We start from the raw sequence: 42013 nt of genomic DNA on the forward strand, positions 1-42013 counted from the left end.
TATCACAGAATAACAACAAATAAAATAGGACATACCTTGAATTTTAAGTGGCTTTGTATTATAATAGTTTCACTGGAGGGGATATAGCTCAGCTGGGAGAGCGTCTGGTTCGCAATCAGAAGGTCAGGGGTTCGATCCCCCTTATCTCCACCAACAAAAGGGCGCGTAGCTCAGTGGGAGAGCACTTGACTCACATTCAAGAGGTCGCAGGTTCGAAACCTGCCGCGCCCACCAAAAACATTCTTGACAACATTAAAAAAAACTATTATACTAGTAAATGCTTGTGGGTGATACTTTGTAAACTTGGGGAATTAGCTCAGTTGGGAGAGCGCCTGAATGGCATTCAGGAGGTCAGGGGTTCGACTCCCCTATTCTCCACCAAAATGAAACTTAGACGTAGAGCGGAACGCCGTTGCTACGTTTTTTTTTTAATTTTTAGAGCTATCAATATAAGGCTGAATGTGACTATACCTGTTTGGTTATAGTATGTAGCTGCGATTTTCGGTGGAAAACAGTTTACAAGGAGTGATTGATTACAGTGAAAGTTGGATTAGTTGGATTGCCTACAGTAGGTAAAACTACGTTTTTTAATTTGCTGACACATGCGAACGTGGAAACCAGTGCTTTTCAAAGCGGCAAGGTTAATGCTAATAGAGGGCTTGCCAAGGTGCCTGATGATAGAATTGATTTTTTAGCTGAGGTCTACAAGCCCAAAAAGATTACATATGCTCAGATTGAAGTAATAGATGTTCCGGGTTTGGTCAGAGGTGCCAGTGAGGGTAAGGGTTCCGGAAATCAATTTCTCGACAACATACGACAGGTGGATTGTTTGGTTCACATAGTGAGAGCCTTTTCAGATGAAAGTGTTATTCACACAGAAGGTTCTATAGATATAATTAGAGATATTGAAAGTATAAATATGGAATTGCTGTTAGCTGATTTACAGCTGGTGGAAACCAGAATTGAACGAATCAATACCAGCAAGAAAATTACAAAAGAGCAGATAGCTGAAAGGGAAGTCCTTGAGAAGCTCCGTGATTCTTTGGAAAATGAAATTGGACTTGCAGGTATAAATCTTTCCGAAGGGGAACAAAAGGTCCTGGAACACCTTGATTTCTTTACTGCCAAACCTATGATAATCGTAGTCAACGTGGACGAAGAGCAGCTAGCTCAAGGCTATGAGCAAAGAGACCAGGTTTTAAGTTATTGCCTCGGGAGGAATCTACCTGTCTTTGAGGTCAGTGCTAAAGCGGAAGTGGAAATCAGTGAATTAGATGAAGAGGACCGAATTGCATTTTTGGAGGAGTTAAATATAAAAGAATCCGGCATTGATCTGCTTGCAAAGGCCATTTATGATAGACTAAACCTGATATCTTTTTTAACTGCCGGCGAAGATGAGGTCAGGGCTTGGACAATTAAGAAAGGCACCGTTGCGAAAAAAGCTGCAGGCAAAATACATTCCGATATTGAACGGGGTTTTATTAGGGCAGAGGTAGTAAACTTTAAAGACTTTAAAGAGTGCGGTTCTATGGCCAAAGCCAGGGATATGGGCAAGCTGCGTTTAGAGGGAAAAGATTATGTAGTTCAAGACGGCGATATTATCAGTTTCAGATTTAATGTTTAAAACAAGGAGTAGCAATTCTACTCCTTGTTTTTTAATCTCGCAACGAGCCGTTTTTATTTAGAATATAACAGGGTCGATCTAAATATACACCTTTTTTATATCCGTATCTCTCAAGAAATCTAAAAGCTCTGCCTCTGCGTTCATCAACCCAGTAAATCACTATTGATTCTCCTGGACGAATGATATTTTCCAGCTCCTTCAACCACTTTAACGCAATTAACATGCCTTCCATTCCCCAAGTATTGACGCGCTTTGCAATTACTTGTTCCTGATGCCTGAACCAATAATTGCACTCCCGTTTCGTCGGGAAAATACATATGGCTACAATGTATGCATTGGTTTTTAAAGGCGTTTTGTGCCTGGTTATATACATGGCAAGGTAGTGACCGTTAGACAGTCGCTGAAATCGTCTATATGTTTTCATTAATTGTTCTTAAAGTTCCCCTCCTTTAATTGATTTACAATAGATTGCGCCTAATAACTCAAATTAGTATTTTTGTTTTAACTTTTTCAAGTCAATGCCTAAAGCCAGGGCAAGTATTAAATAGCCGCTAAGCCCAAAAAGAAGGTCTGCTATTATACAGATTATGTTTGGCAGCTCTAAAATGACCAATGGCATATAGACTTGTGTCATAATATATGTCATAAATGCACAGCATATCAAGGGTTTTAGGATAATATCCATCATGTCAAATTTTTCTCCAAAGGTTTGTTCTATTTGCCGAAAGCTTATATGTATAGCTATAGCTGATGCAGTAATTAAGGCAACAGAATACCCGTAAATTCCCAAAGGTGTTTTGGTAATACAAAAATACAATATTAGATTTGTCATAAAAAATGTAGAGACTGCGGTTGTTATAGGAGTAGTATTATTGCCTATGCCCCTGAGTATTGACATTAAGATGCTTTCTATGTAATAAAAGGGGATACCAGCCGCAAATCCTATAATGAGATTTTCGAGTTCATAACCGGGAAACAGGAGCTCTGCTAAAGGCTTTGAAAGAGCAACAAAAAATGCTGTTACAGCGAAGGAATAAAAGGATGTGAGAAATAAGGCTTGCTGAGATGATTTAAAAGCGTACTTTTTGTTTCCCGATGCTAAAGCTGTAGCAATTTGCGGAATAATATTTGAAGACATCGCCCTTATAAAAAGTGCGGGGAAAAATATTAGCGGCAATACCATACCAGAGGTCTTGCCGAATAGTGATAAACCCTCAGAAGAAGAAAGACCTGCCATGACAAGGCTTTTTGGAACTAAAAGCGCTTCAACAGAATGTGAAGTAGAATTAATTATTTGACTAAACGATATAGGTATTGCGATAGTTAAAATATCTTTAATGTTTTTTATGAGTGGATTTTTTCTGCGAAAATTATAAATGTTGATGTTTTTTGAAAAAAATGTAAAAAGCAAAACTAAGGATATAAATTCTCCAATGGTCAGGGCACTAACTGCACCACGGGTTTGCCCTTCAAATTGCAGCAACAAATTGCTACTTATAAAAAACACTCCCAATAAAGTGCGAAAGATGCATTCCGATATATTTGACCACTGTACCGGTGCTATGTTTTGAATGCCAAAAAAATATCCTCTCATGACAGCAGAATAGCCTACAAATATTGAAGCAGGCAAAATTATGAGAAGCACTTTAAGTTTTAAGGCATTAGATAAAATAATCAGAAAAGCTGTTCCGAAAAGGGAAAAAGCCGTCGTCAACACAAAAGCCGAAAATACTATGTGAGCTTTTTTAAAAGGATCTGCCCGGTTTTCGGCTACCAGCTTTGATATGGACACAGGAATACCTGCTGTTACTACGGTTATTGCTGTGCCAAAAAAAGCCAGTGTCTGCTGGTAAATTCCCATGCCTTCAGGGCCTAAGTATTTAGACAAAACCAGTCTGTAAAAAAAGCCAATAGTGCCGGTTAGAAAATTCGTTGCTGCTAAAATCACTGTATTTAATGCCCAATGGCTCATTTTTAGGACATCCTTTCCTAAATGTATGCATATATATAATATTCGAGAGTTATTTCCTTTTATGATGACACAAAATCTGTGTTAAAATTCGAAAAATTTGACTGCAAAATTATGTTGTGATATATTTATGTTAAATTAATCACATACGGGGTGATACTGTGGAACTACCCGGTGAAATAAAAAAGGTTTCCATAGCAGTGATTAAACGGCTACCCAAATATTATAAATGTCTCGGGGAGCTTTTAAGAAAAAATGTTGAGCGGGTGTCTTCTCAAGAACTTAGCAAACTTTTAGGTTTTACTGCTTCTCAAATAAGGCAAGATTTAAATAATTTTGGCGAATTTGGCCAACAGGGATATGGTTATAATGTAGCTCAGCTTTATACAGAGATCTCCAAAATATTGGGCATAAATACTTCTCATAAAATGGTAATCATAGGGGCTGGTAATTTAGGCCAGGCTCTGGCAAACTATGCCGGATTTGCGGCACATGGTTTTAATATAATTGCAATTTTTGATACCAATCCAAGTCTTGTGGGTCGCAAAATCAACAATATTCCCATATATCCGGTTGAAGATATGGAGTATTACATAAACCGAAATGATGTTGATATAGCAGTCCTCACCGTGCCCCAAGACCAGACAGAGAAAATTGTGAAAATACTGACAAACACGGATGTTCGCGGTATATGGAATTTTACTCCGGTAGATATTAATATTGATGATAAAGATATAGCTGTGGAAAATGTGCATCTTATCGATAGTCTCCTTACTTTAAGCTATCACATAAATGAAAGCTGGCTCCAAGAACGATTTTTAAGGCAAAAAAGAAATGGTCAGTTTGTGAATAGCAAAAATAAAGCTTATATGGTAAAATAGAGTAAAACATTTAATTTTTGGAGGGCTTTTTGTGAAAAGACTACCCCACGCTATAATTATTTTATTTATAGTTTTTATACTGACAGGATGTAGTGGGCAGTCTGCTATTGATACAGAGTCTGTCTCTGAAGACGTTTATTCGGTCTCATCCGGGAAAAAGGTATTGGTATATTATATAAAAGATGGATTTTTGACGCCCGTAACCTGCCACATCGATGATTCAGAGCCGGAAATAAGTTCTGCCCTTAATCTCTTGTTTTCTGGAATTGTGCCTACGGGATTTAAAAACACATTGACAAATACACGGCTCAACACTCTGGAGATAAGCGGTGATACTGTTTCCTTGGATATTTCAGGTGATGCCTTTGTAGGAGATAAAGCACAACTGGCGAGATGCCAGATTCTGTATACACTGACTGACTGCGAAAATATAACGAAGGTAAATATAAATGTTAATGGAAAACCATATGCGACATCTCTTGAACGACCTACCTATATAAACTTAAAAGATCCTGAATCTTATCAGGAAGATAAAGAAGAGCCTGAGGAGTTGTGTAAATACCTTACAATTTATTACCCTGACAAGACGACAAAGTACTTAATTCCAGTTTCCATAAAATCTGACATAATTCAGTCGGGAGAAGAAAATAACAGCAAGGCAGTTTCAGTTAAAGCTGAAGATAAAGCGAGGGCCGCTCTGCAACATCTCTTTAAAGGTGCTGGGGAAATAGGAAGTTTAGGCACTATAGATGATAAGATGATAAAGAGTTTACAGATAAAAGATGGTGTTGCGGTAGTTGATTTAGACAGTAGTGTCATTATTAAATTTAGCGATAAGACTCAGTATGCAGAAATTGCGGTAGAATCTGTTGTGCGGACACTCACCTCTATAGACGGAATTGAAAAGGTACAATTTTTAGTGGGTGGCGTAAAATTAGGCTATATAACTGGCAACATAAATATTCAAAATCCAATAGAACCTGATAAATGGTACAATGTTTTAACGAATTAAAAGTGCAAAAAAGGCTGCAAAAGCAGCCTTTAATTTTTTGCTTTCAACTTTACAATTCTATTACACTTGTCTTTTTCTAAAGGATTTTGAAATATAAAGTCGAAGTATATAGACATAGATTTGCGGCCGTAACAATCATAGGAGGTTATGTGACAATGCACAAAAAAATATTTTTCGCAACACTTTTTCTCTTAATTTTAAGTATACCTGTTTTATGTATGGCATCTGCAAAACCCATTGAAATTTACATAAATGGGGAAAAGATTGAATCTGATGTCGCACCTATAATAGTAAATGACAGGACCTTAGCACCGGTTCGCGTGATTTCAGAAAATCTTGGAGCTGAGGTTTACTGGGACAATGATAATAGACAAGTTCAAATAATAACCTCTTCAAAAACAATTATTTTAAAAATCGATGATGTAAAAGCTTTAGTAAATGGTCAAGAAGTGGTCCTGGATGTACCTGCTAAGATAGTAAATGACAGAACTTTGGTTCCACTTCGATTTTTAAGCGAAAGTCTTGGAGCCGATGTAAGCTGGGATAATGACCTCAGAAGAGTTATAATAAACCGCGCGGACGCTAAAGTTGTAGATTTAGCTTATGAGGTAATTGAAGGCAAACCTACGGTTGTTATAACAGGCGACAGCCCTTTGGAGTATTCCGCAGTTGAAATACAAGATGACAGGAGACTTGCAATTGATGTAAAAGGAAGACTAGACACTCAGAACAATGCTTTATATGTGTATGATAGCTGTTTAGAGAAAGCCATAGCAGGTGAAATTTCAATAGAGCCACCGATTACTCGAATCGTATTAGAGCTTAGCTCTAATGCAGCTTATAAAACATATAGTTCCCCAGACAAGAAAAGCATTTTTGTATCATTTACATATTTTGATAATATTTTAGAGGATTTAACCTTTGAAAATAAGAAACGTCAATTTATAGCAGAGATTACAACTACGAATGCTGCTAATGCAGATTACTTCTTTTTATCAAATCCAGATAGACTGGTTTTGGATATAAAAAATATTGGCCTTTCGGAAATTGACATTCCACATGTTCCTGATAATAACTTTGTTAAAGATGTACGCATAGGTCAATTTGCAGATGATACAGTGCGGGTAGTATTTGATTTGAAAAATGATACAAGTTATCAAGTGTTTCAGGCTGACAACGTTTTTTCGGTTGTATTTTCTCAACCTTTCACGATAGAAGATGTAAAAGTCACAAGTCAGGGAGATGTTTCCCTTGTTGAAATTTTATCCAGTGACGAGGTTTTTTATGAATTAAAAGACGATACATACAAAAAACAACTTAAAGTTATAGTGCCTGGCGCAGCAATTGGTAAAAACCTCCTTGACCGCAATGTGATAAAAATAGCAGATGGAATTATAGACTATATCGAACTAGCCAAGGTGAAAGATGCTAAAACTTACAATTTGGAGATAGTTATAAACTTAAGCTCATTTGTGAGTTGTGAGATGTTATCATCATCACCCACGTCAAATGTCAAATTTGCGTTACATAAAAGTTCTTCCTTATTGCCTTTAAGTAACAAGCTTATAGTTATTGATCCAGGCCATGGAGGCAGTGATCCTGGTGCTATAGTTGGAAGTGTTAAAGAAAAAGACTTGAACCTTGATATCGCTTTAAAATTAAAAAGCTTATTGGAATCAAATGGTGCCAAAGTTTTTATGACGCGAGAAGACGATACATTTGTCAACCTATATGCTCGGGCAGGTATGGCAAATGAAATTAACGCTGATTTATTTATCAGCATTCATCACAATTCGGCAACAAGCAGCGCAACGGGCACTGAGACTTTGTATTATCCCGATCCGCAGAAAAAATTATTGGCACAGGCATTGCAAAAAGCCATTGTAAGTCATACCGGATTTCACAACAGAGGTATTGTAGAGCGACCCGGTATCGTCGTTACTAGGGAGACTAAAATGCCCTCAGCATTAGTTGAGGTAGGATTTTTGACAAATAGCAATGACCTTGCCCTGATTGTAACCGATGAATTTAAACAAAAGGTCGCTCAAGGGATACTTCAAGGCATTGTCGATTATCTTTGCGGAAGCGTCAATTGACACTTGATAATTGTTCTGATATTATTACTTTGGAATTAAAGGAAATTGCTCATAGGAGGAATTTGTGTTGCTTTCTTTTGTGGGGGGATATTTATTTATATTCCTTGCTCGTGTTTTAGATATGTCTTTGGCTACTATGAGGACATTAATGCTTGTTCGAGGTAAAGGCCTAATAGCGGCAAGTATTGGCTTTTTTGAAGTAATGATTTATATAACAGCTTTAAATAAGGTAGTTAGCGGTTTAAGTAACCCGGTCAATTTGGTAGTTTATGCCTTAGGATTCGCCACGGGAAACTTTATGGGAAGCTTTATTGAAGAAAAACTTGCCCTTGGCCTAACTACCGTTCAGATAATTACTGAAAGACATGATATAGGTGATATGATTCGCAATATGGGCTTTGGCGTAACATCTTTAGAAGGTAAAGGAAGAGAAGGCTTTAAGGAAGTTTTAATTGTATCTTTGCCAAGGAAAGAACTTAAAAGTCTTCTGAATTATATTGATGAAAATGACAGCACTGCTTTTATAACTATAATGGATACTAGGGCAAGTAAAGGGGGATACTTTAAACAGACAATGAAACACAAATAAACACTTTGTCGGCATAAAAAACCTCTTCATCTTAATATATATTAATTAAATCAGGAAGAGGAGGTTTTTATATGCCAAAAAAGATTATTTGTATGTTAGTCATATTGTTTTTATTAATAGGTGCTGTAGGGTGTGGCTTTCTGAACCGGGAACCTTCTGAGGAAGAGCTTCCTGAGTCTGAAGAGGATTCGGAAGAAACCCTTGGACACTTTAGAAAAACGGTATTTTATTTTGTAAATGAACGGGGCCTCTTGGTGCCTGTTACAAGGGATATTCCATGGGTTGAGGGAATAGGAAGGGCGGCATTGGAAAGCCTTGTAGATAGCGAAGGGCTTAGAGCGGAACTTGCAGAAAAAGGGCTAAGAGCTCCGCTGCCTGAGGGTACAAAGATTTTGGGAATGACCATACGGGATGGTATAGCCAAAGTTGATTTTAATTCCAACTTCATACAGACTTCAGATGCTGCAGCAGAGCAAACTGCAATTGACGCCGTAGTATATACACTGACGGAATTTCCTACGGTTGATGAAGTTCAAATATTGGTTGAAGGCAAGCTGCTTGATAGAACACCCAATGGCAATCAGTTAAACCAAGTACTTAAGCGACAAAATATAAATTTAGAAACGCCAGTTACAGCTTCAGCAGAAGTAGTGCCCGTAACTTTATATTTTAAGGGTGGAAGTTCAACAGGAAGTTTTAGCTATTTTGTTCCGGTAACTCGCATGGTACCTAAAACCGATAATGTGATTAAAACCGCTTTAGAAGAATTGATTAAGGGTCCTGCAGAGCATACAGGTCTTGTATCATTGCTGCCGAAAGATACAAAAGTTTTAGATGTAATTCAAAAAGATGGTGAAGTGTTGGTCAATTTTTCTAAAGAAATTGAGGGATACGGAGGGGGAATTGACGTGGAACAATCCATCGTTAATTCGGTGGTGCTTACCGTTTCAAGTTTCCCCGGAGTTGAAACAGTATCCATACAGGTTGAAGGCAAAGCAGGAGCTTTACCTGAAGGTACCGTTCTTGAAACACCTATTTTCAAACCACTTTATGTCAATCCCGATAGCATATAAATTTTATATAAAATAACTTTATTAGCTTTAAGAGAGGATGGATATTTTGCCAAGAGTAGATGGAAGGGCCAATGACGAAATTCGCCCTATAACCATAACTAGAAACTTCAATAAATATGCGGAAGGTTCCGTGTTCATTGAAGCAGGAGATACAAAAGTAATTTGCACAGCAACGGTGGATGACAAGGTGCCGCCGTTTTTAAGAGGCAAAGGGCAAGGTTGGATTACAGCTGAGTATTCCATGCTGCCCAGAGCTACCGAAATAAGAAACCCCCGTGAAACGTTAAGACCCAGTGGCAGAACTATGGAAATTCAGCGATTAATAGGAAGAGCTTTAAGATCAGTCGTAAACCTTTCTGCTTTGGGCGAGAGAACGATCTGGCTGGATTGTGATGTAATTCAGGCAGACGGTGGCACTCGAACAGCTTCAATAACCGGTGCTTTTATCGCATTGGCAGATGCAATTGGCTTTTTAAGAAGGAATAATTTAATAGAAACAAATCCCATCAACAACTATGTTGCTGCTATTAGCACGGGAATAGTTGATGGTGAGAAATTACTGGATTTAAATTTTGAAGAAGATTCTAGAGCACAGGTTGACATGAATGTGATTATGACAGATACAGGTCAAATTGTTGAGATCCAAGGAACAGGAGAAGCTTTCCCTTTTTCCAGGCAAGATATGGACGATTTAATGAGCTTAGCCTTTAAAGGAATTTCAGAGCTTATTCAAATACAAAAGAATTTACTATTAGATATTTAACTGGAGACTGGAACATATGAAAACCCTAGTCATTGCAACCAAAAATCAAGGTAAGTTTTTAGAGTTTAAAAAGATGTTGCAGCCTGCTAAATTTAGCATCATATCTTTACATGAGTTTCCTGATATTGACATAAAAGAGACCGGCTCAACTTTTGACGAAAATGCGCTTATAAAAGCAACTACTGTATGCCAAAAGATAGGTTTACCCACACTGGCTGATGACTCGGGTCTTCAGGTTGATATCTTAAATGGTGAGCCAGGTGTTTTTACGGCAAGATACGCAGGCGAGCATGCTACTGATAAAGAAAATATAGAAAAACTCCTTAAAAATTTATCAGGTGTTCCTTTAGATAAAAGACAGGCTCAATTTGTATGCAGCCTGGCTCTTGTTTTTCCAGACGGAAAAACATTCTTGGAACAAGGCACTTTGGAAGGCCTTATTGCTTTAAGCCCTAGAGGAACAGGGGGCTTTGGATACGATCCAGTTTTTTTAGTGCCAGAAATAAATAAAACCTTTGCTGAGCTTTCGGCAAATGAAAAAAACAATATAAGTCACCGAGCAAAGGCTGTAGAAAAAATAAAAAAACACCTTTTTAAACACATGCAGGAGGAAGAAGTTGAAAATAGGCGTATTGAGTGATACACATGGATTAAAAAGCATAGCTGAAAAAGCTTTGGACAACATGGGTGATATAGACATACTTCTTCACGCCGGAGATTTGGTGGCCGATGCCAGGCATTTTGAAAATAAGGGATACAAGGTATACTTTGTAGCGGGCAACTGTGATGGTCATATATTTGAACCTACTGAAAAAATACTGGAGATTCAGGGCAAAAAGATTTTTTTAACACACGGACACGCATATAGAGTTCAATACGGATATGATAAGCTGTTTAATAGAGCAAAAGAGATTTCGGCTGACATCGTAGTATTTGGTCACACTCATGTTCCGGAAAATACATATATTGATAATATACTATTTTTCAATCCGGGAAGTATTGTATTGCCCAGAGGCGGCGGCCCAGGCACCTATGGTATTTTGGAAATAATCGATGGGCAAATTAATGCCCGTTTAAACACAATATAATCAAGCTATTTTACAATAAAAAGAAAAATCTGTTTGAAATACCACGAAAGTTATGCTAAAATAATCTTGACTCAAAAAGCTATTTAATGTATACTATACATTGTCTTTGGTCAGTCGGGGCATAGCGCAGTTTGGTAGCGCACATGGTTTGGGACCATGGGGTCGGGGGTTCGAGTCCCTCTGCCCCGACCAGGCGGGAGTAGCTCAGTTGGCTAGAGCGTCAGCCTTCCAAGCTGAATGTCGCGGGTTCAAATCCCGTCTCCCGCTCCAGGCGCCCGTAGCTCAGCTGGATAGAGCAACGGACTTCTAATCCGTAGGTCAGAGGTTCGAATCCTCTCGGGCGCGCCATATGGTGGGTATAGCTCAGATGGTTAGAGCGCCAGATTGTGGCTCTGGAGGCCGTGGGTTCAAGTCCCACTATCCACCCCATTTATATAGGTAATTGGGGCGTCGCCAAGCGGTAAGGCACAGGACTTTGGCTCCTGCATCGTAGGTTCGAATCCTGCCGCCCCAGCCAAATAGGGTCATTAGCTCAGGTGGCAGAGCACCTGACTTTTAATCAGGGTGCCGGAGGTTCGAGTCCTCCATGACCCACCATGCGGGCATGGCGGAACTGGCAGACGCGCCAGACTTAGGATCTGGTGGATTAAATCCCGTGGAGGTTCAAATCCTCTTGCCCGCACCATATTTTAATATGTGGATTTTACTACCTCGGTCCATACCGAGGTGTTATTTTATTACATAATTTTTTGTTGCGCACATATAATTTGTGCTATAATATCAAAAGAAATGGAATTTACGGTGATTGTAAGGGAGGAGCATAATGAAAGTCAACCTGGAAAAGATAGAAAATAACAAGGCATACTTAAACTTTGAGATTGATGCAGAGCAGTTTGAAGCTGCAATGGAGCGGTCATACAAAAAAAATGTCAAGCGTTTCGCAGTCCCTGGATTTCGTCGCGGAAAGGCTCCGAGAAAGCTTATCGAAATGCATTACGGGCCTGAAGTTTTTTATGAAGATGCCGCTAGATTCTTATTACCGGAAGCTTTTCAAAAAGGAGTAGAAGAATTCAAGTTAGAACCTGTAGATCAGCCGACTTACGATATCCAACAAATAGAAGTCGGCAAGCCCTTTATAGCAACCGCAGAAGTGGTGGTAAAACCTGAAGTAAAAATTAAAGAATATAAAGGTTTAGAAGTAGAAAAAATTGTCTATAATGTAACTGATGAAGATATTGAAAAAGAGCTCTCCGCTTTGCAGGAACAAAATGCAAGGCTTGTTGCGGTGGAAAACAGAGCAGCCCAAAACGGGGATATTGCTGTAATAGATTTTAAAGGCACTGTAGACAATGAACCCTTTGAAGGCGGTAATGGAGAAAACTATCCTCTTCAGTTAGGCTCAGGAATGTTCGTTAAGGGCTTTGAAGAACAAGTCATTGGAATGAATGTTGGTGACACTAAGGATATCGAGGTGACATTCCCCGAAGACTACAAACCGGAGAAACTGGCAGGGAAAAAAGCAGTATTTAACGTGACTTTAAAGGAGCTAAAAACCAAAGAATTACTGCCTCTCGATGACGATTTTGCCAAGGATGTCAGCGAATTTGAGACATTAGATGAACTCAAACAAGACATAAAGAAAAAGTTAGAGGCACGGGCCAAATCAATCGAAGATGGCTCATTAAAGGCTTCTATTGTGAATAAATTAAAGGAAGTTACAGAGGTAGAAATTCCTGAAGTTATGGTAAATCAAGAAATCGATAGACTAGTCCTTGATTTTGCTTTGAGTTTAAGATACCGCGGATATGATTTCCAATCTTATTTGAATGCAACGGGTATGACCCCTGAGAAATTCAGAGAAAGTTTTCGTGACAGAGCTTTAGAAAATGTAAAGATATCGCTGATTTTAGAGGAAGTAGGCAAGAGAGAAAACATTACAGTGACCGATGAAGAGCTGGAGAACAAAATCAAGGAATTAGCAGAGAGTTACAAGCTGACGGTTGAAGATTATAAGAAAAATCTGAGACCGGAAGATATTGCAGGCATAAAGGATTCGATTTTAACGGAAAAAATCTTTGATTTTCTAATCTCAAATTCTAAAGTTATAGAAAAGAGCAAAGATGATATAATAGAGACAGAAGAAGCCGACACTGCTAGCGATGAAAATAGTAGTGAAAAAACGGTTTAATTTTAAGGAGGTATTTGCAAGTGAGTTTAGTTCCGATTGTTGTGGAACAAACAAACCGTGGTGAAAGGGCATATGATATCTATTCCAGACTACTTAAGGAGAGAATTATTTTTATTGGAACGGCCATAGACGATACTGTTGCAAGTCTTGTTATAGCTCAGATGTTATATTTGGAGTCGGAAGATCCAGATAAGGACATACGCCTTTACATCAATAGCCCTGGGGGCTCCGTCACAGCAGGTCTTGCCATTTATGATACCATGCAATATATAAAGCCAGATGTTTCTACTATTTGTATGGGCCTTGCTGCAAGCATGGGTGCGGTGCTTCTTGCAGCGGGAACTGAAGGTAAGAGGTATGCACTGCCTAATTCACGCATCATGATACATCAGCCCTGGGGCGGTGTCCAAGGAAAAGCAGTGGATATTGAAACACATGCTAAAGAGATTCTCCGCTTGAGAGAAATATTAAATGAAATACTTTCAAAGCACACAAAACAACCAATCGAAAAGATAGACAGAGATACAGATAGGGATTACTTTATGTCATCTAAGGAAGCTTTGGAGTACGGCTTGATTGATGAGGTGATCCAAAAGAGGAAGTAAGCCGGAAAGGAGAGTGAAACATGTTCAAATTTAGCGACGAAAAAGGTCAACTAAAATGCTCATTCTGCGGTAAAACACAGGATCAGGTACGCAAATTAGTAGCAGGTCCCGGCGTTTATATTTGTGATGAGTGTATTGAGTTATGCAATGAAATAATAGAAGAAGAATTCAGCGAAGATGCAGAAATGGATTTTGCTGATATACCAAAACCTCATGAAATCAAAGAAATTCTAGATCAATATGTGGTAGGTCAAGAAAAAGCCAAAAAAATCCTATCTGTAGCTGTGTATAATCATTACAAGCGAATAAACTATCAGGGCAAGATGGATGATGTGGAACTTCATAAAAGCAATATAATAATGCTTGGGCCAACAGGTAGCGGTAAAACCCTTTTGGCTCAGACTCTTGCTAAAATTTTAAATGTGCCTTTTGCCATAGCCGATGCAACATCTTTAACTGAGGCCGGCTATGTCGGTGAAGATGTGGAAAATATTCTCTTGAAACTGATACAGGCTGCCGATTATGATGTGGAGAAGGCAGAGAGAGGTATAGTATATATAGATGAAATAGATAAAATTGCACGCAAATCAGATAATCCATCGATTACGCGAGATGTATCAGGTGAAGGTGTCCAGCAAGCTCTGCTCAAAATATTGGAGGGAACTGTAGCGAGTGTTCCACCTCAAGGTGGCCGCAAACATCCTCATCAGGAGTTCATTCAAATAGACACCACAAATATCCTTTTCATATGCGGTGGTGCTTTCGAAGGTATAGATAAAATAATTGAGAATCGCATTGGCAAGAAATCTATAGGATTTGAGGCCGAAATCAAGAGTAAGGAACAAAGAGATGTAGGAGAAATTTTAACACATCTCATGCCGGAAGATTTGCTAAAGTACGGCATGATTCCCGAATTCATTGGAAGATTGCCGGTAATTGTAACACTTTCAGCTTTAGATGAAAAAGCTCTGGTCAAAATCTTAAAGGAACCTAAAAATGCCTTAGTGAAACAGTATCAAAAACTCTTTGAGATGGATAATTCTCAGCTGGAATTCACTGACGAGGCACTGACCGTAATTGCTCAAGAAGCAATCCGTAGAAAGACTGGTGCACGAGGCCTTAGAGCCATAATGGAAGACATCATGCTGGATATAATGTATGAACTTCCTCACAGAAATGATATTGCTAAATGCGTAGTAACTAAAGAAGTAGTACTTAATCGCGAAGAACCAATAATAGTTACATCGGATCGAAAAAAAGGCAAAAAGAAAGAAGTAACTGCATAAATTATTGAATTAATATTAGGGAACCGTTCCTTAAAGTTAATAAGGGACGGTTCCCTTTTTATTGTCCTTTTTTAAATTAAAACTGGGTTATAAAAAAACTTTTATTAATAAATAATATAAACAGTGTCGGTAATGTCAAAGCTCGATAAGGAGGAACTTCAACATGAATGTTACTTTGAACGTACTGAGCCTGATTCAAATTTTTTTTGCCATAGTTATCGGGCTTTATTTTTTAAATCTGTTAAAAAGCCAGCAGGGAAGTAAAGTTGCCGTTGATAGAGAATCTCGAAAAGAGATGGAGAAACTAGAACGCCTGCGACAAATATGTCTTACAGAACCTTTGGCAGAAAAAACCAGACCCTCATGCTTTGACGAAATTGTAGGTCAGAGCGATGGTTTAAAAGCGCTCCGTGCAGCCCTTTGTGGACCCAATCCACAACATGTTATTTTATACGGACCGCCAGGAATAGGAAAAACCGCTGCAGCTAGACTTGTCCTCGAAGAAGCTAAAAAGACCCCCGGTTCGCCATTTGGGCCCGATGCTAAGTTTGTAGAAGTAGATGCTACTATTGCAAGGTTTGATGAAAGAGGTATTGCTGATCCACTTATCGGCTCGGTACATGATCCTATATATCAAGGTGCAGGGCCCCTCGGCATTGCTGGAATACCTCAGCCAAAACCAGGGGCTGTGACTAAAGCTCACGGTGGAGTGCTATTCATTGATGAGATCGGGGAACTTCATCCTATTCAGATGAATAAGCTCTTAAAAGTATTAGAAGACCGAAAGGTATTTTTGGAAAGTGCGTATTACAGCAGTGAAGATACAAATATACCTCGTCACATCCATGAAATTTTCCAAAATGGTCTCCCTGCAGATTTCAGGTTAATCGGCGCAACTACCAGAAACCCAGAAGAAATACCGCCGGCTATACGTTCACGTTGTTTAGAAATATTTTTTAAACCTCTGTCACAAGATGATATAGGTATTATTGTCAAAAATGCAGTAGATAAAATAGGATTTGAAATAGATGACTTGTCGGTAAATATAGTGAAGAAATACGCTACAAATGGCAGGGAAGCAGTGAATATCATCCAGATGGCTGCAGGCCTTGCTACCCGTGAAAACAGAAAGCGCATTGAGGCACGAGATGTAGAATGGGTGATAAACAGTGGCCAGTATACGCCAAGGCCGGAGAAAAAAGTAAACCCCAAACCTCAGGTTGGATTGGTTAATGGCCTTGCGGTATACGGGCCAAATATGGGTATCCTTTTAGAGATAGAGGCTACTGCCATAGAGACAGAAAAAGGTCATGGCAGTTTATTAGTAACCGGTGTTGTTGAAGAGGAGGAACTGGGTGGAAATGCCCATCGACTTAAACGCCGGGGAACCGCAAGAGGTTCCGTGGATAATGTAATGACTGTACTAAGAAAGTACTTGGGCATAGATAATAGAAATTATGACATCCATTTAAATTTTCCGGGTGGCGTGCCTCTTGACGGCCCTTCAGCGGGTGTGGCCATAGCAGTCTCAATTTATTCAGCAATAAAAAACCTGCCTGTCGACAACTATGTAGCCATGACAGGAGAATTATCAATACGCGGTTATGTAAAACCCGTTGGTGGTGTTCCGGCTAAAATAGAGGCGGCAAAAAGAGCGGGAGCAAAGACCGTAATAATTCCGAAAGAAAACTGGCAGGACAGCTTCAAAACTTATGATATTAATATAATAGCCGTTGATAGAATTGAGGAAGTTATAGAGAATGTCATTTTAGGTATAAAGCCGGATGCAAGAAAAGAGAAGGTTTCTGTTTAGCTTTGAATAGAGAAGGAATTAATAAAGTTTTATCGAATAGATTAAACATAGAGATTAAGTAAGTGTTAATATAACCTTGATTAGGGGGGGTATAGTGGGGAAAACTACAAATCGAACCATACCGCTGGTGCCACTTCGTGGATTATTGGTCTTTCCCAATGTTGTTTTGCATTTCGATGTTGGTAGGGATAAATCAATTGGTGCTCTTGAAGATGCAATGGCGGCAGATCAAAAAATATTGCTTGTGTCTCAAAAGGATGCAAAAGTTGATTTTCCTACAGAAAGCGAGATTTACACTACGGGCACAGTTGCTAAAATAAAGCAGCTATTAAAAATGCCACAAGACACAATTAGAGTGTTGATTGAAGGTTTAAACAGAGCTGTAATTCAAAACTACGTGCAGACTGATCCTTTTTTTAAGGTTGAAATAAAGGAAGTTATAGAAAGTGATCAAAAGGCGGATAATCAAGAGGAAGCTCTGATGAGGAGTATCCTTAGTCTTTTTGAAAACTACATTAATATGACCAAAAATTTGCCACTGGATATTTTAGTTTCCCTAAAAAATGTTACAAATCCAGGGCGTTTTGCTGATATTGTAGCATCTCATCTATCTATAAAAATAGAAGACAAGCAGAAAATTTTAGAAACACTGAATTTCAAAGAACGCTTAGAATTACTTTTCCAGATTATTTCACAGGAAATAGAAATTCTTGAAATTGAAAGGAAAATTAATTACAGGGTAAAAAAACAGATAGAAAAGAACCAAAAAGAGTATTATTTAAGAGAGCAAATGAAAGCAATTCAAATGGAACTTGGCCAGCAGGATGAAAGGACCGCTGAAGCTGATGAGTATCGAGAAAAAATATTAGCTCTTGAGCTGAAGAAAAGCATACAAGAAAAAATGTTAAAAGAAGTTGATAGGATGGAAAAAATGCCTACAGCTTCAGCAGAACTTTCGGTAATTCGAACGTATTTGGATTGGCTGCTTTCGCTTCCTTGGAATATCTATACGCAGGACAGTGTAGATATACAAAAGGCAGAGAAAGTTTTAGATGAAGATCACTACGGGCTAAAGAAGGTTAAAGAAAGAATACTCGAGTTTCTTGCAGTGCGCAAATTGTCGGGAAAACTTAAAGGCCCTATCTTATGCCTGGTAGGTCCGCCGGGAGTTGGGAAAACTTCTCTGGCCAGATCTGTGGCACGGGCTATGGGAAGGAATTTTGTAAGAGTATCATTAGGCGGTGTTAGAGATGAAGCGGAAATCCGTGGCCATAGGCGGACATATGTAGGTTCCATGCCCGGAAGGATAATTCAGGGTATACGTCAAGCTGGTTCTCTAAATCCCGTTTTTCTGCTGGATGAAGTGGATAAAATGAATGCTGACTTTAGAGGAGACCCTTCTTCAGCATTGTTAGAAGTACTGGATCCGGAACAAAATAACAGTTTTTCGGATCACTATCTTGAAATTCCTTTTGACTTATCCAAAGTTATGTTTATTGCAACTGCAAACAATTTGTACAATATTCCACGGCCTCTACTGGATCGCATGGAAATAGTGACGATTCCAGGTTACACGGAAGATGAAAAATTAGAGATAGCCAAGCGACATCTTATTCTCAAGCAGCTTAAGGAACACGGTCTGGATTCGTCATATGTCACTTTTCACGACAGCGCTTTAATTAAAATTATACGAAATTACACTCGAGAAGCAGGTGTGCGAAATTTAGAACGGGCCATAGCACAAATCTGCCGCAAAATAGCTCGCGTTGTAGTTGAAGGCGAAAAAAATACTATAGATGTAGACGAAGACTTAGTAGAAAAGTTCTTAGGTGTGCCGCGCTATCATTATGGCACAATGGAAAAACAGGATTTAATAGGTGTGGCTACAGGGCTTGCTTGGACAGAAGTAGGTGGAGATATCTTAAATATAGAAGTTTCTGTTATGAAGGGTGAAGGCAAACTGATTCTCACCGGGAAGCTAGGAGATGTAATGCAGGAATCTGCCCATGCCGGTTACAGTTATGTAAGGTCAAAAGCCCACTTATTAAATATAGATGAGGATTTTCATAAGAAATATGATATACACATTCATGTACCGGAAGGTGCAATACCAAAAGACGGCCCTTCTGCCGGTATCACCATCACCTGCGCACTTATTTCAGCTCTGTCTATGCGGCCTGTGGATAGAACTGTTGCCATGACCGGAGAAATAACCTTACGAGGAAGAGTTCTTCCGGTTGGAGGAATTAAGGAAAAAGTCCTGGCAGCTCATAGGGCAGGAATAAAGACTATTATACTGCCAGAAGAGAATACAAAAGATCTGGAGGAAGTTCCGCAAAGAGTAAAAGACGAACTTTGCTTTATATTTGTAAATACTATGGATGAAGTAATAGAAAAGACATTAAAACCCTTTCCGGAAAAACCTGTTGATTTGGAAAAAAGTGGTTCAGATCATTTAAACTTGTATACATCTTAGTAGCAAGTTAGATTAAAGGATATCTACCTGATATCCTTTTTTTACTGTACGAAGATCTTTCGGGTTAAATTAAGCTTATGGCAATTTATCTTCACCATAGTAACACTAATTACATAACATATATTAGATTAATGCATAGTCTTTACAATGGGTAAAACGTATAAGGAGGGATTCAGCTTGATAAGATATATAGTTCGCGCGGGGGATACTCTGACCCAAATTGCTGCAAGATTTGGCACTAGCGTAGCCGCAATAATGGAAGCCAACAATTTGTCAAATCCCGATTTAATATTTGTAGGGCAGGTATTATTAATCCCGGTGTCTGGCCAAACTCCGCACCCGCCGGATTGTCCGCCTTGCCCACCTTCTCCTCCGTCTCCACCATCACCGCCGACACCTACTCCGCCGCCATCAACCAGACCAGAAGTTACTCGAACCTTTGATGGCGTGCAGTATACCCTTTCGCTAAATAAAGGGGTATATAGACTTGGAGAACAAATAGTAATACGATTTAAAAAGAAAAATATACTAAGGGTGCCACTTACTCTAACTTACAGGACATCACAAAAAGTTGATTTCAGAGTAACCCGGGATGACAGGCTGGTTTGGCAGTGGTCTCAAGGGAGGGTTTTCACACAAGCCATAACTACTGATAGATTACAACCAGGAGAAGAGATTGTCTATCGCGAGGTTTGGAATCAAAGAGCTGACGGCATCATCACAAGGCCGGGTCTCTACAGATTAACCGGTTGGAATTTGGCGACACCAGGTGTCAGGCTGAGTGTCGACTTCAGAATAACAGCACAGTAAATTAAGTGTTTATACGCTAAAGGGCGGAACAACAGAGTGTTCGCCCTTTTTGTTGTGCCCTTGAGATAGAGCAGTTAATTTCAAGTCACAAAAAATATGGATATGGCAATGAAGATAGTTAGTTGTCCTCATACAATCCTTCGGTTCGCTTTACATCGAGCACAAAAATAATGCCTGCGCCGGGACTATCTATATTTAGTCTTTCCTTTATGGCATTTACAATATTTTCAGTTTTATCAGCTTTTGACAGTATTAAAACTATATCTTTTTCCGGCTCGATTTCAATATTAAATAATAGTTTAGCTTTTTCATGATCTCCTAAACCCCTGCCATGAATAACTGTGCCTCCTGTAGAACCCGCTGCTTCCGCTGCATCTATTACCGTATCTAAAGATCCTTTGTCTACAATAACAAAAATAGCTTCGTAATTCACTTTGGCCACACCTTTCTCCCTGTTTTGGGATTTATATTCTCCTTCATGGATTTTTACAAGAGTTTTTATGGGTATAGAAAAAGCAATACCGTGCTTGGGCTTGTTTATCCCGAGTTTCTTGTTTATTTCATCGTAAAGCGCATCTTCCAGGTCTTCCTCAATGACCGATATAAATATTTCCCTTCTTACATCCAGGATGCCTAAAAACTTTAGCAACTCATTTCTAACGGTACCTTTTCCAATAAAAACAATTCCACCAACCGCTCCAATTTTTTTTGCTATTTTTAATACCTTACTTCCCTTGCCACAGTCAACTATACAACAAAACAAAACAAGATTTTTGCCCGTTGAGTTCATAATGATTGTGCCTCCCTGTGTGATTGGCTTTGACCATGTTCCCCAGCTTTCATTTTAAATATAAGGCCAAGGATTTGTATAGCTACAAGCGGCATCATTGCTATCATAGCTATGACACCAAAACCATCTACCATGACATCAGCTGTGGGGATTGCATTAGCGGCACCCTGGGCGAATGCCAATACAAATGTAGCCGTCATGGGGCCAGATGCTACGCCACCAGCATCATATGCAATACCAACAAAAATAGGTGGCACCATGTACGATAAAAATGCTGCAAGTGCAAATCCAGGCAACAAAAAATGCCACAGCTTCAAATTTGGTTTTATAATTCTTAGCATAGAAAATACAACTGCAAAAGCTATGCCGATTGACAGAGTTGCCAATATAACATTTCTTTTTATATATCCAGCTGTAACGTCCTCAACCTGCTCGGTTAACACGTAAACTGCAGGCTCAGCAAGTACCACTACCATGCCCAAGAAAAATCCAATTATAGGTAATGCCCAGATGTGATCTTTTGCTATGCCTTCACCCATTACCCTACCAACTTCCATAAAGCCAGCATTGACACCGACCAAAAATAATGTAAGGCCGATATATGTGTACAAAAGTCCTTTTAATATTGCATGCTTGTGTTTTTTATTTAACTTAAATTTTACCATATCAAATATCTCAAACAAAACAAACAGTGGAAGCAAGGTCAGCAAGGATTCCTGTAAAAATTGAGGAAATACCCGAAAATACGGTAGCAGTATTCCGGTATTTGGCACAAATGCTTCTGCAGTACCTGTTATATCTTTTAAACCGGCAATGATGCTCGTTACCATTACAGCAAAAATAGGTCCGGCAGAGGCAATTCCGACCATGCCGAAACTGTCCTCATCAGAGGTTTTTCCACCTTTTAATTGAGAAACACCGTAACCTAAAGCTAATATAAAAGGGGTTGTCATGGCTCCTGTTGTGGCACCTGAAGCATCTACTGAAATAGCCAAAAATTCCTGCGTGGTTTTCAAACCCAATAAAAATATTATGAAATAAACAAAGGTAAGGAGCCTATTCAAAGGCTTTTCGTATAGAATTCTAAGCAGACCTATAGCTACCATAATTCCTACTCCAATTGAAACTACAATTAGTATTAATATGTCAGATATAATCCCGCCTGATGCTATATTTACTTGTCGAGCAAGTATTTGCAAATCGGGCTCAGCTACAGTAATCAAGAAACCGAGAATAAATCCTAATATGGCAACCGAGTAAGAATTATTAGTCATTGCTACTGTTTCTCCCATCAGATTGCCAATGGGTACGACGCCGATTTCTGCTCCAAACAAAAATATTCCAAGACCTATTATGACCAGCAAAGCACCTATTAAGAATCTAGCAAGCATTTCTGTTTCTATCGGAATCAATGTATAATTTAATAATATTACTAAAACCGTTATTGGTAAAACTGATAAAGAGACTTCTGTGAATTTTCTTGAAAGTATATCCAAAGAACTCCCCCTTTTCTTGCAGTATTTGTGAAAACTATAGAATATTATGATTTTGGTGCAGATGAGCTGCTTTCGTTGAAAGGCTTTTAATAAATAGTTATTCATTATTTCGCGTTGGCTATTTTTATACAATTTAACATAGTTAGCAAAATTATGTCAAGTTACAAAGCCCTCAGAAAAGAGCCATAAATTGGTAAGATACGCAGGCCACTGTGACATCTACGTCAAAAGCAAAAGAGCGCTACTTTTTCTATACATTGCTAAACCAGTTGATTTTATATATAATATCATTAGGTAAAAAGACAAGAGAGGAGATTTATAATGATGGTCGTTTTTGACCCTGGTGTGCGGCATAGAATTATGGTCTGTGTAACACCCCAGAAAAGTTGTAAAAGATTGATAGCAAAAGGAGCTGCCAGGGCTGGGGAAATGGACGGCCAGTTTGTGGTTATATATGTAAACAATAAAAAAGATCTAAATAGAGAATTAAAAGAGCATAAGATCTTATTAGAGTTATTTGAAATGGCAAAGGATTTGGGCGGAACCGTTTCTATTCTAACTGGTGAAAAAATCTATGATACTTTGGCAGATTTTGCTAAAGAAAACAATATAACGCATATAATAATGGGCAAATCCTTGCGTTCAACCTTTGAAATTCAAAGGCAAGGTGAAGTTATCAATTCGCTTATAAATGCAGTTGAGGAAAAAGGCATAACAGTAGAAGTTATTGATTGATAATGGGAAGAGGAGGATTTTTTTGAAAGGGCTGTGGGATTATCTGTACAACAAAGACAAACGGCTATTTGAATATATAAATAAGCGGATAAAGTGCAAGCTGCTAGACATATTTATGCCCCGGATAACCCATCTTGGCGGTGCGAGTTTTACAGTACTTTCATGCCTTTTTCTATATATATTTGGCAAAGATCAGGCGAAAACAGCTGCTATGCAGGCATTTGTTACTATAACAGGCAGCCAGGGAATAGTGCAGCTTTTCAAAAACACCATAGCCCGTAAAAGACCTTATTTAGTTTTACCTGATGTTAATACATTTTGGAGCAAGCTTTTAAAAGACCATTCTTTTCCATCTGGACATACAACTGCAGGTTTTTCGTTGGCGGCAGTTCTTGCTATGCATTTTCCTGCTTATAGCCTCATATCATACTCTCTGGCCGCAATGGTAGGTTTATCTCGGATATATACTGGAATGCACTACCCTTCTGATGTATTAAGTGGCGCCTTTTTAGGCATGGCATGTGCCACTTTAATAGAGTTTTTCTTGTGAATAAGAATAAAAATATACGGCGGTTCCCTTTTATTCATCTATGGTGAATAAAGGGGAACCGTTCATATTATTACAGAAAAAACTTATCAAAAAAGGATTTAATATGTTAAAGTGGAATATTATAATAAATACAATGGGAAAAGTTAAGTTGGAGGTTTATAATATGGATATAGAAAAGGCTATTTCCTTAAATGAGAAGCAATTGCTGACAGCTACTAGTGAAATAATAAAAATAAGAAGTGTAAAAGATATACCTAAAGAAGGCATGCCTTTTGGAGAAGGCCCTGCAAAGGCTCTAAACTATGCATTGGATCTTGCAAAAAGTTTTGGTCTTGAGACGAGGAACCTTGACAATTATGCAGGGTGGGCCCAGTGGGGCGATGGTGATGAAATGATTGGGATTTTGGTACACCTTGATGTGGTGCCCGAAGGCAGCGGTTGGACTTTTCCGCCCTATGCAGGTGAAATTCATAATGGCAGAATTTACGGCAGAGGAGCTATAGATGATAAAGGCCCTGCTATGGCTGCATTATTTGCTCTAAAATCTTTAAAGGATGCCGGAATTAAATTTAACAGAAGAGTAAGGGTCATTTTTGGCACCGATGAGGAAAGTGGATCAGAATGCATGAAGTATTATCTAAAACACGATGAAGCTCCCACCATGGGATTTTCCCCTGATGCCAATTATCCTATAATAAATGGAGAAAAGGGAATGCTGACTTTTACCTTTACCATTTCATTTAATGGCGAAAAAGACACGGGTGCAGTGCTTTTGTCATTAAAGGGCGGTCATAGACCCAATATGGTTCCCGATTATGCCGAGGCACGCGTTGCTGGAAACATTGATGAAATCAGTGCCCAAGTAAAAAGTGCCCAAAGTAGTGTACCTGGCAATTTTGAAGTTGAGCAGAAAACGAATGAGATAGTAATCAAATCTTACGGTACTTCTGCCCATGCCAGCACACCAGAAAAAGGCAAGAATGCTTGCATGTTGCTTGCAAAGCTCTTAGGGAATGTAAAATTTGCAAAAGCTTACAATGATTTTATAGGATTTTTAAATAAAAAAATTGGTTTAGATACTACCGGTAAAGGTTTAGGTGTCGATTTTAAAGATGATATTTCAGGCCCGCTTACCTTAAATGTAGGAATAATTGAGTGTGACGAAAATAAGGCCGAGGTTACCATAAATATTCGTTATCCCATAAAATACAGGGGAGAACAGGTAATTGAGCACATACGGGAAAATACGCCGGAAGCTTTTCGGATAGAGAAAGTGTCTGATATGAAGCCCCATTATGTTCCTGAAGACAATCTCATAATTCAAAAGCTAAAATACGCTTATGAAAAAGTTACTGGTGAAAAAGCCTATTGCTTTTCAATCGGTGGCGGCACTTATGCTCGGCTGTTTAAAAACTGTGTAGCATTTGGGCCAAATTTCCCAGGAAAGCCTGAACTGGCTCATGAAACTGATGAGTACATTGAAGTTGAAGATCTCTTTAAAAACTTAAGGATTTATACCTATGTTTTATGTGAATTAGTCAGATAGCAGACCTAAACTTGTTTGCAAGGAGGGGACCGGTGTGGAGCTGCAAAAATTAAAGGACCCTTATATTAACATGCTCTTTGATGCAATTTTGCTTTTGCAAAACCGAGAAGAATGTTATCGCTTTTTTGAAGACATTTGTACAATAGGAGAAGTTCAGTCTATGGCACAGCGACTGCAGGTGGCAAAAATGCTAAAAGAAGGCAAGACTTATACTGAAATCGCACAGGTTACTGGTGCAAGCACAGCCACCATAAGCCGTGTTAAGCGTTTTTTGCATTATGGTGCCGATGGCTATAATATCATATTAGAAAGACTGGCGAAGACAAACCAGCAGGAAGATTAGCGTGATCTCCACGCTTTTTTATTTAGGAGGTATTGAGTTGAATCTTTTAGATGATTTAAATCCACAGCAAAAAAAGGCAGTAACGCATCCAGCAGGCCCGCTACTGGTTCTTGCCGGAGCAGGCAGTGGCAAAACACGCGTCCTCACATATCGCATTGCTTATTTGATAAACAACTGTGGTGTAAATCCTAAAAATATAATAGCTATTACTTTTACCAATAAAGCAGCTCAAGAAATGAAAGACAGGGTAAAGCGATTAGTTCCGCACGTTGATGATATATTGGTAAGCACTTTTCATTCGGCATGTGTGAGATTTTTGCGGGTTGATATAGATAAGCTGGGGTACGATAGGAACTTTATTATATTTGATACCCAGGATCAACAGGCGTTGATAAAGGAATGCTTAAAAACTTTAAACATCAATGAAAAAAAATTTACGCCAACTTCGGTTTTAAACTATATAGGCCGAGCAAAAGATAAACTCTTAGAACCTGCAAAATGCATAGATACTGCAAAAGACATTTGGGAAAAGAATATGGCAACCATATACGAACTGTACCAGAAGCGATTAAAAGAAAGCAATGCATTAGATTTTGACGATATTATTATGGTAACTGTAAAGCTATTTAAGGAGTTTCCTGAAGTGCTTTCTTATTATCAGAACCGCTTTGTACATGTCCTGGTAGATGAGTATCAGGATACCAATTTGGCTCAGTACGAACTTGTAAAAATGATGGCAGCAAAGCACCGGAACCTATGCGTAGTAGGTGATGATGACCAAAGTATATATAGTTTCAGAGGTGCGGATATTCGAAATATTTTAGAGTTTGAACGGGACTTTCCAGATGCTACGGTAATTCGCTTGGAGCAAAATTACCGTTCCACTCAGACTATATTAAATGCTGCTAATGATGTAATTCAAAACAATTATGCCCGCAAGAAAAAAACTCTTTGGACCAATAACGGGGAAGGCGAAAAGATAAATCTGGTTACTTTAGAAGATGAGCATCAGGAGGCCTATTTCATTGCCCGGGAAATAAACGATAGGGTTTTTAGAGACAATCTGAGGTATAAAGACTTTGCTGTTCTTTATAGAACAAATGCTCAGTCCAGGGTATTAGAAGAGGCCATGGTCAAAATAGGGCTGCCTTACAAAATAATTGGAGGGTTAAGGTTTTACCAGCGCAAAGAAATAAAGGATATTTTGGCATACTTGCGTGTGGTTGCAAATCCTTCTGATAACGTAAGTCTTTTGAGAATCATAAATGTTCCCAAAAGAGGTATCGGTGCTGCTGCAGTAAATAAGCTGACAGCAGCAGCGGAAGTAAAAAATCAAAGCATTTTTGACACAATAATGGATGCAGAGCATTTGTCTTTTAATGCTGCAACGCAAAACAAATTGAAAAAGTTTTTACTTATGATACAAGACTTTAGAGATATGTCTAAGAAAATTGCTGTATCGGATTTGATAAATTACATTCTAGATAAAACCGGCTATATGGACGAGCTCGTAAATGATAATACTAATGAGTCTTTAAGTCGTATAGAAAACCTAAAAGAATTGATAGGTGCGGCAATTGAATTTGAAGAAAAAAATCAAGAAGCCACCTTGGAAGATTTTCTTACAGAGCTTGCTCTTGTATCTGATGTGGATAATTTAGAGGAAAACAGTGATGCTGTGGTGCTTATGACATTACACAGTGCAAAGGGATTGGAGTTTCCAGTGGTGTTTTTGGCCGGTATGGATGAAGGTATTTTTCCACACTCAAGATCACTCCTTGACAGCAACCAATTGGAAGAAGAACGGAGATTATGCTATGTAGGTATTACAAGGGCAAAAAAGAAACTTTATATGACGAGAGCCTGGCAGAGAAGCCTTTACGGAAATACATCTTATTATACAGCTTCAAGGTTTTTAAATGAGATTTCACAGGAGTATATAATAGAATCATCTTATGGCATAGCTAATGCCAATGCGACTACTACTCCAAAACCTGAGCCTGATATATCTGATAAGGCTATCGGTTTCATTTCTCCTGGTGACCGCGTGAGGCATTCGAAATGGGGAGAAGGTATTGTTTTAGATATCGATGGTATTGATGAAGATGCTCAAATAACCATAAACTTTCCATCGGTAGGACAGAAACATTTAATACTAAAATATGCACCTATTGTGAAGGTGCAATAAGATGCATAAAATCAAATGTAAACTATCCCAGTAAAGGTAATTTCGAGCTTTACTTAAATATCTGAGTGGAAGGGTGAGATTCTTGGACAAGGCCCAGGCCGAAAGGCGCATACAAGAATTGAGGCAAATAATAAACCATCATAATCATCTATATTACGTATTGGACAATCCGGAAATTCCAGATGCCGAGTATGACAAACTGATGAGAGAGCTTATAGACCTTGAAAGTCAGTTTCCTGAACTCATCGTCCCAGACTCTCCTACTCAGCGCATTGGTGGCGAGCCGCTGGCAGCTTTTAAGCGGGTTACTCATCGAGAACCCATGATTAGTCTTGCTGACGCTTTTAGTGAAGGTGACCTTAGAGATTTTCATAGACGGGTAACGTCAGTTGTAGGAGACCAAGTAGAATATGTTGTAGAACTTAAAATTGATGGCCTTGCCATTTCCCTTACTTACGAGAACGGTATTTTGGTTACTGCTGCAACGCGGGGTGATGGCTTGGTAGGTGAAGATGTTACACATAATGTAAAGACAATAAAAAGTGTACCCCTTCGCATAAACCCTCCTTCAGGCAAGTTCCCTTCGGTGATTGAGGTCAGAGGAGAAATTTATCTTCCAAAGGAAGGTTTCAAAAAACTCAATGAAGAACGTGAGGATATGGAACTTGTACCCTTTGCAAATCCCCGCAATGCAGCTGCTGGTTCCATAAGACAGCTAGACCCGAAAGTTGCCGCCAAAAGGCCTTTATCCACTTTTATTTACGGAATTGGTTATGTAGAGGGCATTCAGTTTGAGACCCACCATGAGGTACTTGAGTTTTACAAAGCCTGTGGATTTAGGGTAAATCCGCACATTAAGCTGTTTAATAGCTTTGATGATGTGATAGATTACTGTATGAGCTGGAGGGAAAAAAGAGACCTGCTTCCCTATGAAATAGATGGAATGGTAATTAAAGTAAATTCACTTCAATTCCAAAAAATGCTTGGCTCAACCGCTAAAAATCCCCGTTGGGCAATTGCATATAAATTTCCCGCAGAGCAAAAGGTATCAGTTATCGAAGATATTATAGTCAGTGTGGGGAGGACGGGGATCCTTACTCCAAATGCGGTTTTAAAACCTGTTAATATTGCCGGTTCCACTGTCAGCAGGGCAACTCTTCACAACGAAGATTATATAAAGGAAAAAGATATTCGCATTGGGGACAGTGTAATTGTTCAAAAAGCGGGAGATATTATTCCGGAAGTCGTGGAAGTGATTAAAGAAAAACGGACCGGAAGTGAAAAAGAGTTTAAAATGCCTCACCATTGTCCGGAGTGCGGGGCAGAAGTCATTAGAATCCCAGGTGAAGCGGCATATCGCTGTACCGGCGTGTCCTGTCCTGCTCAGATAAGAAGAAGTATAATACACTTTGCTTCAAGGGATGCAATGGACATAAGGGGTTTAGGGCCTGCAGTAGTTTCATTGCTCTTATCTGCGGGCTTAGTAAAAGATGTTTCTGACATATATTTTCTCAAAAAAGAGGACCTGATACCCCTTGAGCGAATGGGTGAAAAGTCAGCAGATAATTTGATAAATGCCATACAAGATAGCAAAAAGCAACCTTTAAGCCGGCTGGTATATGCTCTTGGAATACCTTTTATCGGTTCTAAAGCAAGCTTTTTATTGGCTCAAGCCTTTGGCTCCATGGATAAACTTAAGGCAGCAACATATGATGAACTTATCAAAATACCTGAAATTGGCACTAAGATGGCTGAGAGCATAGTCACATTTTTTAAACAGGAACAGACCAACAATTTGCTTGAGCGTCTAAAGAATGCGGGAGTAAATATGGAAGAACAAAAGCGCTCAGAAGGCATAAGACTTTTAGAAAATCTCACTTTTGTATTAACAGGGACGCTGGAAAAATACAGCCGCAACGAGGCTAAAGAGATCATCGAAAGTTTAGGTGGCCGGGTTACAAGCAGTGTCAGCAAAAAGACAGATTATGTTGTGGTAGGAAAAGACCCTGGTTCAAAATATGATAAAGCTGTAGAACTTGGCGTTAAGATTATAGATGAAAATGAATTTGATAAGCTAATTGGCACAAAACAATAGTTAATATTATAAGATGTGATATTTCCTTTTAAATAAAACAAGGACCCTATTCTTAAAAAGTGCTATCCGCAGACAAAAAGCTTACAATCATTTGATAAGCTCCCCTCTCTTTTTGCTTTAACTGCGGACTTTGACAGCTTGGAAGATAACCGAGTACTGCTACTAGAAAATTTCTAGTAGTAGTTTTTTTACGCAGCTAAAAGTAGAATATTTGGATAAGTTCACATTATCCTAAATATCATATTAAAAAATTATTTAGAAAATGAAGGAGAAATTAGTTTTTTATAGAATATATACAATATATATAATATATACATTGCACTGAATATATACTTATTTCTAAAAATGTAAGGGTTTACATACTTCAGAAACATACTTTTACTCTGTTATATTTTTAAAAAACTAATCAGGAATGTGTATTCTTTATTTAATTGTAACCGCTTACAAAAATAATTTTTTATTAATTTAGTTTTTGTACAATTATACTGTTATATTTTTAAGGGTGGGGGAAGGTGTTAAATGGAATACATATTAGAAATGAAGAATATTTCAAAACAATTTCCGGGAGTTAAAGCTTTAAATAATGTCAATCTTAACATAAAAAAAGGTGAAGTACATGTATTAGTTGGGGAAAACGGAGCGGGTAAATCTACTTTAATGAAAATTCTCAATGGCGTTTATAGTAAAGACTCTGGAGAAATAGTTTTCAAGGGAAAGCAAATACAAATAAGAAATCCACGAGAAGCTCAAGAAGCAGGTATCAGTATTATCTATCAAGAGCTAAACTTAATACCAAAATTGAGTGTAGCTGAAAACATATTTCTAGGTAGAGAACCTTTAAAAAAAAACGGTTTAATTGATTGGAAAATGGTTTATAAAGAAACAGAAGTATTATTAAAAAAACTTGAGATAGATCTGGATCCCAGGACTAAAATCAATAAACTTGGAATAGCCCAGCAACAAATGATTGAAATAGCAAAAGCTTTATCTTTTAAGTCGGATATTATAGTAATGGATGAGCCAACTTCAGCATTGACAGATAAGGAAATAAATAAATTATTTGCTGTTATAAGGCAATTGAAAGAATCAGGTGTTGCGATTATATACATCTCACATAGGTTAGAAGAAATAAAACAAATAGGGGATAGATTAACGGTTTTAAGAGACGGCAATTATATCGGGACTTATGAAGTAAAGGATATAGACATAGATACTATAATTCAACTAATGGTAGGAAGAAAAGTTGATGAAAAATATCCAAAAGAAACTGCGGAAATTTCAGATATAGTTTTAGAAGTGCGGAATCTTAACAATGCGAAACTCAAGAACATATCGTTTCGTTTAAAAAAAGGTGAGATATTGGGTTTGGCTGGATTGATGGGAGCAGGACGGACTGAATTGGCGAGAGCTATTTTTGGAGTAGATCCTATAAATAGCGGGGATATATATATAAATGGAATCAAAAAGAATATATCATCTCCATTAGATGCAATAAAAAATGGAATTGGTTTATTACCGGAGGATAGACGGACTCAAGGCCTTATCCAGAAAATGAACGTTTTAGAAAACATAACCCTTCCTAACCTGAATAGCTTCGTTGACAGAATATTCATTAATAAGAAAAGGGAAATTAATAAATCCATTGAATTCATAGAACAGGTCAATATCAGAACGCCATCACCATTAGCAAAGGTTCGTTTTTTAAGCGGTGGAAATCAGCAAAAGGTAGTTTTGGCCAAATGGCTTTGTGCTAATGTAGAAATTATAATTTTCGATGAACCAACCAGAGGAATAGACGTTGGTGCAAAGGTTGAAATTTACAAATTAATATGTAATATGGCAAAAAGAGGAAAAGCTATACTACTTATATCATCTGAATTACCTGAAGTATTAGGCATGTGTGATAGAATTCTTGTAATGCACGAAGGAGAAATAACGGGAGAATTATCTAGACAAGAAGCTACACAGGAAAAAATATTGAGCTATGCTACGGGGAGGAATAAAAATGTTGGATAATAATGAACCAAAATTGATATTGAACGACAGAAGAAGTCGGTTAGACATTAAAGGCAATCTGGGAGAGTATTTGCAAAGATTCGGCATAATTATTGCTCTGTTTCTAATGTGTGCATTTTTAAGCATAACATCACCACATTTTTTAACAGTGAGCAACTTGGCGAATGTGCTATTACAGTCGTCTATAAATGCTATCTTAGCCTTAGGGGTCACTTTTGTAATCATAACCGGCGGTATTGATTTGTCTTTAGGGTCAGTGTTAGCTTTAGCAGGAGTAGTTATGGGGGTCATTTTGCAGAATTATGGGAGCATAATAATTGCCATTGTGGCAGCATTAATCGTAGGTGCCTTGTGCGGTTATATAAACGGACTCTTTATCACAAGATTAAACCTTCCACCCTTTATAGCAACATTGGGAATGATGAGTATAGCTCGAGGCTTAGCTTTGGTAATAACAAAGGGTTATCCCATTTCGGGTCTTCCTGAGCCAATTAGATTTATAGGTGCAGGTAAGATTTTAGGAATTTCAACACCGATTGTGATAGTGGCTTTACTCTTCATTATCTGTCATATAATTTTAACTCAAACCAAATTAGGGCGTTATAACTATGCTATAGGCGGAAATGAAGAGGCAGCTAAGTTATCTGGAGTAAATGTAAACAAGTGTAAAGTTATCCTTTATACAATAACAGGATTGTTTTCTGGGATAGCTGGGATAGTACTTGCAGCGCGGGTAAATTCTGCGTTGGCGATTGCAGGTATGGGATATGAACTTGATGCAATTGCAGCCGCAGTAATAGGAGGAGTAAGCCAGGCTGGAGGAGAGGGATCGGTAGCAGGGACAATTTTAGGGGCAATTGTCATGGGGGTTTTAAGAAACGGTTTGAACCTATTAGATGTATCGACTTACTGGCAACAGGTAGTAATCGGTTTAGTTTTGGTTTGTGCAGTATCCCTTGATCAATTAAAAAGGAGGTGAAATGTTCTTACATAACTTTTTTTTAAAAAAAAGATAACGAATTTGGAGGGGGAAAAAGGATGAAGAGAATTGTATCGATAATTTTAATTTTCATGTTGTTGCTTGCAACAGTTGCCGGCTGTGGTAGCCAAACTGCAAAAGAATCTACTCAAGACACTCAACAGGCAGAATCTCAAGAACAAGGACCCAAAAAGCCATCTATAGCGGTTATCCCAAAAGCGTTGGATAGCGAGTTTTGGCTCGATGTAAAAAGTGGTGCCGAAAAAGCGGCTCAGGAAAACAATGTGGATTTAACAGTTCTAGCTCCTGACAAAGAATCTAATGTTGAACAGCAGTTCAGGATTATTGAAGATATGATTCAAAAGAAAGTCGACGCTCTATGTATTGCTCCTTGTGATTCTGCCGGTGTAGTTCCTTTTATAGATAAAGCTAATGAAGCAAATATACCAGTGTTTACAGTTGATACTGATGCGGATGGAGGAGACGTAGTATCGTTTATCGGAACAGATAATATAATGGGCGGCAAACTTGCCGGTGAAAGAGTTATAGAATTATTAAATGGAAAAGGAAAAGTTGCATTGATAGTTGGTGTACCTGGACAGCAAACCATGAGAGATAGGGCTGCTGGATTTAAAGAAGCGCTAGCGTCTGCACCTGGTATAGAATTAGTTGCCGAACAGCCAGCTAACAGCGAAAGGGCTTTGGCAATGACAGTAATGGAAAATATACTACAAGCTAACCCCGACTTAGATGCAGTTTTCGCTTGCAGCACTCTCATGGCAATGGGAGCTTTGGAAGCTGTTGAGGCAGCCGGTAAATTAGATCAAGTCAAAGTTATAGGTTTTGACAGTCAACAGGAATCCCTAGAAGCAATTAAAGCAGGTAAAATGGATTCTCTAGTGGCTCAAAACTCATTTAATATGGGCTATTTAGGAGTAAAAGCAGCAGTGGATTATTTGAATGGAAAAGACGTACCGAACCGAATAGATACAGGGACAGAATTGGTAACGAAGGACAACGTTGATAAGTATCTGCAATAGCCATAAATTCTACCCCCGGCTGTAGTTAAGCCGGGGGTGGACTAAAGTATTGTATTAATAATTTTTATTGCAACAGGAGGTAAAAATTATGTCAAAGATGAAAGCGGTTACACTATATGCGGATTGGGAGCCCAGGCCGGACTTCAAACTAGGCCCCAAAGACATTGAAGGCAAGCAGACCTATTTGGGCAGCAAAGTATGGAGGAACCCCCGTATAGAAATAGCAGAACATGACATACCAAAGCCAGGCAAAGGAGAAGTATTAATAGAAGTCAAAGCCTGCGGAATCTGCGGCAGCGACGTACACATGGCCCAACCCGATGAAGACGGCTACATACTCTATCCAGGCCTTACAGGATTTCCCGCAATACTAGGCCATGAATTCTCTGGCGTAGTAGTAGAAGCAGGTCCTGGAGCCATAGACAAAAGAACAAACAAACCATTTAAAGGTGGAGAAATAGTAACAGCAGAAGAAATGATGTGGTGTGGAGAATGTCAACCCTGTGCAGATGGCTGGCCCAACCACTGTGAAAGACTAAACGAAATAGGATTTAATGTAAACGGCGCCTTTGCCAAATATATAGTAATGCCTGCAAAACTACTATGGAGCTTAGAGCCCTTAAGAGCAAGATACAAAGGCGATGACATCTTCCTGGCAGGAAGCCTGGTAGAACCCACATCAGTAGCATACAATGCAGTAATCGAGAGAGGAGGGGGAATAAGACCGGGAGACAACGTAGTAATCTGCGGAGGAGGCCCTATAGGCCTTGCAGCCTGTGCCATACTAAAAAGACAAGGAGCAGCCAAAGTAATCCTATCAGAACCCTCGCCCACCCGTGCAGAACTAGGCAAAAAACTAGGAGCAGACTACGTAATTGATCCCACAAAAGTAGACTTTGCAGAAGAAGTACTAAGGATCACAGACGGCTATGGAGCAAGCCTGTATCTAGAAGCTACAGGCTTACCAACAGTAGTATATCCTGGAATAGAAAAAGCCATATGGGAAGGCAGGACACTAAACTCCACCGTAGTAGTAGTAGCCCGTGCTGATGCAAAAATGCCGGTAACAGGAGAAGTGTTGCAAGTAAGGCGTGCAAAAATAGTCGGAGCTCAGGGACATTCAGGCCATGGCACCTTCCCGAGAGTAATAGAATCCATGGCAGACGGAATGGACATGACACCAATGATCACAAAGAAAATAAAACTAGAAGAAGTGCCTGAAAACATAATAATGCTAAGAACCGACAGAAAAGAATGCAAAATAACCTGCGTAATGGACTAAACAAAAAATCCGGGAGAAGCCATAAAAAGCTTCTCCTTTGAAAAAACCAAACACTGGAAAGGAGCAAACAGCATGGAAAAACCCAAAGACAAAAAATGGATACTAACTGACAACCCTGCCATCATATTTGAAGACAACGCCGTAGGCAGACTAAAAAAACAAATCTGGGATGCCAGTGAAGAAGAAATAGACCAAATACTAAAAGACTACGAAATCCCATCAGAACCCGAACTAGGCAAAGCAGGCACCTACATACAAAACACACCCAGAGCAAAAGTCATAGAAAAGCGCCGCAAAAACGACATAGTCTTCTTACCCATAGGCTGCACAGAAAATCACGGCATGCATGCCAACTCAGGCCTTGACACCTTCATGGTGACCCAGATACTAGAAGGGGTTCGCCGCTACACAGCAAAACAAGGAAGAGAAGTAAGCCTAGCCTTTCCACCACTAAACTACGGAGGGCATCCATATCATCACCTGGGAATGCCGGGCACAGTAATAATGCCAAAAGAAGTAGTAGAAGAAACCATAATCTACACAATGCTGGGACTTTGGAATGACGGATTCAGAAAAATAATCCTGGTAAACAACCATGGTCATTTATGGATGCTAGAATCAGCCATACAAGAATTCATGAAAAGATACCAGCTACCCGGTATATACAGAGTAATCGACTGGCACAGAGCAGTAAGAGAATTCTTCTATCCAACAGACAGAGAAGACAGCCTAGAGACCCACTTTGTCCATGCCGATGAAGCAGAGACATCAGTAGGGCTACTGCTCTTCCCGGACATGATAGACATGAGCGTAGTAGAAGATGCAGAAGGAGAAAGCTTACTTCCAGATGGTCACTTTGACAAATCAGTAGACCCCTTTAGAAGACCCAGCCGCTGGTCAGAAGGAGAAGGCCATGCAGCGATAGAAAGAGTAGCAACACCCCAAGGAGTAGTAGGAAAGCCCAGCATAGCAAGCGCAAGAAAAGCAAAGAGGCCAATTGCTGCAATACTAAAATACCTGACACTCATAGTAGATGAAATCTTAGAAGCCTTCCCGCCGGGCACAGTGCCACCGGTAGAAAAGATCACACTTAGGACAGAAGAAGAAATGAGACCATTCCTGAAAGAACCCTTCAGCGAAGGTTGGAAATCCGTTTATGAACTACCTCCCATAGGAGTATTCCAAAAACTCTAATGCATTAATTGTTATTATAAAATATAGTTAATTATATTTTATATAGAAGGTGGTTGGATGAAAGAAAAGTTAAAGGTCGGTATAATTGGTGCCGGTAGGATTGGAAGAATGCATGTTGAAAACATTGTATCTAATTTTAGGTCTGTTGAAGTCAAAGCCGTGGCGGATATTTTTGCAGATAAATTAGTAGACTGGGCTAGAGAGCTAGATATTAAACATGTATACAAAGACTATAGAAAAATACTGGAAGACCCAGAAATAAAAGCATTATTAATATTTTCATCAACGGACACTCACGCTCAAATAATAATAGAATCAGCTGAAGCGGGAAAAGATATTTTTTGCGAAAAGCCTATAGATTTTGATTTAAATAAAATTCACCAAGCCCTTGATGCAGTTGAAAAAGCCGGCGTCAAGTTTCAAGTAGGTTTTAACAGGAGATTTGATCACAACTTTAAGAAAGTCCGCGATATGATACAAGAAGGGAAAATAGGTGATGTTCATATAGTCAAGATAACCTCAAGAGACCCTGAGCCGCCGCCAATTGAATACGTTAAAAGTTCCGGAGGTCTGTTTTTTGATATGATGATTCACGATTTTGACATGGCAAGATATTTAACAAATAGTGAGGTAACGGAAGTTTATGCATCAGCTGCTGTGTTGGTAGACCCAGCAATAGGCGAAGCAGGTGACGTGGACACTGCTATTGTAACCCTGAAGTTTGCTAACGGAGCTCTAGGCGTCATTGACAATAGCAGAAAAGCTGTTTACGGTTATGATCAGCGCGTAGAGGTTTTTGGTTCAAAAGGCTGTATCACTGTTTCCAATGATGTTCCTACCACTGCAGTTTTAAGTTGTGTTGAAGGTGTAATATCAGATAAACCCAAATACTTTTTCCCTGAAAGGTACAAAGATGCATATATAGAAGAACTGAAAGCGTTTTTTGATTGCATAATAAATGACACGGAGCCGCCTGTAACCGGCAGAGATGGATTAGAACCTATATTAATAGGTATGGCGGCAAACAAATCCCTTGCCGAAGGCAGACCGGTAAAAATAGAGAGGTAGCTGTATAATTTTAAGAATAAGGCCAGATAACAATACCTAAATCTTCATTGGCGCAACAGTGTGATAGGATTAGGTATTGCTTTCTGGCCCTCTTATTAATCTTACTCTAGGAGAAGGTGATTCTTATGATAAGATCTGTATGTATTGAAACTATATTTACGGAAGTGCCTTTTGAAGAAAGATTTGAACTGGCTAAACAGAGTGGCTTTGATTATGTTGAATTCTGGTCGTGGAAAGATAAAGATATTGATAAAATAAAGCAAATATGTAAAAAAATAGACATAAAAATTTCTAGCTTTTCTGGAGACCAAGATTTTTCGTTGATTGATCCTAGTCACTCAGATAAATACATTTCTTTCATAAAAGAGTCCATTGAAGCAGCGAAATATTTAAATTGCAATTTTTTAGTTATTCACTCTAATGCTTTAGATTCAAACGGGCTTGTAATAAATGATTATAGACATTTGAGTTATTGCAAAAAAATTGGCACGGCATTAAATGTTCTAAAAGAGTTAGTATCTATAGTTGAGAGAGAAAATATAACTTTAGTATTAGAGGCTCTAAATACAAAGGTAGATCATGTGGGCAATTTCTTGTGCACTACTAAAGACTCAGCGGAGTTAGTCGAATTGGTGAATTCACAAAACATAAAAATTTTATATGATGTATATCATATGCAAATTATGGAAGGAGATATAATAACAACTCTTCAAAATTATATAGATAAAATTGCTTATATCCATATTGCCGATGTTCCAGGAAGACATGAACCAGGTACGGGAGAAATTAATTACAAAAATGTTATAAAAGCTCTAGAGACTTTGAATTTTGAAGGAGTTGTGGGGCTTGAGCTTTTTCCTTTAGAAACTTCATATGAGGCAATAAAAGCTGTTCAAAATATCTTTTAATATTATTATTAACCTTTGCGTTTGGCTTTCAATATAAGTATTTCTAAAAATTAGCTTTTTATGCCATGCCAGTTGCAAAAATTCCAAAATTTATGGTAAACTGCCGTGCCGATTGAAAGACCTTATTCACTTTAAGTGTTTAAGGTCTTTTTTGTATATAAAAACTTTTAAAACCATTGGAAGGAATTGTGGCATATAATGTTGAAAAATTATATAAAAAGTATAAAAATTAAGATATGTTGCTCACCACAAAATATTACAACATAATGGCATGAATGTTGCATAAATTGTGAGAAAAGGGGTGAAATCATGAAAGATCATCTCAAAGAGCTTATCGAAGGGGAAGATAAAAAGAACCCTTACACCGATGACCAATTGGCAAAAATGCTAAATTTGCGAAGAGATGCGGTTACTATTTTGCGAAATGAACTTAACATACCGGATTCCCGGGAAAGGCGTAAACCTTATTTACTCAGTGAAGTAATGAAACTCCTTTCACAGAATCCAAATATTTCAGATAGGCAGCTTACAAGGGCAATACGGGAATGTGGTTTTAATGTATCAAGATTTCTTATCTCTCAGATGGTCAAGGAAATTAGAGGAGATAGTCCAGGTGAACCATTAGAAGAATTCAGTCAAGAAACTAGTTTTAATGCAAAAAATATTCCAAGAATTCCAGAAGAATTGTCAGCTTTTAATAGGATAATAGGTTTTGACGGAAGTCTAAAACCTCAAATTCAACAGGCCAAGGCTGCTATATTGTATCCGCCAAATGGTCTTCATACTTTAATATTAGGTCCTACGGGAGTAGGGAAAAGCAATCTAGCTGAAGCTATGTATGAGTTTGCTTTGGAAACAGGTACTCTTCAAAAAGATGCTCCCTTTATTATCTTTAACTGTGCGGACTATGCTGAAAACCCACAGCTTTTACTATCTCAGCTATTTGGGCATGTAAAGGGAGCTTACACTGGAGCTGTGGTGCCGAAAGAAGGCCTGGTGGAAAAAGCTGACGGTGGGATACTTTTTTTAGATGAAGTTCATCGATTGCCACCTGAAGGCCAGGAACTTTTGTACTTCTTGATAGATAAAGGGAAATTTAGGCGGATGGGAGAAACAGAAACGGAGCGAACAGCTAATGTCCTGATAATAGCAGCTACTACAGAAGATATAGAGTCATCCCTTTTATTTACTTTCCGCCGAAGAATACCTATGATAATAGAACTTCCAACACTTGCCGCACGGCCTCTTGAAGAGAGATATCAAATAATAAAAGAATTCTTTCATAAAGAGGCGGATAGGATAGGAGTCAAAGTAAAAGTAACCCAGGAAGCATTAAGAGCCCTTTTGTTATATGATTGTCCTGGAAACATAGGACAACTAAGAAGTGACATACAAGTGGCCTGTGCCCGCGGATTTCTAAATTTCATAGGTAAGCAAAAGGATTATGTGGAAGTGGATCTAATCGATTTACCAGTACATGCCAGAAGAGGGCTGTTAAAGATACAAAACCGCAAACCGGAAGTTGAGACTTTATTAAAAAGTGACCTGATAGCAAGGCCAGGGCAAATTGAGTTGAGAGTTGAGCCAAAAGAAGACTTATACACATTGCCAGGGGAAATTTATCAATATATTGAAGAAAGGTTTCAAGAACTTGAAGTACAGGGTTTGAATCAGGACGTCATTAATGCGGTGATAGGAAAGGAATTGGAAGTAAAGTTTCAACAGCTCATAAAACGGGTTGAGAGCAGTCATAAAACCTTGGCAAAGCATGATCTGGAGAAAATCGTGGGCAAAAAAATTATTGAGATGGCAGAAAAAGTGACAGAAATTGCAGAGAAGCGCCTTGGCAAAGTGGATAAGCACCTTTTTTATTGTCTCGCGGTGCATTTAAGTGCAACATTAGAGAGAATTCAAAAAGGAAAACCCATTGTGAACCCTCAGTTGGAAAAAGTCTTGAGAGAATATAAGCTAGAATACAGTGTGGCAGAAGAAATGGTAAAGTATGTTGAAGTTCTGACTGGGTACAAAATTCCTCAGGATGAGATTGGCTTTATTGCAATGTATTTGAGGACAATTACCAGACCCTCTGATGTGAAAAAGGGCAGAGTTGGAGTGGTGGTCCTTTCACATGGTAGGGTTGCTCAAGGTATGGCAGAAGTTGCAAACAGACTGCTGGGTGTAAATCACGCTGTGGGAATTGAAATGTCTCTGGATGAAAAGCCAGAATCTGCCCTTCAAAGGACTGTTGAAGTTGTATCAAAAGTAGATGAGGGAAAAGGGGTATTGCTCCTTGTGGACATGGGTTCACTTATGACTTTTGGCGAAATAATTACTAAGCAAACAGGCATACCGACAAAAACCGTCGGCAGAGTGGATACTGTAATGGTATTGGAAGCTTTAAGGCGTGCCATTTTGCCGGATACTACTTTGGATGAGATTGTGGAGAGCATAGATAAGGACAAAGTGGGTTTGGGAAGGTTCATACCGTCTGAGCTGACAAAGGACAAAAGAGTAATACTCACATTATGCATAACCGGTGAAGGAACTGCCATACGAATAAAAAATCTAATAGAGAAGATGTTGCCGGGTATCCAGGAAAAGGTGCAGATTATTCCTTTGGGGATAATGGACAATGAGGATATATCCGAGCGAATAGAAAAAATCAAAGAAGAATATACTGTTTCGGCCATAGTGGGCAGTGTAAATCCTAAAGATAGTTCCATACCTTTCATCTCTTTAGAAGAAATTATTCGCGGCACTGGTGTAGAAATGCTGAAGGAAATTGCTAAAGTAGGTATAGTGCAAAAAACAACTATAGAGAATAACCATAAGAACAAGCTAACTGAATTGATTTGCGAAGAAACCATACTGATCGATCCGGCTTGTCATACGAAAAATGAAGTGTTAGACGAAATGGTAAAAAACCTTATCGATAAAGGTTATGTTAAGGAACAGTTTTTACTTGATGTCTACAAAAGAGAAGTATTAGGACCAGCAGTTATAAACAACATTGCCATTCCCCACGGAAGACCTGAAAATGTCATAAAGCCAGCTATCGGAATTGCAATATTTAAGGATGCAATATCTTGGTGGGATAAAATTGCGGTAGATTGTGTTTTTTTACTTGCATTAAAAGAGGATTCAAAGGATATAATTAGCGAGATGTATGGATTAATAAAAGATAAAAAATTTATTATGAAACTTAGAAATTGTAGCAATGCAAGTGATGTTAGGAATAGCTTTTTAGAGTTTTATCTTGCTTACAACTAAAAATGCCACAAGTTGGAACGAAACTTGCTTAATATTTTTGTAGAAGTTCAATACAAAATTTTGGGGTGGAATATCATACAATAGGCGACGCTAATAAATGCAAATAAATGATGGTAATAATTTGAGGCTTGTATAATTCTGATAAATATTGAGAAATTGTAAATAATTTTAAAAAGATGCCAAATCAGTCAAAGCTTTTAAAAGTTTATTTTTATTTAAGGAGCATTCCTGTAATGAAAT

33 protein-coding genes and 10 tRNA genes are annotated in these 42013 nt (G+C 38.6%); 39 read left to right on the forward strand and 4 right to left on the reverse strand.

Annotated features, from left to right (window positions below):
- The first annotated feature begins 77 nt into the window (after positions 1–77).
- The 4 genes from JT739_RS00530 to ychF all read left to right on the forward strand — a co-directional run bounded on the left by JT739_RS00530 (position 78) and on the right by ychF (position 1624).
- Positions 78–153, forward strand: a tRNA-Ala gene (locus tag JT739_RS00530).
- 6 nt (positions 154–159) lie between these two features.
- Positions 160–234 (forward strand) — tRNA-Val (locus JT739_RS00535).
- A 71-nt stretch (positions 235–305) separates the two neighbouring features.
- A tRNA-Ala gene (locus JT739_RS00540) sits at positions 306–381 on the forward strand.
- Positions 382–538: 157 nt separating this feature from the next.
- Positions 539–1624 (forward strand): redox-regulated ATPase YchF, encoded by a 1086-nt coding sequence (gene ychF, locus JT739_RS00545; protein ID WP_237659157.1) that lies wholly within the window; start codon positions 539–541, stop codon positions 1622–1624.
- 31 nt (positions 1625–1655) lie between these two features.
- Here ychF and JT739_RS00550 read toward each other — a convergent pair whose 3' ends face one another.
- Positions 1656–2048 (reverse strand): hypothetical protein, encoded by a 393-nt coding sequence (locus JT739_RS00550; RefSeq protein WP_237659158.1) that lies wholly within the window; start codon positions 2046–2048, stop codon positions 1656–1658.
- A 63-nt stretch (positions 2049–2111) separates the two neighbouring features.
- Positions 2112–3596 (reverse strand): oligosaccharide flippase family protein, encoded by a 1485-nt coding sequence (locus JT739_RS00555; protein ID WP_237659159.1) that lies wholly within the window; start codon positions 3594–3596, stop codon positions 2112–2114.
- Positions 3597–3754: 158 nt separating this feature from the next.
- Between JT739_RS00555 and JT739_RS00560 the strand changes: the two genes are divergently transcribed.
- The 21 genes from JT739_RS00560 (at position 3755) to JT739_RS00660 (ending at position 20273) form a co-directional block, all read left to right on the forward strand.
- Positions 3755–4474 (forward strand): redox-sensing transcriptional repressor Rex, encoded by a 720-nt coding sequence (locus JT739_RS00560; protein ID WP_237659160.1) that lies wholly within the window; start codon positions 3755–3757, stop codon positions 4472–4474.
- A 31-nt stretch (positions 4475–4505) separates the two neighbouring features.
- Positions 4506–5486, forward strand: coding sequence for a GerMN domain-containing protein (locus tag JT739_RS00565; protein WP_237659161.1), 981 nt, complete (start codon positions 4506–4508; stop codon positions 5484–5486).
- A gap of 155 nt (positions 5487–5641) precedes the next feature.
- A complete protein-coding gene (locus tag JT739_RS00570) occupies positions 5642–7582 on the forward strand; it encodes an N-acetylmuramoyl-L-alanine amidase (protein WP_237659162.1) in 1941 nt (646 codons plus the stop codon).
- 64 nt (positions 7583–7646) lie between these two features.
- Positions 7647–8171, forward strand: coding sequence for a DUF2179 domain-containing protein (locus tag JT739_RS00575; RefSeq protein ID WP_237659163.1), 525 nt, complete (start codon positions 7647–7649; stop codon positions 8169–8171).
- A 71-nt stretch (positions 8172–8242) separates the two neighbouring features.
- On the forward strand, positions 8243–9244 hold the full coding sequence (locus JT739_RS00580) for a GerMN domain-containing protein (RefSeq protein ID WP_237659164.1): 1002 nt from the start codon (positions 8243–8245) through the stop codon (positions 9242–9244).
- Positions 9245–9290: 46 nt separating this feature from the next.
- A complete protein-coding gene (rph, locus tag JT739_RS00585; protein ID WP_370642535.1) occupies positions 9291–10007 on the forward strand; it encodes a ribonuclease PH in 717 nt (238 codons plus the stop codon).
- 16 nt (positions 10008–10023) lie between these two features.
- Positions 10024–10647, forward strand: coding sequence for an XTP/dITP diphosphatase (locus JT739_RS00590; protein WP_237659166.1), 624 nt, complete (start codon positions 10024–10026; stop codon positions 10645–10647).
- Complete coding sequence (locus JT739_RS00595; RefSeq protein WP_237659167.1) at positions 10625–11095, forward strand: metallophosphoesterase; 471 nt, start codon at positions 10625–10627, stop codon at positions 11093–11095. Before JT739_RS00590 ends, JT739_RS00595 begins: the two co-directional genes overlap by 23 nt.
- 115 nt (positions 11096–11210) lie before the next feature.
- Positions 11211–11287: transfer RNA gene (locus JT739_RS00600), tRNA-Pro, on the forward strand.
- A 1-nt stretch (position 11288) separates the two neighbouring features.
- A tRNA-Gly gene (locus JT739_RS00605) sits at positions 11289–11365 on the forward strand.
- Between the two features lies 1 nt (position 11366).
- Positions 11367–11443, forward strand: a tRNA-Arg gene (locus tag JT739_RS00610).
- Between the two features lie 4 nt (positions 11444–11447).
- Positions 11448–11524: transfer RNA gene (locus JT739_RS00615), tRNA-His, on the forward strand.
- A gap of 14 nt (positions 11525–11538) precedes the next feature.
- A tRNA-Gln gene (locus JT739_RS00620) sits at positions 11539–11612 on the forward strand.
- Positions 11613–11616: 4 nt separating this feature from the next.
- A tRNA-Lys gene (locus JT739_RS00625) sits at positions 11617–11692 on the forward strand.
- Between the two features lies 1 nt (position 11693).
- Positions 11694–11780 (forward strand) — tRNA-Leu (locus JT739_RS00630).
- 138 nt (positions 11781–11918) lie between these two features.
- Positions 11919–13283 (forward strand): trigger factor, encoded by a 1365-nt coding sequence (gene tig, locus JT739_RS00635; RefSeq protein ID WP_237659168.1) that lies wholly within the window; start codon positions 11919–11921, stop codon positions 13281–13283.
- A gap of 20 nt (positions 13284–13303) precedes the next feature.
- The gene (gene clpP / locus JT739_RS00640; protein WP_237659169.1) at positions 13304–13888 is read left to right on the forward strand and encodes an ATP-dependent Clp endopeptidase proteolytic subunit ClpP; all 585 of its coding nucleotides are present in this window, start codon (positions 13304–13306) and stop codon (positions 13886–13888) included.
- 20 nt (positions 13889–13908) lie between these two features.
- Positions 13909–15174: an ATP-dependent Clp protease ATP-binding subunit ClpX gene (clpX, locus tag JT739_RS00645; RefSeq protein WP_237659170.1), complete on the forward strand. Its 1266-nt coding sequence runs from the start codon at positions 13909–13911 to the stop codon at positions 15172–15174.
- A 163-nt stretch (positions 15175–15337) separates the two neighbouring features.
- The gene (lonB, locus tag JT739_RS00650; RefSeq protein WP_237659171.1) at positions 15338–16987 is read left to right on the forward strand and encodes an ATP-dependent protease LonB; all 1650 of its coding nucleotides are present in this window, start codon (positions 15338–15340) and stop codon (positions 16985–16987) included.
- A 91-nt stretch (positions 16988–17078) separates the two neighbouring features.
- The gene (gene lon / locus JT739_RS00655; protein ID WP_370642536.1) at positions 17079–19463 is read left to right on the forward strand and encodes an endopeptidase La; all 2385 of its coding nucleotides are present in this window, start codon (positions 17079–17081) and stop codon (positions 19461–19463) included.
- A gap of 177 nt (positions 19464–19640) precedes the next feature.
- Positions 19641–20273, forward strand: coding sequence for a BsuPI-related putative proteinase inhibitor (locus JT739_RS00660; RefSeq protein ID WP_237659173.1), 633 nt, complete (start codon positions 19641–19643; stop codon positions 20271–20273).
- Between the two features lie 118 nt (positions 20274–20391).
- Here JT739_RS00660 and JT739_RS00665 read toward each other — a convergent pair whose 3' ends face one another.
- Both JT739_RS00665 and JT739_RS00670 read right to left on the reverse strand, forming a co-directional pair.
- A complete protein-coding gene (locus tag JT739_RS00665) occupies positions 20392–21063 on the reverse strand; it encodes a P-II family nitrogen regulator (RefSeq protein ID WP_237659174.1) in 672 nt (223 codons plus the stop codon).
- A complete protein-coding gene (locus tag JT739_RS00670) occupies positions 21060–22559 on the reverse strand; it encodes a DUF1538 domain-containing protein (RefSeq protein WP_237659175.1) in 1500 nt (499 codons plus the stop codon). Before JT739_RS00670 ends, JT739_RS00665 begins: the two co-directional genes overlap by 4 nt.
- Before the next feature lie 321 nt (positions 22560–22880).
- On the opposite strand from JT739_RS00670, the gene JT739_RS00675 reads away from it, so the two are divergent.
- The 14 genes from JT739_RS00675 to JT739_RS00740 all read left to right on the forward strand — a co-directional run bounded on the left by JT739_RS00675 (position 22881) and on the right by JT739_RS00740 (position 41773).
- Positions 22881–23294, forward strand: a complete 414-nt coding sequence (locus JT739_RS00675) for a universal stress protein (RefSeq protein WP_237659176.1) — start codon at positions 22881–22883, stop codon at positions 23292–23294.
- A gap of 22 nt (positions 23295–23316) precedes the next feature.
- On the forward strand, positions 23317–23844 hold the full coding sequence (locus JT739_RS00680) for a phosphatase PAP2 family protein (protein WP_237659177.1): 528 nt from the start codon (positions 23317–23319) through the stop codon (positions 23842–23844).
- Positions 23845–24007: 163 nt separating this feature from the next.
- Positions 24008–25390 (forward strand): dipeptidase PepV, encoded by a 1383-nt coding sequence (pepV, locus tag JT739_RS00685; protein ID WP_237659178.1) that lies wholly within the window; start codon positions 24008–24010, stop codon positions 25388–25390.
- A 34-nt stretch (positions 25391–25424) separates the two neighbouring features.
- A complete protein-coding gene (locus JT739_RS00690) occupies positions 25425–25733 on the forward strand; it encodes a YerC/YecD family TrpR-related protein (RefSeq protein WP_237659179.1) in 309 nt (102 codons plus the stop codon).
- 37 nt (positions 25734–25770) lie between these two features.
- Positions 25771–27921: a DNA helicase PcrA gene (pcrA, locus tag JT739_RS00695; protein WP_237659180.1), complete on the forward strand. Its 2151-nt coding sequence runs from the start codon at positions 25771–25773 to the stop codon at positions 27919–27921.
- Positions 27922–28003: 82 nt separating this feature from the next.
- Complete coding sequence (gene ligA, locus JT739_RS00700; RefSeq protein WP_255688208.1) at positions 28004–30016, forward strand: NAD-dependent DNA ligase LigA; 2013 nt, start codon at positions 28004–28006, stop codon at positions 30014–30016.
- Positions 30017–30535: 519 nt separating this feature from the next.
- Complete coding sequence (locus tag JT739_RS00705; RefSeq protein ID WP_237659182.1) at positions 30536–32032, forward strand: sugar ABC transporter ATP-binding protein; 1497 nt, start codon at positions 30536–30538, stop codon at positions 32030–32032.
- Positions 32022–33011, forward strand: coding sequence for an ABC transporter permease (locus JT739_RS00710; protein WP_237659183.1), 990 nt, complete (start codon positions 32022–32024; stop codon positions 33009–33011). The genes JT739_RS00705 and JT739_RS00710 overlap by 11 nt, the downstream gene beginning before the upstream one ends.
- A 59-nt stretch (positions 33012–33070) precedes the next feature.
- On the forward strand, positions 33071–34051 hold the full coding sequence (locus JT739_RS00715) for a sugar ABC transporter substrate-binding protein (RefSeq protein ID WP_237659184.1): 981 nt from the start codon (positions 33071–33073) through the stop codon (positions 34049–34051).
- 97 nt (positions 34052–34148) lie between these two features.
- Positions 34149–35333 (forward strand): scyllo-inosose 3-dehydrogenase, encoded by a 1185-nt coding sequence (iolM, locus tag JT739_RS00720; protein WP_370642537.1) that lies wholly within the window; start codon positions 34149–34151, stop codon positions 35331–35333.
- A gap of 72 nt (positions 35334–35405) precedes the next feature.
- Complete coding sequence (gene iolN / locus JT739_RS00725; RefSeq protein ID WP_237659186.1) at positions 35406–36527, forward strand: 3-dehydro-scyllo-inosose hydrolase; 1122 nt, start codon at positions 35406–35408, stop codon at positions 36525–36527.
- Positions 36528–36584: 57 nt separating this feature from the next.
- On the forward strand, positions 36585–37595 hold the full coding sequence (gene iolG, locus JT739_RS00730; protein WP_237659187.1) for an inositol 2-dehydrogenase: 1011 nt from the start codon (positions 36585–36587) through the stop codon (positions 37593–37595).
- A 125-nt stretch (positions 37596–37720) separates the two neighbouring features.
- A complete protein-coding gene (locus tag JT739_RS00735; protein WP_237659188.1) occupies positions 37721–38503 on the forward strand; it encodes a hydroxypyruvate isomerase family protein in 783 nt (260 codons plus the stop codon).
- Positions 38504–38812: 309 nt separating this feature from the next.
- On the forward strand, positions 38813–41773 hold the full coding sequence (locus tag JT739_RS00740; RefSeq protein WP_237659189.1) for a sigma 54-interacting transcriptional regulator: 2961 nt from the start codon (positions 38813–38815) through the stop codon (positions 41771–41773).
- Positions 41774–42013 lie beyond the last annotated feature (240 nt).

Origin of the sequence: Tepidanaerobacter sp. GT38, assembly GCF_021991635.1 — a bacterium.
Taxonomy (GTDB): domain Bacteria; phylum Bacillota; class Thermosediminibacteria; order Thermosediminibacterales; family Tepidanaerobacteraceae; genus DTU063.

Coding starts and splice junctions, on each gene's coding strand:
- clpX (WP_237659170.1), top strand. CDS start 13,909: ATGTTCAAATTTAGCGACGAAAAAGGTCAACTAAAATGCTCATTCTGC.
- JT739_RS00590 (WP_237659166.1), top strand. CDS start 10,024: ATGAAAACCCTAGTCATTGCAACCAAAAATCAAGGTAAGTTTTTAGAG.
- iolM (WP_370642537.1), top strand. CDS start 34,149: ATGAAAGCGGTTACACTATATGCGGATTGGGAGCCCAGGCCGGACTTC.
- lonB (WP_237659171.1), top strand. CDS start 15,338: ATGAATGTTACTTTGAACGTACTGAGCCTGATTCAAATTTTTTTTGCC.
- JT739_RS00665 (WP_237659174.1), bottom strand. CDS start 21,063: ATGAACTCAACGGGCAAAAATCTTGTTTTGTTTTGTTGTATAGTTGAC.
- pepV (WP_237659178.1), top strand. CDS start 24,008: ATGGATATAGAAAAGGCTATTTCCTTAAATGAGAAGCAATTGCTGACA.
- tig (WP_237659168.1), top strand. CDS start 11,919: ATGAAAGTCAACCTGGAAAAGATAGAAAATAACAAGGCATACTTAAAC.
- JT739_RS00675 (WP_237659176.1), top strand. CDS start 22,881: ATGATGGTCGTTTTTGACCCTGGTGTGCGGCATAGAATTATGGTCTGT.
- JT739_RS00580 (WP_237659164.1), top strand. CDS start 8,243: ATGCCAAAAAAGATTATTTGTATGTTAGTCATATTGTTTTTATTAATA.
- JT739_RS00740 (WP_237659189.1), top strand. CDS start 38,813: ATGAAAGATCATCTCAAAGAGCTTATCGAAGGGGAAGATAAAAAGAAC.
- JT739_RS00715 (WP_237659184.1), top strand. CDS start 33,071: ATGAAGAGAATTGTATCGATAATTTTAATTTTCATGTTGTTGCTTGCA.
- JT739_RS00705 (WP_237659182.1), top strand. CDS start 30,536: ATGGAATACATATTAGAAATGAAGAATATTTCAAAACAATTTCCGGGA.
- JT739_RS00710 (WP_237659183.1), top strand. CDS start 32,022: ATGTTGGATAATAATGAACCAAAATTGATATTGAACGACAGAAGAAGT.
- JT739_RS00570 (WP_237659162.1), top strand. CDS start 5,642: ATGCACAAAAAAATATTTTTCGCAACACTTTTTCTCTTAATTTTAAGT.
- JT739_RS00735 (WP_237659188.1), top strand. CDS start 37,721: ATGATAAGATCTGTATGTATTGAAACTATATTTACGGAAGTGCCTTTT.
- JT739_RS00550 (WP_237659158.1), bottom strand. CDS start 2,048: ATGAAAACATATAGACGATTTCAGCGACTGTCTAACGGTCACTACCTT.
- JT739_RS00555 (WP_237659159.1), bottom strand. CDS start 3,596: ATGAGCCATTGGGCATTAAATACAGTGATTTTAGCAGCAACGAATTTT.
- iolN (WP_237659186.1), top strand. CDS start 35,406: ATGGAAAAACCCAAAGACAAAAAATGGATACTAACTGACAACCCTGCC.
- iolG (WP_237659187.1), top strand. CDS start 36,585: ATGAAAGAAAAGTTAAAGGTCGGTATAATTGGTGCCGGTAGGATTGGA.